The sequence below is a fragment of the Terracoccus luteus genome, assembly GCF_003635045.1.
Lineage (GTDB): Bacteria > Actinomycetota > Actinomycetes > Actinomycetales > Dermatophilaceae > Terracoccus > Terracoccus luteus.
On sequence record NZ_RBXT01000001.1, the window covers coordinates 2112168 to 2169838 of the forward strand.

Annotated in this window: 48 protein-coding genes and 1 tRNA gene (2 of these 49 cut by a window edge); 20 read left to right on the forward strand and 29 right to left on the reverse strand. The window is 71.6% G+C overall.

Annotated elements, in window-relative coordinates; all coding sequences use genetic code 11:
• Positions 1–448: the 3' portion of a lipopolysaccharide biosynthesis protein gene (locus DFJ68_RS09575; protein ID WP_121032709.1), read on the forward strand. 845 nt of this gene lie to the left of the window's left edge; 448 of the gene's 1293 nt are visible here — the last part of the coding sequence; its start codon lies beyond the left edge, outside the window; the stop codon is at positions 446–448.
• Positions 445–1371, forward strand: coding sequence for a glycosyltransferase family 2 protein (locus DFJ68_RS09580; protein WP_121032711.1), 927 nt, complete (start codon positions 445–447; stop codon positions 1369–1371). Before DFJ68_RS09575 ends, DFJ68_RS09580 begins: the two co-directional genes overlap by 4 nt.
• Before the next feature lie 77 nt (positions 1372–1448).
• On the opposite strand, the gene DFJ68_RS09585 is transcribed toward DFJ68_RS09580, so the two are convergent.
• Complete coding sequence (locus DFJ68_RS09585; protein WP_121032713.1) at positions 1449–2483, reverse strand: glycosyltransferase; 1035 nt, start codon at positions 2481–2483, stop codon at positions 1449–1451.
• A 268-nt stretch (positions 2484–2751) separates the two neighbouring features.
• Between DFJ68_RS09585 and DFJ68_RS09590 the strand changes: the two genes are divergently transcribed.
• Together DFJ68_RS09590 and DFJ68_RS09595 are read left to right on the forward strand one after the other, a co-directional pair.
• Positions 2752–4812, forward strand: a complete 2061-nt coding sequence (locus DFJ68_RS09590; RefSeq protein ID WP_245963566.1) for a glycosyltransferase — start codon at positions 2752–2754, stop codon at positions 4810–4812.
• 90 nt (positions 4813–4902) lie between these two features.
• Complete coding sequence (locus tag DFJ68_RS09595; protein WP_147431549.1) at positions 4903–5664, forward strand: hypothetical protein; 762 nt, start codon at positions 4903–4905, stop codon at positions 5662–5664.
• Positions 5665–5696: 32 nt separating this feature from the next.
• Here DFJ68_RS09595 and DFJ68_RS09600 read toward each other — a convergent pair whose 3' ends face one another.
• The 3 genes from DFJ68_RS09600 to DFJ68_RS09610 form a co-directional block, all read right to left on the reverse strand.
• Complete coding sequence (locus tag DFJ68_RS09600) at positions 5697–6293, reverse strand: arsenate reductase/protein-tyrosine-phosphatase family protein (protein ID WP_211333321.1); 597 nt, start codon at positions 6291–6293, stop codon at positions 5697–5699.
• On the reverse strand, positions 6293–6736 hold the full coding sequence (locus tag DFJ68_RS09605) for an FAD synthase family protein (RefSeq protein WP_121032721.1): 444 nt from the start codon (positions 6734–6736) through the stop codon (positions 6293–6295). The genes DFJ68_RS09600 and DFJ68_RS09605 overlap by 1 nt, the downstream gene beginning before the upstream one ends.
• Positions 6737–6846: 110 nt before the next feature.
• Positions 6847–7893: a glycosyltransferase family 4 protein gene (locus DFJ68_RS09610; protein ID WP_147431550.1), complete on the reverse strand. Its 1047-nt coding sequence runs from the start codon at positions 7891–7893 to the stop codon at positions 6847–6849.
• A gap of 121 nt (positions 7894–8014) precedes the next feature.
• Between DFJ68_RS09610 and DFJ68_RS09615 the strand changes: the two genes are divergently transcribed.
• Both DFJ68_RS09615 and DFJ68_RS09620 read left to right on the forward strand, forming a co-directional pair.
• Positions 8015–9673 carry a tyrosine-protein kinase domain-containing protein gene (locus tag DFJ68_RS09615; RefSeq protein ID WP_147431551.1) on the forward strand — a complete coding sequence of 553 codons (1659 nt, stop codon included), beginning with the start codon at positions 8015–8017 and terminating at the stop codon, positions 9671–9673.
• A complete protein-coding gene (locus DFJ68_RS09620) occupies positions 9673–10809 on the forward strand; it encodes a glycosyltransferase family 4 protein (protein WP_121032727.1) in 1137 nt (378 codons plus the stop codon). The genes DFJ68_RS09615 and DFJ68_RS09620 overlap by 1 nt, the downstream gene beginning before the upstream one ends.
• A gap of 77 nt (positions 10810–10886) precedes the next feature.
• Here DFJ68_RS09620 and DFJ68_RS09625 read toward each other — a convergent pair whose 3' ends face one another.
• The 3 genes from DFJ68_RS09625 to DFJ68_RS09635 form a co-directional block, all read right to left on the reverse strand.
• A complete protein-coding gene (locus tag DFJ68_RS09625; RefSeq protein WP_170165736.1) occupies positions 10887–13277 on the reverse strand; it encodes a right-handed parallel beta-helix repeat-containing protein in 2391 nt (796 codons plus the stop codon).
• 218 nt (positions 13278–13495) lie between these two features.
• Complete coding sequence (locus DFJ68_RS09630) at positions 13496–14665, reverse strand: hypothetical protein (protein WP_147431552.1); 1170 nt, start codon at positions 14663–14665, stop codon at positions 13496–13498.
• A 235-nt stretch (positions 14666–14900) separates the two neighbouring features.
• The gene (locus tag DFJ68_RS09635; protein WP_121032733.1) at positions 14901–19844 is read right to left on the reverse strand and encodes a PKD domain-containing protein; all 4944 of its coding nucleotides are present in this window, start codon (positions 19842–19844) and stop codon (positions 14901–14903) included.
• A 671-nt stretch (positions 19845–20515) separates the two neighbouring features.
• Here DFJ68_RS09635 and DFJ68_RS09640 point away from each other — a divergent pair.
• The 6 genes from DFJ68_RS09640 to DFJ68_RS09670 all read left to right on the forward strand — a co-directional run bounded on the left by DFJ68_RS09640 (position 20516) and on the right by DFJ68_RS09670 (position 25937).
• Positions 20516–21553 carry a WecB/TagA/CpsF family glycosyltransferase gene (locus DFJ68_RS09640; RefSeq protein WP_121032735.1) on the forward strand — a complete coding sequence of 346 codons (1038 nt, stop codon included), beginning with the start codon at positions 20516–20518 and terminating at the stop codon, positions 21551–21553.
• 53 nt (positions 21554–21606) lie between these two features.
• Positions 21607–22554 carry a glycosyltransferase family 2 protein gene (locus tag DFJ68_RS09645; RefSeq protein ID WP_276330699.1) on the forward strand — a complete coding sequence of 316 codons (948 nt, stop codon included), beginning with the start codon at positions 21607–21609 and terminating at the stop codon, positions 22552–22554.
• Entirely contained in the window at positions 22551–23447 is an 897-nt protein-coding gene (locus tag DFJ68_RS09650; protein ID WP_170165739.1) for a glycosyltransferase, read from the forward strand. Before DFJ68_RS09645 ends, DFJ68_RS09650 begins: the two co-directional genes overlap by 4 nt.
• 53 nt (positions 23448–23500) lie before the next feature.
• On the forward strand, positions 23501–24010 hold the full coding sequence (locus DFJ68_RS18495) for a hypothetical protein (protein ID WP_147431553.1): 510 nt from the start codon (positions 23501–23503) through the stop codon (positions 24008–24010).
• A gap of 46 nt (positions 24011–24056) precedes the next feature.
• A protein-coding gene (locus tag DFJ68_RS09665) for an IS3 family transposase (protein ID WP_121035258.1) occupies positions 24057–25234 on the forward strand; the annotation gives its coding sequence in 2 pieces (ribosomal slippage) (positions 24057–24341 and positions 24344–25234; 1176 coding nt in all).
• 76 nt (positions 25235–25310) lie between these two features.
• Positions 25311–25937, forward strand: a complete 627-nt coding sequence (locus tag DFJ68_RS09670) for a glycosyltransferase (RefSeq protein ID WP_147431554.1) — start codon at positions 25311–25313, stop codon at positions 25935–25937.
• On the opposite strand, the gene DFJ68_RS09675 is transcribed toward DFJ68_RS09670, so the two are convergent.
• Complete coding sequence (locus DFJ68_RS09675; protein ID WP_121032747.1) at positions 25904–27253, reverse strand: O-antigen ligase family protein; 1350 nt, start codon at positions 27251–27253, stop codon at positions 25904–25906. The two genes, DFJ68_RS09670 and DFJ68_RS09675, sit on opposite strands and share 34 nt — an antisense overlap.
• Positions 27253–28170 (reverse strand): hypothetical protein, encoded by a 918-nt coding sequence (locus tag DFJ68_RS09680; protein ID WP_147431555.1) that lies wholly within the window; start codon positions 28168–28170, stop codon positions 27253–27255. Before DFJ68_RS09680 ends, DFJ68_RS09675 begins: the two co-directional genes overlap by 1 nt.
• 141 nt (positions 28171–28311) lie before the next feature.
• On the opposite strand from DFJ68_RS09680, the gene DFJ68_RS09685 reads away from it, so the two are divergent.
• From DFJ68_RS09685 to DFJ68_RS09695, 3 genes are read left to right on the forward strand one after another with little or no spacing between them, the layout of a single operon-like run.
• Positions 28312–29013, forward strand: a complete 702-nt coding sequence (locus DFJ68_RS09685) for a hypothetical protein (RefSeq protein ID WP_121032750.1) — start codon at positions 28312–28314, stop codon at positions 29011–29013.
• Positions 29010–29870, forward strand: a complete 861-nt coding sequence (locus tag DFJ68_RS09690; RefSeq protein ID WP_121032752.1) for a glycosyltransferase — start codon at positions 29010–29012, stop codon at positions 29868–29870. The genes DFJ68_RS09685 and DFJ68_RS09690 overlap by 4 nt, the downstream gene beginning before the upstream one ends.
• 3 nt (positions 29871–29873) lie before the next feature.
• Complete coding sequence (locus DFJ68_RS09695; protein ID WP_121032754.1) at positions 29874–30932, forward strand: endonuclease/exonuclease/phosphatase family protein; 1059 nt, start codon at positions 29874–29876, stop codon at positions 30930–30932.
• 7 nt (positions 30933–30939) lie between these two features.
• Here DFJ68_RS09695 and DFJ68_RS09700 read toward each other — a convergent pair whose 3' ends face one another.
• From DFJ68_RS09700 to DFJ68_RS09755, 12 genes are all read right to left on the reverse strand, one after another.
• Positions 30940–32403, reverse strand: coding sequence for a lipopolysaccharide biosynthesis protein (locus DFJ68_RS09700; protein ID WP_121032756.1), 1464 nt, complete (start codon positions 32401–32403; stop codon positions 30940–30942).
• Between the two features lie 76 nt (positions 32404–32479).
• Positions 32480–33583 (reverse strand): DegT/DnrJ/EryC1/StrS family aminotransferase, encoded by a 1104-nt coding sequence (locus DFJ68_RS09705; RefSeq protein WP_121032758.1) that lies wholly within the window; start codon positions 33581–33583, stop codon positions 32480–32482.
• Positions 33580–34878 carry a glycosyltransferase gene (locus DFJ68_RS09710; protein WP_121032761.1) on the reverse strand — a complete coding sequence of 433 codons (1299 nt, stop codon included), beginning with the start codon at positions 34876–34878 and terminating at the stop codon, positions 33580–33582. The genes DFJ68_RS09705 and DFJ68_RS09710 overlap by 4 nt, the downstream gene beginning before the upstream one ends.
• A complete protein-coding gene (locus DFJ68_RS09715) occupies positions 34875–36134 on the reverse strand; it encodes a glycosyltransferase (protein WP_121032763.1) in 1260 nt (419 codons plus the stop codon). The genes DFJ68_RS09710 and DFJ68_RS09715 overlap by 4 nt, the downstream gene beginning before the upstream one ends.
• Entirely contained in the window at positions 36134–37249 is a 1116-nt protein-coding gene (locus DFJ68_RS09720) for a DegT/DnrJ/EryC1/StrS family aminotransferase (RefSeq protein ID WP_121035259.1), read from the reverse strand. The genes DFJ68_RS09715 and DFJ68_RS09720 overlap by 1 nt, the downstream gene beginning before the upstream one ends.
• 62 nt (positions 37250–37311) lie before the next feature.
• Entirely contained in the window at positions 37312–38307 is a 996-nt protein-coding gene (locus DFJ68_RS09725; protein WP_121032765.1) for an NAD-dependent epimerase/dehydratase family protein, read from the reverse strand.
• A complete protein-coding gene (locus tag DFJ68_RS09730; RefSeq protein ID WP_121032767.1) occupies positions 38304–39458 on the reverse strand; it encodes a Gfo/Idh/MocA family protein in 1155 nt (384 codons plus the stop codon). Before DFJ68_RS09730 ends, DFJ68_RS09725 begins: the two co-directional genes overlap by 4 nt.
• Positions 39459–39590: 132 nt before the next feature.
• Positions 39591–40205: an aminoacyl-tRNA hydrolase gene (pth, locus tag DFJ68_RS09735; RefSeq protein ID WP_121032769.1), complete on the reverse strand. Its 615-nt coding sequence runs from the start codon at positions 40203–40205 to the stop codon at positions 39591–39593.
• 75 nt (positions 40206–40280) lie between these two features.
• The gene (locus DFJ68_RS09740) at positions 40281–40967 is read right to left on the reverse strand and encodes a 50S ribosomal protein L25/general stress protein Ctc (RefSeq protein WP_121035260.1); all 687 of its coding nucleotides are present in this window, start codon (positions 40965–40967) and stop codon (positions 40281–40283) included.
• A 236-nt stretch (positions 40968–41203) separates the two neighbouring features.
• Positions 41204–41863 carry a NeuD/PglB/VioB family sugar acetyltransferase gene (locus tag DFJ68_RS09745; RefSeq protein WP_211333324.1) on the reverse strand — a complete coding sequence of 220 codons (660 nt, stop codon included), beginning with the start codon at positions 41861–41863 and terminating at the stop codon, positions 41204–41206.
• A complete protein-coding gene (locus DFJ68_RS09750) occupies positions 41860–42639 on the reverse strand; it encodes an acyl-ACP--UDP-N-acetylglucosamine O-acyltransferase family protein (RefSeq protein ID WP_121032772.1) in 780 nt (259 codons plus the stop codon). Before DFJ68_RS09750 ends, DFJ68_RS09745 begins: the two co-directional genes overlap by 4 nt.
• 90 nt (positions 42640–42729) lie before the next feature.
• Positions 42730–43728, reverse strand: coding sequence for an EamA family transporter (locus tag DFJ68_RS09755; RefSeq protein WP_121032774.1), 999 nt, complete (start codon positions 43726–43728; stop codon positions 42730–42732).
• 81 nt (positions 43729–43809) lie between these two features.
• On the opposite strand from DFJ68_RS09755, the gene DFJ68_RS09760 reads away from it, so the two are divergent.
• Positions 43810–44367 (forward strand): CGNR zinc finger domain-containing protein, encoded by a 558-nt coding sequence (locus tag DFJ68_RS09760; RefSeq protein WP_121032776.1) that lies wholly within the window; start codon positions 43810–43812, stop codon positions 44365–44367.
• Between the two features lie 182 nt (positions 44368–44549).
• Positions 44550–45893 (forward strand): asparaginase, encoded by a 1344-nt coding sequence (locus DFJ68_RS09765; RefSeq protein ID WP_121032779.1) that lies wholly within the window; start codon positions 44550–44552, stop codon positions 45891–45893.
• A gap of 97 nt (positions 45894–45990) precedes the next feature.
• Here DFJ68_RS09765 and DFJ68_RS09770 read toward each other — a convergent pair whose 3' ends face one another.
• The 3 genes from DFJ68_RS09770 to DFJ68_RS09780 all read right to left on the reverse strand — a co-directional run bounded on the left by DFJ68_RS09770 (position 45991) and on the right by DFJ68_RS09780 (position 48643).
• Positions 45991–46971, reverse strand: coding sequence for a ribose-phosphate diphosphokinase (locus tag DFJ68_RS09770; protein ID WP_121032781.1), 981 nt, complete (start codon positions 46969–46971; stop codon positions 45991–45993).
• Positions 46968–48446, reverse strand: coding sequence for a bifunctional UDP-N-acetylglucosamine diphosphorylase/glucosamine-1-phosphate N-acetyltransferase GlmU (gene glmU / locus DFJ68_RS09775; RefSeq protein WP_121035262.1), 1479 nt, complete (start codon positions 48444–48446; stop codon positions 46968–46970). The genes DFJ68_RS09770 and glmU overlap by 4 nt, the downstream gene beginning before the upstream one ends.
• A 118-nt stretch (positions 48447–48564) precedes the next feature.
• Positions 48565–48643 (reverse strand) — tRNA-Gln (locus DFJ68_RS09780).
• 137 nt (positions 48644–48780) lie between these two features.
• On the opposite strand from DFJ68_RS09780, the gene DFJ68_RS09785 reads away from it, so the two are divergent.
• Positions 48781–49416 carry a TetR family transcriptional regulator gene (locus DFJ68_RS09785; protein ID WP_372498838.1) on the forward strand — a complete coding sequence of 212 codons (636 nt, stop codon included), beginning with the start codon at positions 48781–48783 and terminating at the stop codon, positions 49414–49416.
• An 11-nt stretch (positions 49417–49427) separates the two neighbouring features.
• On the opposite strand, the gene DFJ68_RS09790 is transcribed toward DFJ68_RS09785, so the two are convergent.
• Positions 49428–51920 carry a sigma-70 family RNA polymerase sigma factor gene (locus tag DFJ68_RS09790; protein ID WP_170165740.1) on the reverse strand — a complete coding sequence of 831 codons (2493 nt, stop codon included), beginning with the start codon at positions 51918–51920 and terminating at the stop codon, positions 49428–49430.
• A gap of 479 nt (positions 51921–52399) precedes the next feature.
• On the opposite strand from DFJ68_RS09790, the gene DFJ68_RS09795 reads away from it, so the two are divergent.
• Positions 52400–53881, forward strand: coding sequence for a cryptochrome/photolyase family protein (locus tag DFJ68_RS09795; RefSeq protein ID WP_121032785.1), 1482 nt, complete (start codon positions 52400–52402; stop codon positions 53879–53881).
• A 13-nt stretch (positions 53882–53894) separates the two neighbouring features.
• Here the strand turns inward: DFJ68_RS09795 and DFJ68_RS09800 are convergent, their stop codons facing one another.
• Both DFJ68_RS09800 and DFJ68_RS09805 read right to left on the reverse strand, forming a co-directional pair.
• Complete coding sequence (locus tag DFJ68_RS09800; RefSeq protein ID WP_121032787.1) at positions 53895–54185, reverse strand: DUF1540 domain-containing protein; 291 nt, start codon at positions 54183–54185, stop codon at positions 53895–53897.
• A 118-nt stretch (positions 54186–54303) separates the two neighbouring features.
• Positions 54304–55167 (reverse strand): methyltransferase domain-containing protein, encoded by an 864-nt coding sequence (locus DFJ68_RS09805; protein ID WP_245963568.1) that lies wholly within the window; start codon positions 55165–55167, stop codon positions 54304–54306.
• 56 nt (positions 55168–55223) lie between these two features.
• On the opposite strand from DFJ68_RS09805, the gene DFJ68_RS09810 reads away from it, so the two are divergent.
• The gene (locus DFJ68_RS09810; protein WP_121032790.1) at positions 55224–55730 is read left to right on the forward strand and encodes a MarR family winged helix-turn-helix transcriptional regulator; all 507 of its coding nucleotides are present in this window, start codon (positions 55224–55226) and stop codon (positions 55728–55730) included.
• A gap of 19 nt (positions 55731–55749) precedes the next feature.
• Here DFJ68_RS09810 and DFJ68_RS09815 read toward each other — a convergent pair whose 3' ends face one another.
• The gene (locus DFJ68_RS09815; RefSeq protein WP_121032792.1) at positions 55750–56130 is read right to left on the reverse strand and encodes a VOC family protein; all 381 of its coding nucleotides are present in this window, start codon (positions 56128–56130) and stop codon (positions 55750–55752) included.
• A 43-nt stretch (positions 56131–56173) separates the two neighbouring features.
• On the reverse strand, positions 56174–57671 hold the 3' portion of the coding sequence (locus DFJ68_RS09820) for an ABC-F family ATP-binding cassette domain-containing protein (protein WP_121032794.1). It continues 353 nt past the right edge of the window; only the last 1498 of its 1851 coding nucleotides appear in the window; its start codon lies off the right edge, out of view; it ends in the stop codon at positions 56174–56176.

A 57671-nucleotide genomic window follows, 5' to 3' on the forward strand; every position in this document is an offset into this window, starting at 1 on the left:
CTACACGGCCGGGGTGGCCCTGTGGCCGTACTACGCGAAAGCCCGCAGCGACGGAGAGCGCGTCTCCCCCGCCGGGGCGACGGCGGTCTTCACCGCGGGAGGCTTGTTCATGGGGCTGGCCCTGACCGTCGTACTGCCCTTCGTCGTCAAGATCGTGGCAGACGGGGCGATCACGCTCGACCTCCCACTGGTAGCCGCCTTCGTGCTCTTCGTGACCATCCAGGCGGCGAAGTACCCGCTCGGCATGTACATGACCGACGCGAAGGGGCTCAAGTTCCAGCTCGTCCCCATCTTCATCATGATCCCGCTCACCCTCGGGCTGTCGTGGATGCTCATCCCCGTGATCGGTTCCGCGGCCCCCGTGCTCGCGACGTGCGTCTCAGTGCTGCTGTGCCAGGTGGCACCGAACATCTGGTGGGTCAGGCGTGATCTGGCGGTCGCCCGATGAGTAGCCCTGCGAAGGCCGGCCCGCCGGCACGTCGCACCGCCATCGTGGTGGTGAACTACGGCTCCCACGTCCTGCTGGCGCAGAACCTGCCCGACGACCGTGAGCCCGGCGTCGACGTCATCGTCGTCGACAGCTTTTCCACGCCGGCGGAGCGCTCAGCGGTGGAGACGCTCGCGGCCGAGCGCAACTGGCAGCTGATCACACCCGACAGCAACGTCGGCTTCGGCATCGGGTGCAACCTCGGCGCCGAGCGTGGGCTCGCGCTGGGTACCGAGGTTCTCGTCTTTGTCAACCCCGACGCCTCGCTCCCACCGGCCGCCCGCAACCGGCTCGTGGCCACCGTCGTGGCCGACGAGCGTGTCGTGGCGGCTCCGCGCATCGAGCGGCCGGACGGGTCGGTGTGGGCCTCGGGCACCACCGACCTCTACCTCGAGAGCGGGACCATGCGGGCCACACGCAAGCGGCCCACCGGGACGTCGGGGCCTGCGCCCCGGGTGCAGACGTGGCTGTCGGGAGCGTGCTTCGCCATCTCCGCGCCGCTGTGGCGCGAGGTCGGCGGTTTCGACCCCGACTACTTCCTCTACTGGGAGGACGTCGACCTCTCGTGGCGCGTGCACGAGGCGGGTGGACGTCTCGTGGCCCTCGAGGACGCCGTCGCCGTCCACGACGAGGGCCGCACGCATTCGAAGACAGGCTCGACCCGCGCCCGGTCGGGCACCTACTACTATTACAACATCCGTAATCGGATGATGTTCGCGCACAAGCACCTCCGGCCCAGTGACGTCCGGGCCTGGCGGCGGTCGAGCCTGTCCGCGGCCAAGGCGATCGTGCTGCAGGGCGGGCGGCGCCAGCTCCTGACCGGGACGACGCCGTGGACGGCGGCCGCCCGCGGTGTCCGGGACGGGCTCCGCGCAGGGCGTTGACCTGCCGGGCCCGCCATACGGCATCCCGATGACACGAAGGACGCCCCCACCCGACGGGTGGGGGCGTCCTCCGTGCTTCAGCCCCGGCGGATCTCGACGGCGTGGCGGTAGGCGCCGAGATGCGCCGGCGCGGCCAGGGCCCAGTCGCGGCGACTGAGGTCGGGCGCGTCCGTCCGATCAGGACGGCGGGTCTCCTCGAGCGCCCGACGCAGGTCGTCGCCGTCGAGGTCGCCCTCGAAGGTGATGACCCAGCCGGGACCGACCTCGGCCGCGAGGTCGCGGTTGACGGCGTTGTCGGGCACGAGCACCGGCCGGGACAGCGACAGCGCCGTCAGGGCGGCGCCGGAGTTGTGCATGTGGCGGTAGGGCAGCACGACGAGCTCGCTCTCGCTCACCGCGCGGGCCAGGTCGGCGTCGCTGAGGAACTCCCACCGGGTGGTGATGCGGGCGTCCCCCGACGCGAGAGCGTCGATCTCACCGGCCAGCTCGTCGGTGCTGGGCTTGCCGGCAACACTGAGCGAGAGATCGTCGTCGGGCAGGCCTCGGAAAGCCTCGACGAGCTGCTCGACACCCTTGTATCGGCGGACGAGGCCGACGTAGCCGAAGCGCCCCCGCACGGCCGGCGGCCGGTCGAGGGTCGCGTAACGGTCGCGGTAGTCACCGTGCAGGACGACTGCGACCTGACCGCCGACGAGCGAGCCGGTCTGCTGGTTGAGCGTCACCCGAAGTACCGTCATCCGGTCGATGCGCTTGAGCAGGAGCCGCTGCGCACGCGTGAGGCCGGTCGGCAGCTCGAGGTTGTGGGCGGTACGCACGACTGGGGTCCGTGACAGGGTCATCCGGCCCACAAAGGCGGCAGTCAGGGCCACGCGCGCCAGGCGGCGGCTCGTCCGCTCACTCGACATCATGACCTCGGGCCAGTGTGCGTGGAAGACGTCGTACCGCCCGAAGATGGCGCGGCGGAAGGAGAAGGGACGTGCCTCCAGCCCTGCCTGCTGCCGCAGCCGCTCGAAGAGGGTGGTGATGTAGGGGTTGGTCGTGGGCCGGGGGGTGCGGTGCGACAGCAGCACGCGAAGGGGCGCACCGTCCTCCCCCGTGGTGTCGGCCGACATCCAGGCTCCTTCGTCAGGGGCGGTCCGGGACGCGCCGGATCCCCCACTGTGGCGATGAGGCCGGGGCGGGAACCGCCCACGGCAGCTCTCGGGAAACACCCTCGTGGCCTTCACTCCTACCGTATCGTCGGACACCGGCAAGTATTGACAAATCGGCATCTGAGGCCGAGCTGAGAGGGAGTTCGTGAGGCCACGCCTGCAGAGCCGGAGCATCCACGTCGCCGTCCTGACCTACCACCGACCGGAACCGTTGGGACGACTGCTCCCCGTGCTCCTGATCGAGGCAGCGCGGCACGAGGACTCGAGCCCGACCGACACGGTCACCCTCGTCGTGGTCGACAACGACCCGCACGGGTCCGCGCGGCAGGTCGTCCAGGCCGCGAGCGTCGGGTCACCGTCAGACCCATCGTCACCCGACCTGCGCTACGTGGTCGAGCCACGACCCGGCATCTCGGCCGGGCGCAACCGCGCCCTCGACGAGTCGTCGGAGGCGGACCTGCTGGTGTTCATCGACGACGACGAGACCCCCCACCCCGGTTGGCTCGAGCGCCTCGTCCGACTGCACGACGAGTCCGGGGCCGAGGCGGTGGCCGGACCGGTCCGGTCGGTCGTCGACGCTCCCCTCGACCCGTGGGTCGTCGCCGGGAGGTTCTTCGACCGCTCGCACCACCTCGGACGGGCCCAAGCCTCCGTCCTGCCGCGAGCCGCGAGCAACAACCTGCTCCTCGACCTGCGCTTCGTCCGCGCCCACGGGCTTCGCTTCGACGACCGGTTCGGGCTCACCGGTGGGGAAGACTCTCTCTTCACCGGTCAGCTCGTCGCCGCTGGAGGGACCATCCGGTGGGCCGCCGACGCCGTCGTCGACGACCACCTCCCGTCCGAGCGGTTGACGCGCGACTACGCGCTGCGCCGGACCTTCCACATCGCGAACAGCTCGACGCGCGCCGAGGGTGCCCTCAGCGCCGACCCCCGAGCCCGGGCGCGGTGGGTCGCGGGCTCTGGCTCGAAGGCGGTCGGTCGACTGGCCACGGGCGTACCCCGACTACTCGCCGGCGCCCTCACCGGCAACGTCCGTCTGCAGTCTCGAGGCCATCGCGACGTGGCCCGGGCCCGGGGTACCGCGTCGGCGCTCCTCGGCCGACACTCCGCGCCTTACGGTGGTCGGGAGCCTCGAGACGAGTCCGCACCGATCCTCGTAGCGCATCCGTCCTCCGACCTCTATGGCTCGGACCTCCAGCTCGTCGAGACGGTCCGCGGGCTGCGCGAATCCGGTCATGAGGTGCAGGTGCTGCTGCCCGAGGAGGGTCCGCTGGGCGCCCACTTCACCGCTCTGGGTGCCACGGTCGACCTCGTTCCCTCGCCGGTGCTGCGCAAGTCGCTCATGTCGCCGGAAGGACTGATGAGGTTCGGCCTGGAGTTCACCCGCGCCACGGTGAGCCACCTCCGTCTGCTGCGACGCACGCGGCCGGCGGCCCTGCTCGTCAATACCGTCACCATTCCCGCATGGCTGCTGGCGGCACGGCTGGCACGGGTCCCGGTGGTCTGCCACGTCCACGAGGCCGAGGCCGACCAGCCTCGCCCTGTCCGCGTCGCTCTCGCTGCACCGCTCCTGCTGGCGCGTCGGGTCGTGACCAACTCCCAGGCCTCTGGTGAGGTCGTCACCGGCGCCATCCCACGCCTCGCCGACCGGATTCGTCTGACGTACAACGGGATCGACGGTCCGACAGATCCTGCGCCACCGCGTCGCCGTGCCGCCTCCGACCCCGTCGACATCGTCCTCGTGGGGCGACTGTCGCCGAGGAAGGGCAGCGACGTCGCCCTCGAGGCCGTCGCCCTGGTGCGTGCCGAGGGGGTCGATGCGCGCCTCTCACTCTGCGGCTCCGCGTTCGCCGGCTACGAGTGGTTCGAGCAGCAGCTTCGCGAGCGGGCGACCCTGAGCGACCTCGAGGATGCCGTCGAGCTCCGCGGGTACGTCGCCGACCCCGCCGCCGCCCTCACGGAGGCGGACATCGTGCTCGTGCCGTCACGGGTCGAGCCCTTCGGGAACGCCGCGGTCGAGGCCCTGCTCGCGCGTCGACCACTCGTCGCCTCGGCCACCCAGGGCCTGCGGGAGATCGTCCGTGACGGGGACACCGGGCTGCTGGTCCCGCCGGACGATGCCGCGGCGCTGGCGGCCGCGATCCTGCGCCTGACCCGCGACCCCGAGGCCGCGGCCGTGATGGCCGACCGCGGTCGGGCGGACGCGATCGAGCGGTTCTCCGTCGAGCGCTACCGCCAGGACATGGCCAAGCACGTCGAGGACGTCACCGCCGCGCGAGCCGGGGCCTGACGGACGACTCTTCTCGGTACCATCGGCTCGCGCCGGGCGATCGGGCGCAACCGCTCGTTTCGGGCACACCGTGAACCCCGGGGGACAGACATGACAGACCATCGCCCAGAAGGCAGCTCCAGCCCGCAGCGACGGCTCGACCGCAGGGTGGTGGGGCTCGTCATCGGCGTGCTCGTCGTACTGGCCGTCGTCTTCGCCCTGACCCGGGGTGGCTCGGACCCCACCCCGACCCCGGTGGGCGGCACCGAGAGCTCCAGTCCGAACGTGTCCTCGAGCGCGCCGGTGCCCTCGGCCACGACCACGACCCCCGGCTCGACCGCGACGCCCAGCGGCGGGGCCACGACGAGCAGCCCCTCGGGTGGTGACGCGACCGGGACGTCCTCGGCACCGACGTCCACGCCGGCGGCCGGGAGCGCCTCGCCCACGACCCTCCCGGGAGGGGCGACACCACGGCCGACCGCTCCCCCCGTCTCCCTCACGGCACCGGCGACGCCCGTGGCGGGCGTCACCGCCCGCCTTGCTCGTATTGAGAAGGTGCAGGGCGTCTCGACGCTGCCGGGTGAGATCGCCGGTCCGTCGCTCCGGGTCACGGTGGAGTACGACAACCAGACGGATGCGGCTGTCGACCTCCGCGGCGCGGTCGTCAACCTCTATGCCGGTCGCGACCTCGCGCCGGCCATCATGCTGACCCAACCAGGGGCCAAGGCCTTCCCGGCTTCGGTGGCAGCCGGTGGGACGGCGCAGGGGGTCTTCGTCTTCAACGTGCCCACCGCGTCGAGGTCTCAGGTGCGGGTCGAGGCCGATCTGGCCAATGCAGGCGAGATCGTTCTTTTCCAGGGCCCCGTGACCTGATCGTTGCGAGGACAGTTGGGTCGTTCCGACGATCAGGGGCGCAGGCCTCTGGCAACCCTCGCGACAGCTTCGGCGATCTCACGAGTGGCGCGCACGTGGGTGCGCGATGAACGTCCCATGGGGTCGGTGATGTCCGGCGAGCCCGCCCGGACCCGCTCGCCACGCACGAGCGGTACGAGCGCCACCACGTCCGCGACGGTGTGCGGCTTTGCTTCGCCGGCCTGCTCCAGCAGGTCGGCAATATCAGACACGTACGCCGCGAATTCCTTGAGCGTGAACGCGGTCCGGACCGTTGAGGGGGCCTCTCGCACGACATCCGCGCGCTGGCTGCGTGTCGCCGTCAGCACGAGGTCAGCCTGCTCCAGCATCTCCGAGGTCGCCCGCCGTGACCGGAACCCGCTCAGGTCGGGGGCCTGGACCCCGAGACCCTGGGCCGCTTTCACCATCTTGGGCTCGACCGGCAGCCCGTCTCGTGCGATCAGGCCCGCGCTCTCCACCTCGACCGGCCACTGCTCGAGGTGCCCCCGGAGGAGAGCTGCTGCGACGGGAGAGCGACAGATGTTCCCGCTGCAGACAAAGAGAATGGACCCCTTGAGCTCAGCGGCGGCACGGTCGACGGTCTCGCCCATCATGAACCCGTCACCTCGTGCAGCACGGGCTCCAGCAGCGTGAGTGCACGGCGGAGTGAGGTGCTCGACGTGTGGACCGTGTAGGGGAAGTAGACGACCTCGACCCCGACGGCCGCGAAACGCGCCTCGAGCTCGTGGCCCTTGGGGGTGCCCTTCCAGTCGTCCCCCTTGAAGAAGACGTCGAACGGGCGCCGGCGCCACGTCTCGAGCTTGTCAGGCTGTGACTCGATGAACACCTCGTCGACGAAGTCGATGTGCGACACGATCTCGGCCCTCTCGAGTGCCGGGATGATCGGCAGCCGGCCCTTCGCTTGCTCGAGCATGGCGTCGTCGACTACCCCGGCCACGAGATAGTCGCAGTGCTGCTTGGCGTGGCGGAGCACGTTGAGATGTCCCACGTGGAACAGGTCCCAGCCCCCCGGCGCATATCCGATGATGGGCACGCGTCAGTCCTTCCCCCAGTTGTGGCCACAGCTCCCCAGCTGCGGCGTGTATCCCCGTATGGAAGTTTAGGTGGGTTCTGCGGGACGCACGGGAGAATGTAGAAACGGGTCTATCCGCGCACCACGTCGAGCAGCTCGTGGCACATCGCAGCCTCGGTGTGGCGGGCGACGACGTTGTGTCGCCCGGCGGTTCCCATCGACTCCGCAAGGGGAACGTCGTCCAACAGCGTGACGACACCATCCGCAAGGGCGGACGCATCACCGGTCCCTACGACCATCGAGTCGTCGACGCTGACGTAGTCCTCCATACCGGGCGAGCCCGTGATGACCACCGGCCGACCCACGGCCCTTGCCTCTAGGCTCACGGTCATGCCAGACACGTGCAGGTTGTGGCCCGTGGCGATCACCATGACGCTCATGCGGCGGTAGAGGTCACGCAGCTCGACATGGCTCAGATGGGGCACGACCGACACGCCGTCAGGCACCGGTAGGCCGGCTTTGCTCTGCACGACGATCTCCACCTCTGGGCGGGCGCGATGCACCGCCTCAAGCGCGGCGAACAGCGTCCGGGGGTCCCGGTCGCGATCGCCTCCGACACTGACCACCAGCGGCCGGTCCGGGTAGGGGTGGGTTGAGAAGAAGTGGTGGTCCACGCCGAACCGGACGGCACGGACAGACGGCCCGCTCGGACCCATCATTCTTTGCAGCGGCTCCACCTGCGCACTGCTCAGGGTCCAGAGCGCGCGGCACCCACGTAAGGCTCGCCGCACGGCGTCCGCCGAGCGACCGTCGGGGCGGTCGGTCAGCCAGATCACGCCGGAACAGTGTTCCCGCCCCGTGCGACGACCCACGGCCCGAACCGCCGTCGACTCGTCCCACGTCAACAGCACCTCATCTGACTTTTGCTGTGCGCCCCGGGTCCGCGACTGCACCACTTCCTCGCCACGGGAGAGGGCACGGCGCAGTCGACCCTGCTCCGGCAAGGCAATCGGTCGGACTTCGACGCCGTTCCCGGCGAGTGCTCCGAGGCCGTAGGGCCACTGGCCCGGCACAAGGCCGTCGCGGTGACGTCGCTCCCAGGCGACGACGTCCCGTTCAGACGGATAGGCCACGACGAGACGGGTGACGACGGTTGGGAGCGGGGCTGGGTCCGGCACGCAGGAATTCTGGCACAGACTGACGGGCCCGGGCCCTTGACTTCTAAAACCGCCAAACGGGATACTTCGCCTCCTTCGCGTGCCACCATTGCTGGCGAACGTCACACGAAGGAGTACCACGGTGGATCTTGGTCAGTACGTCGCAGCCCTGCGCAAGCGGTGGTTGCTCTCGTTGGCGCTGATGGCGCTCGGCGCCGTCGGTGCATTCGGGGTGGCCCGCAGCACTCCACCCAGCTATCAAGCAACGGCCAAGGTGTTCGTGTCCCTCAGCAGTGCGGACAGCCCGGGTGAGCTCGTGCAGGGCTCCACCTACATCAAGAACGTCGTGGAATCCTACGCCGCTCTCGCCAACCTTCCAGTAGTGCTGGACCCCATCATCGAGGACCTCGGTCTGGACACGAGCGCAAAGTCACTGTCCACCTCCATCGCGGCGGACTCGCCACTCAACACGAACATCATCGACATCCAAGCGACGAGCGGCGACCCGCAAATGGCGTCACGACTGGCGAACGCCGTCGCGCGACAGCTATCGACGGCCGTGACCGAGCTGTCTCCCACCAACGGCACGACACGCCAAGGAGTCACCGTCAACGTCGTGGCCCCAGCCGCGGTGCCGACGTTCGCCTCGGCGCCCCGCACCAAAATCATGGTGCTGACCGGCGCCGGCCTCGGCCTGGCTCTTGGAATGGCTCTGTCCCTCGCGCTCGCGTTCCTCGACACCCGGGTACGCGACCCCCGCGACGTCGAGTCGTTGCAAGAGACAGCGGCAGTTCTTGGGACCATCCCGATGCAGCCACGTCGGAAGCACACGCCGCTGGCGACCCTGGTCGACCCGCTGAGCCCGCGATCAGAAGCCTACCGCCGCCTGCAGACCAACCTTTCCTACATCGACGCATCGTCGCCGCTGCAGGTCATCGTCGTCACCTCCGCCACGCTCGGCGAGGGCAAGACCTCGACCGCCGTCAACCTGGCGATCGCCCTAGGTGAGACCTCTAGACGCGTCCTGCTCATCGACGGGGATCTCCGTCGGCCCTCCGTGGCCGCCTCGATGGGCCTTGAAGGAGCGGCAGGCCTAACGACAGTCCTCATCGGCCGGGCTGACGTTGCTGACGTCGTGCAACCGATGGGACGGATGCACGTAGACGTCCTCGCCTCGGGCGAGGTACCGCCGAACCCTCACCAGCTGGTCGAGTCCGACGCCATGCGCCGTGTCGTCGAGCAGGCGCGCCAGCGGTACGACGTCATCGTGATCGACGCCCCGCCCGTCCTCCCGGTGTCAGACGCGGCCGTGCTGTCGCGGCTCGCGGACGCCGCCCTGGTTGTCGTGGGGTGCAAGCGGGTCCGGCGCAGCGACGTCCGCGACGCGCTGCGAGACCTTACCGCGGTCGGTGCGCGGATCGCCGGCTTGGTCGTGACCTTCGCACCCGAGTCCGAGTCGACCAACCAGTATTACGGTGACCGGCCGAGCAGGGTCTCGACCATCACGCGCCGCCTCCGTCACCGTTTCCGCCCCGACGAGGACTCCTCCCGCGCCGAGGTGATGCGCCGTCTGACGCGGGACGGCCCGGAAGACAGCGAGACGTCGCAGACGCCCAGCACCCGTGCCGAGGCGCGGCAAGCCGCCGCCAAAGATGCCGAACGCAAGCCGGGGCAGTTGATGGCCAACCACGGTGAACGACCGCCTCGCACGGGCGAACCGACCGACGCCGGGCCTGTGGAGCGACCGACCGCCGCGCACCTCGAGATGGCAGCGCGAACAAGCTCACGGGAACATCGCTGATGCCGCTTCTCGAACGCTCTGTCCCCGTGACAGAGCGCGTACGGGTCTATCACACGGTGAGGACGGCCCACCTCGAGCGGACGTTGGAGCTGGCACCCGCTGATCTGGTCTACGGCACTCGAAGGTATGACTTCGACGCCGACGTGGCCGCAGCCGCCGCAAGACGGTCACGAATCGAGCAGGCTGGCGACGTGCGCACAGCTTGGCTGATGGCGCGTCGGGGTTACCGCACGGTTGAGATCAACGAGCCCATCGCCATTGAGACGGTCCGGCGAACGACTCTCACCTTGTTGGCCGTCCGGGCTGGGGACTTGGTCCGCAGACGGCGGACCGCGGTGGTCACATACGCGATCGGCAACGTCCCGATCGACCAGCTGCCGGTTCCAGGAGGCAAGGCGCGACTCGGCCGCAGACTCGACCGCTGGCTCGCTCCCCGTGTGTGGCGTCGCTGTGACCGGGTCGCCTTCGGCACGGAGGCGGCCGTCGAGGCCTACGCCGCTTCGTTCGGGCCCGCCCACCGGGACGCCGTCACGACGTTGATTCCCGCTCTGCCGACAAGGTGCGGCTGCGGAAACCTCTCCCCCTCCGACGGCCATACGGCGATAAGGACACAGATCCTGTTCCTCGGCGACCTGTCGACCCGCAAGGGCTTCGACCTTGTCGTCGAAGCATGGAGCGTGCTTCGCGGGGACGTACCGTCGGCGCGCCTCGTCATCGTCGGGAGGGGCGCCATGGCCGACACCGCCCGTTCACTAGCCCGGACCGACGAACGGGTGCAGTTCGTCGAGGACCCGCCACGACCTGCAGTGCACAAGCACCTCCGCGACGCGTCCGTCGTGGTGCTGCCCTCGCGACCGCACCGTGGCTGGCGCGAGCAGGTCGGCCTCCCTCTCGTCGAGGGGCTTGCCCATGGGTGCACCGTCGTCACGACCCACGAGACAGGGATCGCGGGTTGGTTGCGTGCACACGGACACCAGACGCTGCCTACCGCCGAGGCGGAGCGTGGCGGGCTGGCTCAGGCCCTCACGCGGGCGGTGAGGGAACCGCTGTCTCCGGAACTCGTCATCAGATCCCTCCCGGAACACGACGGGCGGCTCGCGGCGGACGGGTGGATGTTCGCCCCCTCCAGCCCGTAATACTGGCCCAATCGTTCTTGAAGACGCGACGACGGCCCGTCCGGTGGACGGGCCGTCGTCGTTTCACTCTCGCCGGATCAGAGGATGGGCGAGACCGCTCCGAGCCGTCGGCTGCCCCCGGCGACGCCGATGACGGCGGCGATCGAGTCGGGGATGGGCAGGGCGACCGAGGCGGTGCTGCTCGCGGCTGCCGACGTCAGCTGGTAGGCGCTGGTGAGGATCGACGTCCCCTCGTTGAGGGTCGACCCGAGGTCGTTCCCAGTGCCGGGCCGCCACGTGGTCAGGTTCTTATAGCTCATGAGCCCCGCGGTCCCGTTCGCCCAGCAGGCGAGGTTGGCCGGGCTGGTCGAACTGGCCCTCCAGTAGGCGTTGCCCTGGGCGGTGACCCCCATCATCTGCCCCGTCAACCGGTACTGCATGTCATGCACGAGGAACGGGCAACTCCCGGTGCCGTAGGCGATGACGTTGTTCCGGTAGGTGACGTCCTTGGTGATGAAGGTGATGACCGGGTCGCTGCTCCGGCGGGAGTCCTGATATACGCGCAGGGTGTACAGCTGGTTGCCGGAGAAGGTGTTGTTCCACACCGCCACGTTGTTGGTGTCACCCACCTCCACCCCGGATTTGCCGTTGTTCACGAAGTAATTGTTCGCAACGACGATCTTCGATGAGATCTCGAGGGCGATGCCAGTACCGCCGTTGTTGTTGACCCGGTTGCCGGTGATGGTGAGGTTGTAGGCAGACTCGTCAAACCACAGGCCCGCTGTGGTGTTGCGCTCGAAGATGTTTCCGCGCACCGTGACGTCGCGACTCGTGGTCAGCTTGGCCCCGCCTGAGACGGGTGCCTCCTTGAAGCGCTCAATGTTGTTCTCCTGGATCAGCGAACTCGACAGAATCAAGCCGTCTGCCCTGTTCAGACCCAGTCCGAGCGCGCCCGCCCGATTCACCGTGATCTTGTTGAACCGCATCCTCTTGCCCCACCCGTTGATGCCCGTTGTGGCGTTGTCGCTCGCCATGACGTTCTCGAGAGTGATGTCATTAACCTGAGCGCTGATGGCGCCGCCCATCCAGAAGGTGTTGGCATACCGGCGGACACCGATGCCGCGCACCGTCGTCCCCTCCCCTTGGATGACCATGGCCTGCTGCCTGGTGCTCGCCTCGACAGTCCGACCCGACGGGTCGGTTCCGATGTATAGACGACGGCCCGCCTCATCGACGTAGAAGGTACCGGCCACGACGGCAGAGACGGACCCCACCTGGCGCAGTGCAGAGCCATTGACCCAGACCTGGTCCGGGTACCCGGCCAAGGGGTAGGCCGGGTCGATGAATCGATTGGACTCGTCCACTCCTTGGCTGTGGGACACCCTGTGGTCGAAGATCGAGTTCCAGCCGCTCACGACCCATGAGCTGCCCGACCTCTGCCACCCGGACACGGGAGAGCTGCCTTCCATCCAGACCGCTTCACCCGGGTAGGACTGGATCGTCAGACGCTTGCCGAAGGGGACGGTGGTGGACTCGCGGTACGAGCCACCACGCATGATTATTGTCGATCCCGACGGGGCGCGCTCGATGGCGTAGGACAGGCTCCCGTACGGACTCCCCGACGTGCCCGAACCACTGCGACTACCCGCTGCGGAGACGAAGATGGCGCCGCTGGGCACGGTGTAGGCCGTACCTCCCGGAACCGCCGACCCGGCTGCGGTCGCGGGCACCGGGGTGGGCGTGGGTGTCGTCGTGGCCGGCTCCGCAAGACGCTGGATCGCGACATTGTCGTAGTCGAGGGCGGTGGCGGACGAGGACGCAGACAGATAGGAACGGAGCGCGGACCCTCCGGCCGAAGTAATGCGGCTTTCGCTGTTGTCAGAGGCCGACACCTGCCAGCCGGGCGCAGTGCCCGAGCTCGGCCACGCTCGCGCCCTCACGATCACCGGCGAAGTCCCGATAACGTCCACCTGAGCGGTGTACGACGTCCCGGCCGCGGCGGTGCCGGCGATCTGGGTGTCGTTGATGAGGATCGTGTCGCTGGTACCGGAGCGCATCCTGACAATGGCGAGGCTCATGACACCGCTCCTGCCGATGCGAAGGTTGGCGACGTACCCACCGACGGGGGACACTCTTCCCGCGACGCCGGCCGAGACACCGTTCCCCGCAGTGGCGATGCGGTCGACCTTGACGCCGACAGTGGTCCGCACGTCGACGGCCGCGGCGGCCAGCGTCTGCGTAACGCTCGCTCCGGGGTCGAGGTACACGCGGCCCTGCCCGGAGGACACAGCGGTGCGGGCCGGCACCGAGCTGACCCACGTTCCACCAGTGACGGCCGAGCCCCACCCACCAGACACAGTGCGTTCGAAGGTGTCACCACCGATGGTGTCCGTCGGTGAGGGGTCCGCACTGGCGGAGGGTGCAGTTGCAACCGAGGGCACGGTGAAAGCGAGCGAGAGCGCCGCCGCCGTCACCAAGGCATTGCGCACGAGAGCGACTCGTCTGAGGGTCATATCGGTCCTGGGGCAGGGGGGAACTCCCAGGGCCAGCCGTCGACCGCGGGGCTCCCGGCACGAAGGTGGAGGGTTGCCGAGATATGCAGCGAACCGCACCCCTGCCGGTGTGCTGCGGACCAGACCATAACCACAAAAACTCACGAAGTGGAGGTTGTCACCCACGCAAAACGACTGAGCCGCAATCGGTTACATCATAAATCCGACATACGTTGCAAACTAGCGGGGCTCCGATCTTTGACCTGCTGCTCCGCGACTGGCGGCCCTATCTCGGGTGAGCGGACCGCGAGCAGCAGGCCCAGAGCTATCGTCAGATATGGGATCGAGGTCTTCAACGGGCTAAAGGCCAGATCCCACACTGCGCTGACGCCCAACATGAGCAGGACGGCATTGGCCTTCCGTGTCGCGACGAGTCGTCCGAGACGGGCAACGATGAAGAAGAGGATGCCAGCTGCCAAGAGCAGCCCTGGAACCCCCATGTGAGCCCATAAGTCACCCACCCCCGAGTGGAGTTCGACGCCCGTTCCGAACATGTAGTTGTTGACGTAGCCATTGTCGGGGTCGTAGTTGATGCCGAGCATGCCCATCTTGGCGGCGTTGATGTCCGACCTGCTCGCCACCACGCCGAAACCGAATCCCTCGAACCGGTGGTTCATGAGGGACCACGTCGCAGCCATCTCGGGACGGCCGCCGACGATGAGGGACCCGGACTGGGCGATCTGCTCCTCGGAGCGCTGTTGGGCGGCCTCGCCCAGTACCCCCTCGAGAAGCACGGCCTCACTCAGCTGGTAGGCGGCGTAACCGACCGCCCCCAAAGCGGACAGGACACGGACCGTTGCCGCCGGCGCGCTTCTGGGAGCCGGCAACGTCTGCAACAACGTCGCCACCAGAACCACCAACAGAATTCCCATTCGCGAGCGCCCGTCGGACACAGCGCTGACGGCGGCCAGGCCGGCCAAAGCGAGCGCTGGAACGAAACGGCCACCAACACGACAGGCCAGAGCCAGGACCAGGAGACTGACCGGCTTGTCGAACCCGAACTTCCACGGGTTCAGTAAGAAACCGTCGTTCGGACGTATCGACAGCACCATCCCGGCACCGTAAAGGGCTGCCACGACGAGGTCCGGAAGCAGCCGTCGCGCCCAGAGGATCAGGCCGACTCCGAGAACGACAGACAGCGTCATGGCGCTGTTGAGGACCATCTGACGTGACAGGACGGCGTGGTCGGCGGCGGAGAACTCGGTCAACCAGAAGCCTGATCCGACGCTGGCCAGGGCACCGATCAGCAGCGGTCGCGCCCACTGGTACTCGCGCACGTGACGCCACCAGACGGGCAACAGGACGAGAGCGGCGATGACCGCCACCGAGAACTCGTAGGCCACGTACAACCGCGCACCCAGTAGGCATACAAGGGCGCCGACGAGGAGTCGCTCCGCTTGTGGTTGCACACCACTACCGAGACGGCCCAGGCTCGTCGGGTGGATCGACGACGCTGCCACGTGGTCCCCCCTCCTACTAGCCTGTCGATCTTAGTTGGCAGCGTCACAAGATCTGGAGCCGTCCACACCCCAGGTGTGGACGGCTCCAGATCAGCTGCTGTTACTGCTGGCCGCTGAGCGGTCCGGCCCAGAAGTCATCCACCGTGACCCGTGAGGCTCCGGTCGTGGCGGAACCACTCAGGCTCGTCGAGACCCCAACGCCGCCAGCATCCTGAAGCTGGGCGGTCGTGTTGCTGCCAGTGGTCGTCCACGCCGTCGGTTCGGTCGCACCCTGCTTCCAGATTTTGGCCCGGAGAGTCGTGGTGCCGGTGCCGACCATCTGGAACCGGACCCACAGCTTGTCCCCGGCTGCGACCGTCAGGCCAGCCACGTTGACCGACGAAACCGTCGTCTCGGTGGACTGGAGCGCCACCGTGCTGAGGTTGACCGTGCCGTTGGCCTTGACCCAGACCTTTGCGCGGTACTCGCTGGCGAAGCCACCCGTCCGTCCTGTGAAGGAGACGTACGTCCCCCCGCCGTCGGCGATCTTGTCGAGCGAGAAGCTGCCCTTCACCTCGAGGTCTTGCCGCGAGACGGTCTGCAGCTGGGCCTTGGGCGACCAGCCGGCCTGCGCGATGTTCAGCGTCCCCACCCCGCCGTTCACGGCGAAGTAGGAGTTGCCACCCTGGAGGGTCCAGATGCCGCCGGTGTCGGCCGTGCCCCAGCCGGAGGCGACGGTCCGGCCGAAGCCGTCCTGCGCCCAGGCGGTGACGCCCTGCACCGCCACGCTCTTGGTCACGACGTCCGAGGCGAGGCCCTGGTTGTCCTTGACCGTGAGCGTGACCGTGTACGTACCGGCCGCGGCGTAGGTGTGGCTGGGCTTGACCGTCGTGGCCGTGTCTCCGTCACCGAAGTCCCACGCGTAGCTCGCCACCGAGCCGTCGGCGTCGGAGGAGGCCGACGCATCGAAGGCGACGACGAGGTTGCTCGGCGAGGCGGTGAACGAGGCGACGGGCGTGGCGTTCGCAGCCACCGTGACGGACTTGCTCGTCACCGTGGAGGTGAGGCCCCGGTCGTCCTTGACCGTCAGCGTGACGGTGTACGACCCACTGCGGGCGTACGAGTGGCTCGGCTTCTGCTCGGTCGAGGTCTCGCCGTCACCGAAGTCCCAGGCGTAGCTGGCCACGGAGCCGTCGGCGTCGGACGATGCCGACGCGTCGAAGCCGACGACGAGGTTCTTGACGTCCGCCGAGAAGGACGCCACGGGCGCGGCGTTGGGCGATGCGCTGATCGACTTCGTCACCGCCGCCGAAGCGAGGCCCTGGTTGTCGGTGACGACGAGCGTCACCGTGTACGACCCGCGAGCGGCGTACGTGTGCGTCGGCTTCTGCTCCGTCGAGGTCTGCCCGTCACCGAAGTCCCAGGCGTAGCTCGCCACGGAGCCGTCGGTGTCGGAGGAACCCGAGCCGTCGAACGCGGCGACGAGGTTGTCGACCGACGCCGCGAACGCGGCGACGGGCGCCTTGTTCGGGGCCACCGTGACCGAGCCGGTCGCTGCGGCCGAGGCGAGACCCTTGTCGTCCTTGACGACGAGGGTCACGTCGTAGGAGCCGGCGGCCGGGTAGGTGTGGCTGGGCTTCTGCTCCGTCGAGGTCTGCCCGTCGCCGAAGTCCCAGGCGTAGCTCGCCACGGAGCCGTCGGTGTCGGAGGAGCCAGAGCCGTCGAAGGCGACGACGAGGTTGCTCACCTGAGAGGTCAGCTTCGCCTGCGGGGCGAGGTTGAGGTCGATGTCGTGCGTGACCGTCGCCTTGCCGCCGCGGTCGTCGGTGACCGTGAGGGTGATGGTCTGCTTCCCGGAGACCGTGTAGCGGTGGGTGGGCTTGGCCTCGGTCGAGGTCACGCCGTCACCGAAGTCCCAGGCGTAGGAGGCGATGCTGCCGTCGGGGTCGGCCGAGCCGGACCCGTCGAAGACGACGTCGCGACCGGACACGTCCGGGGTGAACGCGGCCGTCGGCAGCTGGTTGGGCAGCTGACCGCCGCCCGCAGCGAAGTGCGCCTTGACCGTCGCGTCGCTGAGGACGCTGGAGTAGACCGCGACCTCGTCGATCGCACCCTCGAAGTAGTTGCTCGAGTTGCCGCCCCACGTGGTGTCGCCGCCGACGCGCCAGTAGCCGTCGTACGCCTGCTGGGTGTTCTGCGGGTTCGTGCCCTTGAGGTTGCCGTCGACGTACAGCGCCATGCCCGAGGGACCCTGGCTGGCGACGAGGTGGTGCCACTGACCGTCGTTGAAGCGGTCGGACGTCGAGATGTTGTTCTCGAAGCCGGTCCACACACCGAAGGTCAGGGTCCCGTCGTCCTTCATCCACACGTGACGGTCGTAGCAGCCGCTCCCGCCGGTCTGGGCGCAGCCGAAGCCGATGATCTTGCCGCCGCGGTTGGTCGTGGTCTTGAACCACAGCTCCTCGCTGTAGACGGTGGGGTTCGCCACGAGCTTGTTCGTGAAGATCCCGCCGTCCCACCCGTTGAAGGTCGCGGCCGTGTTGGCCGTCCCGGTGACGGCACCGGATGCGCCGAGGCCGTAGCCGCCGGTCAGCGTGCCCGGCATGTCGTTGACGGAGGAGTCCTGCACCGTGGGCCCGTTGGACTCACCCAGGCGCCAGTAGAGGTCGGGCGTGCTCGCCCAGACGGCCTTGCCGTAGGCGTCCTTCGGCTCGGTCGGCAAGTTGAGGTCGCGACCGCTCTTCTGGAAGTGGTCCTGCACCTGCTGCAGGGTGAGCACGTTGGGGTACACGGCGGCGTCGTCGATGCTGCCGTTGAACCACTCGGAACCGTTCCACTGACGGTCACCACCGACGCGCCAGTACCCGTCGTAGGGCTGAGCGGACGAGGCACCGGTGTTGCGACCAATGCGCTTGCCGTCGACGTAGAGGGTGACGCCCGTCGCTTCCATCGTGCCGACGACCTGGTGCCACTGCCCGTCGTTGAGGGCGTTGGGGGTCGTCACCGTGACGGTGTTGCCGTTGTAGACGCCGAACGTCACACGGCCCTGCGGGTCCATGTAGGCGTGACGGTCGTAGTTGTTACTCAGACCGGCCTTCTGGTCACCGAAGCCGATGATCTTGCCTCCGGTCGTCGACGTCGTCTTGAACCAGGCCTCGACCGAGAAGACGTTCGGGCCGGGGATCGGCGTCTGCGTGCCGGCCGTGCCGTCGGTGCCGTTGAAGGTCGTCGCGGCGTTGCCGGGGACGGCGCCGTCGGCGCCTCGCGTGAAGCCTCCCGTCAGACCGAGGTCGGACGCACCCGCCCAGTCGAAACCGGTCGAGCCGTCAGCCTCACCCAGGCGCCACAGGCTGGATGCGCCGTCCTTGAGAACGGAGTCGACGTAGGGGCTCAGCGCCGCGTCGGAGATGGTGACCGAGACCCAGTTCGTCTTGGTCGTGTTGCCGTAGGGGTCGGAGACCACCAGGCGGTAGCGGTGCGTTGAGCCCGCCGCCATTCCCGCGTCCGTGATGCTCTTGGTCACGGGCTTCCAGAACGGGGTGTCAATGGTGTCGTTGAAGAGCGGGGTCGACGACTCACTGTCGCGGTAGAGCTTGTAGGTGAGCTTGCTGTCGTCGTAGTCGAAGGTCGACGTGAACGACACACGGGCCGCGCCGGCGGAGAAGGAGACCGCCTTCGGGTCGAGATCTGCCCCCGGGTTGCGCGGGCCCTGCTTGTTGGGCGCGATGGAGCGCGTCGCGTACCGCACCAGTCCCTGCTGAGCGGAGCCGTTGACCCGGGGGAACTCTCCGCCGTAGGCCACGTAGCGGTCGTTGCCCGTCACGTTCCAGACGGCTTGTGACTTCCCGGTGAAGGTGCCCACGTCGGTCCGCGGGAAGAAGGTGAGGAACTGCGGCCGCGGGGTCCCGACGTGGTCCGGGTAGCCGTAGATGTCCCGGGTGTTGCTGCCGCGGACGTCGTTCGTCGTGGCCGTCGAGTGGTAGAAGTCCCACTTAGGACTGGCCTGCGGAAACCCGCCGCTGTTGCCGCAGTAGTGCTTGTGGCTGGCTGAATAGACGACGTTTCCGACCGGAAACACGCTGTAGGTGTCGCCGTGGCAGTCCTCGAGCCAGCGGAGCGAGCCGTCCGACCAGTTGGCTGAGAAGCTGCCCTCGACGTTGCCGCCGCCACCGAAGTGGTAGCCGGAGCCGTAGAAGCTCGTGCCGTCGGTGGCCAAGCTGGTGATGCCCGACTCCGCGCCGCCGTTGCGGACCTCGGAGTTGACCGGCAGTGCCATCACGGTGCCGCTGTCGGCGGCGAAGCGCCCGAGCCCGTAGCCGTTCGTCGACGAACCGGCGACGCTGGTGAAGTTGCCACCCGCGACGACGGACTGGCCATCAGGTGCGGTCACCAGCGCACTCACAGTTCCGTCGTCGATCACGGGCGCGAAGGGCAGGACCGCACCGGTCTGGGCGCTGACCGCGGCCAGCCGCGGACGCCACGAACTGTTGACGTTCGTGAAGTACCCACCGAGGTACACCGTGGTGTTGGTCGCAGCGATGGCCTGGCCGGCGGAGTTGAGCCCCGGCGCAAAACTGCTGAGGTTGCCAGAGGGAAGGTCGAAGGCAGCGACGCGGTAGCGGTTTACGCCGTTGACCGTGGTGAAGGAGCCCGTGGCGTAGAGGCGCTTGCCGTCGGGCGAGGCGGCGAGGTCCTTGACCTGGCCGTTCAGCACGGGCGCCCATGACGTCATGACACCGGTCGTGATGTCGTACGCCATGAGGTGGGTCCGCGCCACGGTGTTCGTGCCCGGCGCCGAACCGGCGGGACGGGCCTGCGTGAAGTTGCCGCCGACGTAGACGGTGTTGCCGACGATGACCTGCTTCCAGGCCACGCCGTTCATCTGTGCCGTCGGGAGCGCGTCGGCCGAGACCGGCTGAGGCAGCGGTGCCTCGGCGGCCGGCGGCGTGGGCACGACGTCGTCCGCCTGGGCTGCCGACGGCATCGCGACGACGCCTCCGGCGACCAGCACGAGGCCGACGGCTGCAGACAGGGCGCGACGCGCCCGGGTGGAGATCGAGTTCATGGACTGCCTCTGCTTGGCGGGACCGAAGTGAGCGACGGACGGGGCGGGCTGTGCCGCTGGGTCGGTCCGTGAGGTGGTGGTGCGAGCAGACCCGAGGGACGGCCGCAGGGCAGGAGGAAGTGACCGACGCGTCGAACGCGCGGTCGGCGATGTCAGCGCACGTCTGTATGGACCGATCACCGAGCACACTCCCCCCAGCGCCGCGCTTGGACCCCCCATGCGCGGAGAGGGCACCGAGGTGCCCTCGTCAACCGGCTGACCCCCCAGGTTGGCCGGCTGTCATGACTGCATAGCAGCCGCGACTGGCACAGGTTACGACGGGGGTTGCGCCCGTCGTGGCGTTTTGGTGGTTTTCCTCGCCGGAAGCGACATACCGACCATCCCCCACGATGACGGGCTCACGTCGAGCGCCACCCCGGGCGCCCTGCCGAGCACCGCACCACCGGCCGCCGCCCATCCAGGCCCGGTCGCGTCGTAGAAGGACCGTCGGTTCACCAATGTGGCGAACGGGACATCAATTGCTTTGCACACATTGGTGACAAAGAGAAATTCGGTGATTTTGAATACAGATCTTCACCGTCCTCATATATTCGCGACTGCGGCTCGGGTCAGGGCAGGACGCGGGCGTCCAGGGGTTCTCGGTAATTTCCAAAGCTTGGGGGCTTTGAATTATGGAACGCGATCTCGACCTGTCATTCCCGCCCGCCCACGGGGCGACGCTGTCCGACGACGACGCGCCGTCGACGTGGACGCCGCCGACCCGCCCGACCAAGCACGGCATCCGCACCAGCCCCCGTACCCGGCAGCTGCTGGGTTCTCGCAGCGCCGCCGCGGCGGCCGGCGTCTGGCGTCACCGCCCGGCTCACGAACCGCAGTCGCTCCCTCGCCCTGCGCCATCGGGAGACGACCCCGCAGAGCCGGCGGGAAGCGAACTCCGACCACCGCTGCGCTGGGCCCGGGCCACCGTCACGGTCGCCGGCTTCGACGTGCACCTGCGCGCCTACGACGGTGTCGTCGACGAGATCGGCGAGGCCTCTGTGCGGCGGTTCGGGCCGGTGATGGCCGTCGCGTCGGCCAACCTCGACCACGTCTACCACTTCGGGCGCGGCGGTCTGGCCGCGCCCCGTGCCATGGCCGACACGGGCGTGCTGACGTGGCTGACCCTGCTCGACGGCATCCCGATCGTGGCCGTCGTGCGCGGTCGCACCGGGGTGCGCTGGCCGCGTCTCGCGGGCGCTGACCTGCTGGTTCCCGTGCTAGCGCGGGCCGAGCAGGACGGCATCCGCGTCGGTTTCCTCGGCGGTCAGGAGACCATGCACGTCGAGCTGCGGCGCGTCGTCGCCCGAGACTTCCCGCAGCTGGTCGTGTCCGGCTACTGGGCGCCCGACCCGTCCGAGGTGGACGACCGGGCCCGCAGCGACGAGCTCGCCGAGCAGGTCCGCCACAGCCGCACCGACCTGCTCGTCGTGGGTCTCGGCAAGCCCCGTCAGGAGGTCTGGATCCAGGAGCACGGGGAGCAGACGGGGGCGCGCGTGCTGCTCGCCTTCGGCGCGTCCGCCGACTTCCTGGCCGGCCAGGTGAAGCGGGCCCCGGCCGTCTTCCGCGAGACCGGCATGGAGTGGGCCTACCGCCTCGCGATGGAGCCGCGCCGCCTGGCCCACCGGTACCTCGTCGACGGACCCGTGGCGCTGAGCCGGCTCGTGCGATGACGTCTGCGGTCACAGCGGCACCGACGGAACGACCGGGCGAGGAGGTGCGGGACATGGTGACAGCACGGCATCCGACCCGTCGCGAGGTGGTCAATGTCGGAATTGCCATCGTGACCTACAACAATTCACGGGACATTCTTTCGCTGTGCGCTTCCATGAATCTTGACGCCGAGAAACTCGTCACTCGAATTCTCGTCGTCGACAACGGGTCATCGGACGACACCGTCGCGGTCGCGCGGGGAATTCCCGGCGTCAGGGTCATCGTGAACGAGGCGAACGCCGGCTTCGCGGGCGGGGTGAACGTCGCCCTGCACGCGCTGGGTGACGAGGTCGACGCCGTCGCCGTACTCAACCCGGATGCCGTCGTGGCCCCCGGCGCGCTCCGCGAGCTGGCGGCGGCGCTGACAGACCCCTCAGTCGGCGTCGCCGTCCCCCGTGTCACCGAGCCCGACGGGGAGGCCGCGTACTCACTGCGGCGGGAGCCCGGCATCCTGACTGCCCTCGGCGACGCCGCCGTGGGCAGCCGGCTGCGTCGGCGCCCGGCGTGGCTCAGCGACACGCTGTGGGACCCGAGGGCCTACGAGCACGACCACGACGTCGACTGGGCGTCGGGAGCGGCGTGGATGGTCGCCCGTGACGTCGTCGGCTGCGTCGGCCCCATGGACGAGCGGTACTTCCTCTACTCCGAGGAGGTCGAGTACGCCCGCCGTGTCCGCCGGCACGGCTGGCGCGTGCGCTACGTCGCGTCGGCCGAGGTCGCCCACGTCGGCGGGGCGTCCGGCCGCTCGGCCGCCCTCGACGCCCTTCGCGCGATGAACAGGGTCAAGGACTACCGCTCGTGCCACCTCCTGCTCCCCTCCCTCGTGTTCGGCGCCGTCGTCGTCGGGCACCAGGCCGTGCGCAGCTCCCGCGGTACCTACGCGGACGTGACCCGGTTGCTGCTGCGGCCCCGGTCGTGGCGGATGCCGGCCCGCGAGTTCGTCGCGTGGGCCTCACGGTGACCGCCTCGACCCGGCCGGTGGTCGCCATCGCGTCCGTCGTCGTCCCCGCCCACGACGAGGCGACCGTCATCGACCGGCTGCTCGAGTCGCTCACCCGCGACGGCGCACCGCTGCGTGTCGTCGTGGCCTGCAACGGCTGCCACGACCACACGGCCGACCGGGCCCGTGCTCACGCCGCGCGCTCGAGCGTTGTCGACGTCACCGTCGTCGACATCGACCGGCCCTCGAAGGCGGCGGCCCTGCGCGCGGCCGAGCGGCTCGACCTCCCGCTCCCCCGCCTGTTCGTCGACGCCGACGTCGTCGTCACCTCGGCCGCGGCGGTCGCCGTCGCCGAGGCGCTGCGCAGCGGACCGGCCCTCGCCGCCCGCCCCCCGCTGCGTTACGACACCGAGGGCGCCGACGTGTGGGTGCGCGCCTACTACCGGGCGCGCAGTCGCACCCCCGCACTCACCTCGTCGCTGTGGGGCGCCGGCTTCTACGGCGTCGGCGAGGCCGGACGCGCGCGGTGGGGCGAGTTCCCCGACGTCGGCGCCGACGACCTCTTCGTCGACTCCCTCTTCTCCCCCGACGAGGTCACCATCGTCGACACGGACCCAGTGGTGGTGCGCACACCCCGCGGCGTCGGGGCACTGCTGCGCGTGCTGCAGCGGGTGCACAGCCCGAGTCATCGCACGACGGATGCCGGCGCCGCCGGTTGGCCCGGTGCGCCGAACCGGTCGTCGGCGGGGTCGAGCCGCAGCTCGCTCGGCGCCGTCGTGCGCGCCAACGCCCGGCGACCCGCCCACGCGGCCGACCTCGTCGTCTACGTGGGCCTGTCGGTTCTCGCGCGAATCGGGCTGCGCGTCATGCGAACTCGGACGACCTGGCACCGCGACAACTCCAGTAGGAGATGAGAGCATCAGTAAAGGAACCAGTCACGGCGTCGACCAACCTACGCGTCCTTCTCGTGCAGAGTCGTGGTCGCAGCATCACCCCTCGAGACGAGCACAGACGTCGACAGGATGCCGGCGAGGAACCGCGCAGCCTTCTTCTGGCCGAGGTGCTGGGTGCCGACCTCCTCGATGAGGAAGCACTCAACGAGGTCGGACCGCTTCGTGCACGTGTCTACCGACGACTTCCCTCCTTTGTCGCGCAGGCGGTGGAGGCGAGACTGTCGGCCAGTAGATACGACATCGTGCTGAGCTGGTCCGAACGCCATTCAGTTGCGTTGGCTGTGCTCTTCACTCTGGCCCCCAGCCGGACCAAGCATGTGACGATGACCAGCCTCATGTCCAAGCCGTCCGTCGGTTGGCCGTACCGGCTCTTTCGCCGGGGCATCACGCACATCATCACGTGGAGCTCGGTCCAGCAGCAGGTGGCTGTCGGCCTCGGTTACGGCCGGGGGCGTGTCTCCTACGTCCCACATCCGGTCGACTGCCGCTTCTACACACCTGGGGACTGCTGCACGGATAGGTGACATCTGATCTGCGTCGATGTGTGTCGGCGCTGGAAGGATGTGCACCATGCCCAAGGCGTTCCCCAACGAGTTCCGCGAGGACGTAATCCGGGTCTTCAAGGACTCGGAGGCCTCTGTCGCCCAGGTCGCAAAAGACTTCGGCATCTCGCCCTCGTGTCTGAAGCGGTGGCTAGCGATCGATGAGCGCAGGTCGACCAGCGCGTCCATCCCGGCAAGGACTGCGAGCGAGTCCGATGCCCTGCGCGAGGCGAACAAACGGATCAAGCTGCTCGAGCAGGAGAACGAGGTCCTGCGCCGCGCGGCCGCCTACCTCTCGCAGGCGCACCTGCCGGGAAAATGATGTACCCGCTCGTCCGCGAGCTCGCCAGTGACGGGATCCCTGTCACGGTGACGTGCCGGGTACTGAAGATCGCCCGTCAGCCCTACTACCGCTGGCTCGCCAACCCGGTCACCGCCGGCGAGCTGACCGCGGCGTACCGGGCGAACGCCTTGTTCGACGCCCACCGCGACGACCCGGAGTTCGGCTACCGGTTCCTCGTCGACGAAGGCCGCGATGCTGGCGAGGCGATGGCCGAACGGACCGCGTGGAAACTGTGCTCACAGCAGGGCTGGTGGTCCACGTTCGGAAAGAAGCGCGGACGAAACGGCAAGACGCCGGGCCCGCCGGTCCACGACGACCTGGTGGAGCGGGAGTTCACCGCTCCGGCCCCGAACCGCCTGTGGCTCAGCGACATCACCGAGCACTGGACCGGCGAGGGCAAGCTCTACCTGTGCGCGGTCAAGGACGTCTACTCCAACCGCATCGTCGGCTACTCCATCGACTCACGGATGAAGTCCTCCCTCGCCGTCGCAGCCCTGGACAACGCCGTGGCCCGCCGCCACGCTGACGGCGCGGACGTGGCCGGCTGCGTCCTGCACACGGATCGCGGGTCACAGTTCCGGTCCAGGAAACTGGTCCACCAGCTGCACCGCCACGGCATGGTCGGCTCGATGGGCCGCGTCGGGGCGGCCGGGGACAACGCGGCCATGGAATCGTTCTTCGCGCTGCTGCAGAAGAACGTCCTGAACCGCCGGGCTTGGCCCACCCGCGAGGAGCTGCGGATCGCGATCGTCACCTGGATCGAACGGACCTACCACCGCCGCCGGCGGCAAGCCCGCCTCGGGCGGTTGACCCCGGTCGAATACGAGCTGATCATGACGACAACCGCCACTCAGGCGGCCTAACTGAAACCGTCACCTATCCGTGCAGCAGTCCCCTGCGCGCGTGCCGCGCCGTGGGATCTTCTCCGCCGGCTCGACCATGCGCGACTTCCCCACCCTCATCGAGGCCGCTGAGGGCCTCTCCACGCAAATCCGTATCGCGGCTTCGCTGGTCGTGCATCTAGGCGGGCTGAGGGCGACCGTGACGGACGTGCGTGAGACCTTGCCGGCTCGCGCGGACGTCAGCGTGAGCCAGCTGACCGCCCTCGAGCTCCGCGATGCGTACCGGGCGGCCGAAGTCGTCGTGGTACCTCTCTACCCGTCTGACATGGACAACGGTGTCAACGTCATCCTCGAGGCGATGGCTGCCGGTCGTCCGGTCGTCGCCTCTCGCATCCCGGGGCAGGTCGACGTCATCACGCACGGGAAGACCGGGTACTACGTCGATCCCGAGAACCCGGAGGACCTGCGGCGCATGCTCGTCCACCTGAGAGACAACCCAGAAGAAGCGGAACGTGTGGCGGACGAGGGTCGGCGATACGTCGCGAGCGTCCACGATCTCGAGACGTTCGCCGACAACGTGCGCGCCCGGCTCATCGAGATCAACGGGGGGCAGAGCTCGCGAGCCACCCCCTGGTGGGCCGAAGCCTCGGTTAGTCCTGACAGCCTCCGCACGAGCGGGTGCAGGCGGTCTCAGACGGCCGGACGTCTCCGTGCCAGTCGGTAGAAGCCGCCGGACAGGCCGAGCATCAGGACGAGGCACCCGGCCGACTGTGGGAAGGCGAAGAGGTCGAAGAAGCCGATGGACATCGTCCCGGCGAGCAGGCCCGCCAACAAGGCCTGGGCCAGCTCACGGTCGCGGCGGGCGGTGACCAGACGTCGCGTACGGACGGCACACACCATGCCGGTCACGAGCAGGGCGATCAGGAAGGCCAGCCCGACCGCACCGGTCTCCATCGTGAACTGCAGGTAGCCGTTGTCGAAGATGTAGTACCGCGGGATGAAGGTGCCGTACCCCCGGCCGAACCAGGGGTTCTGCAGGAACATCTCCCACGCGTAGTCGTAGCCGGCGGTGCGTGACAGCACGCTCGGGTCGTTGGCGGCGCCGGCGAAAAGACCCCGGATGGTCCCTGCCAGACCGGGTACCGCGACCGCGGCGCCGGCCAGACCGACCAGCCCGACCGCAGCGGCCACCCACCTGGCCCGCGTCGACCACAGCACGGACAGGGTCACGAGCACGACCGCCGTGCAGATCAGCGCGGTGCGCGAGAAGGACATGAGGACGGCCAGCAGCATGACGACCACCCGGAACCACGGCCAGAACCGTCGGCCCTCCGTGGTGCGCGCCTGGGTGATGGCGAGCGGCAGGAGCATCGACAGCACGGCACCGAACTCGATGGGGTGCACCGACGTGCCGCTCGGCCGCAGGAACGCCCCGCGGGCGATGAGCGAGCCGTCGGGGTTGGCGATGGTGAGCCCCGGTGGGATGAGCCGGTCGACCCACAGCTGGCCGGTGGCCACCTGCACGAGCGCGACGACGGCGACGGCGCCCGCCCCGATGGTGATCCGGTTGACGAGGACGTGCAGCCGCTCCTTCGAGGCGATGCCGTCGGTCGCGGCGAGGACGATGCCCATGACGGCGACGAACCGGATGAGGCCGCTGTCGGCCGGCATCACCTCGTCCGACATGAGCGGCTGGACCATGGCGTGGCGGTAGACGACGAGCATGAGCAGCAGCAGCGCGAGCGCCGCCCGACGGACCGGCTGCGCGAACCGCGCCTCCGGCTCCGACCGGTGCAGGTGGTGCCACACCCACCACACGAAGACCCCGAGCGCCACGACGTTCGCGGGCGCGCCGACGCTGCCGAGCGGCGCGAAGGTGGCCTGCGCCGGGATGGCGAGCATGAGGGTGAAGTAGACGGTGAGAACCGCTGCGGCGTCGATGGGTTCGCGCTGCCCGGGCGGCGTGGCCGCTCGTCGCTCGGCCGCCGACGCCGGGGCGCGCCCGGCGTCCGGGCGCGACGCGGGACGCAGCAGCGCCATCAGCGTCGGGGTGTGCGAACGCCGGCCGGGGCCAGCTCACGGTCGACCCCGTCGTCCGTCGCCGAGGGGTCGACCCGCACGGACCGGGCGCCCCGTCCTGTCCGCTTGCGCGGACCCTGCGCGGCGCCGTACGCACCGGCGACACCGTCCGCGGCATCCGCGGCATCGGTGTCGGTGACCGGGCGGGCGGGACCGTCCTCCGCCGGTCCGTCCTCGACGCCATCGACGCGCTCCACGTCCTCCGCGGCACCATCACCGGCGGCCGCGCTTGACTCGCCCACCACGGGCGCCGACCGCCCCCGGCGGGCCCGCAGCCCGTCGCCGAGCGCGATGAGCAGCAGGCCGGCGAGGGCGACCCCGGCGGCCCCGACAACGCCGATCTGCACCTGCTTCTTGTGCTCGGCGGTGGGCTCCGTGTCTGACGCGAGCCGGAACGAGCCGATCTGGTTGGCGTCGGTGATGCCGAGGCTCTTCTGCAGACGCACGAGCTCGGTGCCCGCCGTGCGCGTCACGAGCTCGATCGCCTCGATGGCGCCCTCGCTGCTCGGGGCCTCGACGGTCAGCACGATGATCGGCCCCGACGAGAGCGCGTCGGCGACGGCCTCGTACGTCGCTCCGGGCACCTGCTCGGTGATCCCGTCGGCCACCCTCTGGCTGCGCAGCGACGTCAGCAGCAGGTCGCGGGACTGCGTGAGGGAGCCGAGGTAGAGGAGAGGGTTCTCGGGGGCGTACTCGGAGGGCGCCGCCTCCTTGTCGGCGGGCGCCTCCGGCGGGATCAGCACGACCGACGACGTCGCCGAGTACGTCGGCCCGACCACCTGGGTGAGACCGGCACCGGCGGCGACCGCGAGCAGCAGCACGGCAAGCGTGAGGTACCAGCGACGCAGCAGCGTCGACGCGAACACGCGTAGGTCCACGAGACCCCCCTCTGACGAGCTCTGGGCTGCCCTCCCCGGCCGTTCTCGATTCTCACACAGGCGAATCGGCCCCGTGCCAGAATCGGCGAGGTGCTCACAACCGACGTGACACGCCCAGAGGCACGGATGAAAGGGCCGCTCGTGACCTCCCGTCGCTTCCTGCAGCTCGTGCGCCGCTTCTGGTTCGTCGTCGCGCTCGGCGTGGCCGTCGCCGGGCTGCTCGCGCTGCGCACCGCGCCCGAGACGGTGTTCTGGGTCAAGCAGTCCGTCACCGTCGTCCAGCCCGCCGAGCCCACGACGCCCAAGACGCTGGAGGACCTCCCGTCGACCGCCGTGCCGGCGGCCACCGTCCTCATGCAGATCGTCAACGGCAACCACAGCGCGCCGCGGTCCAACGCCGCGGACGCCACCCTCTACGGGGAGGGCAAGCGGGATGCCGTGTCCGCGCGCCTCCGCGACGTCGGGGGCCAGTGGGGCTCGGTCATCCCGAACCCGATCATCGACGTCCAGGTCGTCGGGCCGACACCGGAGGGCGTCAGCGCGCAGCTCACGGCCGAGACCGACCGCATCGCGACCGCCCTGGCCACCCTGCAGCAGCGGCTGCACGTCGACCCGACGCGGCAGCTCGTCATCCAGCCGCCACAGGTCGGGCCGAGCGTCGTCGAGGTCTCGGGCAGCCGCACCCGGGCCCGTGCCGCCACGGTGGCGATCGTGCTGCTCGCCACCGGCACCCTCCTCGTGGCCCTCGACCGCCTGCCGACCCGGGCCGCACGGCGGTCGCGCCGGACCCCCGCGGGCCCGGCGAGCCGTGCCCCCCGCATCCTGGAGCGCAGGCCCGCATGACGACCCAGGTGCTCCTCACCCGCTACAACCTCCCGAGCCCTGGGGTCGAGAGCCTCATCCGGGCCCGGGACGGATGGCTGCGTGAGCGGACCGAGCTCTTCCTGCGCTACACGGTCCCCTCCGTGCGGGCCCAGACCTGCCGCGACTTCTCGTGGCTGGTCTACCTCGACCCCGAGTCACCCGCCTGGCTCGTCGAGCTGATGTCCTCGCTCGAGGCGGAGTCGCTGCTGACCCCGCTGTACCGGACGTCGGTGCCCCCGGACGAGCTGGTCGCCGACCTGCGGGCCGTGGCCGGCGACGACGACGGGGGCCTGATCACGACCAACCTCGACAACGACGACGGTCTGGCCCGTGACCTCGTCGAGCGGCTGAGAGCCGCCCACGTGCCCGGCTCCCCCGCCGCCGTCTACGTCGACCACGGGGTCATCCTCAGCGGGGACGCGCTCTACCTCCGCCGCGACCGCGAGAACGCCTTCTGCAGCGTCGCCGAGGACCTCACTGCGCCGGTCACCTGCTGGGCCGACTGGCACAACCGTCTCCACCTGCACCTGCCCGTGCGCCACCTCGGTGGTCCGCCCGGGTGGCTGCAGGTCATCCACGGCACCAACGTCAGCAACCGGGTGCGGGGGCGACGGGTCGGCCGGCGGCGGTACGAGTCCGCGTTCGGCGGGCTGCTGGACCAGGTGAGCGAGCCGTCGGCGACCACGCTCGGGCGTGACCTGCTCGTGGGCTGGCCCTACCGCACCGTCCGTGACGTCGGGCGCTCCACCCTGCGCGAGGCGATTGTCCGCGTCGGCGGCAAGGAGGGGCTCGACCGCCTCAAGGACCGGCTGGCGGCCCGCTCCACGGCGGGCTGAGCGGTGGGGGCCGGCGGGCGCCGGGCCGTCGGCGCGCTCGCGGCGACGGCGACGCTGCTGCTCGTGCCGGTCGTGGCCGCGCTGACGCTCGCCCGGCTCCGTGAGCCGTGGACCGGGCGCGAAGTCGAGCTGGCCGCCCTCACACCCTGGGGGTTGCCGGCATCCGGGCTGCTCGTCGTCGTCGCGCTGCTAGCCACCGCCTGCGCACGCCAGTGGTGGCGTCTCATACTCGGGTTCGTCGCTGCGACAAGCGTTCTCGCGCTCGTGACCCACGCCGTGTGGCTGGCCCCGTTCTTCTCCGGAGACCCGCCGACCGGCCCGACCGGGCAGGCCGGGAAGAGCGACCGGCTCGTCGTCATGACGCAGAACCTCGAGTACGGCAGCGCGGCGTCACTCGTCGACGTCGTGCGCGCGAACGCCGTCGACGTCCTCGTGCTCGTCGACCTCACTCCCGACGGCCGGTCGGCCGTGATCGCCTCGGGCCTGACCGCCCGGCTCCCCTTCACCGTCGGCGCGGACGGCGGCTCGCTCGTGCTGAGCCGATACCGCCTCGGCGCCGACCGGCTCATCTCCGGCGGCGGCGACTCCCGCGAGCTGACGGTCGAGACCCCCATGATGGGGGCCGTCGACCTCGTGGCCCTGCACCCGACCCCGCCCTACCAGGGCGGGGCGTGGCGCCACGACTACGGCGAGATCCTCGGCCGGCTGCGCGAGTCGGGGCGGGTGCGACCCGACCGGCCCCGCGTCGTCGCGGGTGACCTCAACGCGACCGCCGACCACGTCGCCCTGCAGCAGGTGCTGTCGCTCGGCTACCGCGACGCCGTCGAGCAGGCGGATGCCGGGTGGCAACCGACGTTTCCAGCGCCCGGCGCCGTACGCCGTCTCGGGCTGCCGGTCCCCCCGCTCGTGCAGATCGACCACGTGCTCGTCTCCGCGGGTCTGCGCGCCCACGACGTGCACAGGGTCGCGGTGGCGGGGGCGGACCACCTCGGGGTGGTCGCCGTCGTCACCCCCGCGACCGGCGACGCCGGCACGGCGACCGGGACACCGCCGCTGGGCTGAGCCCCTCTCAGGCCGCGGCGGTCGGGCGCAGCACCTGCCGCGCCTCCCGCAGCACCGGCAGGACGACGGCGGCGTAGGCGAGGGACGAGAGCGCACCCCCGACGAGCACCACCCCCCAGGCGGGGAGGGGCAGCAGCGCGGTGGCGAGCCCCACCACCGCCATGACGACCGCGCCGGCCGCCGGGCGGGCACACGCCCGCCCGAGGACAGCGAGGTCGACTCCACTGCGGCGCAGCACGAGCAGCAGGGCCGGGCTCATGACCGCGACCGCGACGACGGCGTGCCCGGCCGCCACACCGGTGATGCCGGCCGCCCACGCGCCGACGGGCAGCGCGACCGCCGTCCCGACGAGCCACACGCTCTGGAGGGTGAGGTTGGCCGAGTTTCTCCCCACGGCGACGAGGAAGTCGTAGACGAGCTCGACGAGCACACGGGCCACGGCGAGCACGGCCAACAGCCGGAGCGGGGCGGCCGAGGGTGACCAGCGCTCGCCGTAGACGGTGCGCACGAGCGGGTCGGCGAAGACCGCGAGCAGCACGGACATCGGCAGGGTGAGCGTCACGACGAGGCGCGCGGCGCGGGTGAACACGGGCGCCGCCCCCTCGGGCCGTTCCGCCGCCCGCGAGAACCCCGCGAGCGTCACCCGCCGCATCGTCCCCGACACGAGGTTGACCGGCCACGAGCAGACGTTGAAGGCGAGCAGGTAGAAGCCGAGGGCGGTGACCCCGAGCACGCTGCCCACGACGACGTAGTCGAGGTTGACGAGCAGGTAGAGCACGGCGCTCGAGCCGGCCAGCGGCAGCCCGAAGGCGAGCAGCTCGCGCAGGCGCGACCGGTCGAAGCCGAAGCCGTACCAGGCGGGGGCCCGGGCGATGCACATCGCACCGACGAGGACGTTGGAGGCGACGAACCCCCACATCAGGCTCCAGGCGCCGAAGCCGCAGAGGGCGAGCACGACGGTGAGCGCGGTGCCGCCGACGAAGCCGGCGAGGTCGATACCGGCCCGCAGGCGCTGCCGGAACTCCCGTGTGATGAGGGCGGCCGGGACCGCGGAGACGGCGTCGACGAGCACGCACAGGCTCATCAGCCGGATGAGCGGTGTCGCGGACGGGGCGTCCATCGCCGAGGCGACCCACGGCGCCGACACGAACGCGACGACGTAGAGCAGCCCGCTCGTCACGGCCGCCAAGGTGGCGACCGTGGGGGCGATGCGCCCGACGTCGCCCGGCCACCGCACGACGGCGAGGCTGACCCCCAGCTCGTTGAGGCTGAGCAGGGCCGTCAGCACCACGAGGGCGACGGCGAAGACGCCGTAGTCGCCCGGGGCGAGGATGCGGGCCAGCAGCACCCCCGACAGGAGCGAACCCGCCCGGCTGAGAACGGTGTTGAGCACACTCCAGCCGAAACCCCTGCCCACCTTCGCCCGCAGCGACTCCTCGGTCGCCGCGACGGGCGTCACCTCGTGGCTCATGTCTCACCGCCCGAGGGCGCGTCCGGCGCAGCGCGCGTCGGCACGGGCGAGGATGCCGTGGGGCGGACGTGTGGGGTCACCGCGCGACCGCGTCGCGCAGCGCCTGCACGACCCGGTCCTGGTCGGCGTCGTCGAGGTGCGGATGGATGGGCAGGGAAAGCACCGAGGAGGCCATCGCCTCGGCGACCGGGAAGTCCCCGCGGGTGTGGCCGAGCGAGGCGAACGCCCCGGTGAGGTGCACCGGGACCGGGTAGTGGACGCCCGCGCCGACGCCCGTCTCGTGGAGCCGGGCCAGCACGGCGTCGCGGTCGTCGACGCGTACGACGAAGAGGTGCCACACGTGCTCGTTGCCCGATGCGACGACCGGCAGCCGCACCCGCTCGACGTCGGCGAGCAGGTCGAGGTAGCGCTCGGCCGCCCGCCGGCGGGCCTTGTTCCACTGCGCCAGCCGGCGCAGCTTGTGCCGCAGCACCACGGCCTGCACCGTGTCGAGCCGTGAGTTGAACCCGAGGATCTCGTGGTCGTACTTGCGCTCGCTGCCATGAGCGCCGAGCAGGCGCACCGTCCGGGCGAGGTCCGGGTCGTCGGTCGTCACCGCGCCGGCGTCACCCGCCGCCCCGAGGTTCTTGCCGGGGTAGAAGCTCGTGGCCCCCACCGCGCCCCAGGCGCCGGAGGCACGCCCGGCTCGCGACGCACCCTGCGACTGCGCCCCGTCCTCGACGACGGCCACCGTGGTCCCGTCGAGCGCCTCGACCACCTGCTCCACCGGCGCGAGCTGGCCGTAGAGGTGGACGGGGACGACGGCGCGCGTGCGCGGGCCGACCGCCGCCGCCACCCGCTCGGGGTCGATCAGGAAGGTGTCGTCGTCGACGTCGACGAGGACGGGCGTACCGCCCGCGCGGACGACCGCCTCCGCCGTGGCGATGAAGGTGTTGGCGGGGACGATCACCTCTCCCGCCGCGACGTCGACGGCGCGCAGAGCCAGCTCGACGGCATCCGTGCCGTTGGCGAGCGAGACGCAGTGCTCCACGCCGACGAACTGCGCGTACTCCTCCTCGAACCGGGCCACGTCGGGCCCGCCGATGAAGGCCGCGGTCGACAGCACGCGCTCGAGGTCGGGCGCGAGGTCGTCGGCGATCTCACGCATCTGCGAGACGAGGTCGACGAGGGGAATGGTCATGGTCGCTCCTGGGCAGGGGTCGCCGGGGCGGCGGGAGGGGCTGAGGCTGGTGGGAGGGTCTGGGAGAGCAGCACGGCGGCGAGCTCGTCGGCCCGCACGGCCCAGCTGTGACGCGACGCCTCGGTGAGGCAGGCCGACGCGAGGCCCGGGTCCGGTGGCGAACCCAGCCGGCGGGACACCGCGGCTGCGAACTGCGCCGTGCCGGCGGCCACCTCGACGACGCGCGGGTCGAGGCGTCGGGCCGCGGGCAGGTCGGCGCTGACGACGGGCAGGCCGTGGGCGAGGTACTCGAGCGTCTTGAGCGGGTCGCTGGCACGGTTGAAGTCGCTGCGTGTGTAGGGCGTGAGACCCAGCCGCAGGCGAGCGAGGTGCCCGGGCAGCTCGGAGTGCGCGACGGCTCCTGTCCACTCCACCGTCGGGCGGGCGACGAGCACGTCGAGACGACGGGCTTTCTCGGGTGACAGCCGACCTCGGGGGCCGACGAGCAACAGGCGGTGACCGGCGTCGGCGACGGCCTCGAGCAGGTCGAGGTCGAGGCGGTCGTTCAGCTGGCCGACCACGCCGGCGACGGGCCCGGCGGCGGCGCTCGCGGCCCGCGTCGCCCCGGTCGCGGGCCGGGGGTCACAGCCGTTGGGCAGCAGCCGCACGCCGACGTCGGGGCGGTGCAGGTGCGCGAGGCGGGCAGCGAGGGTCGTGGCCAGCTCGGGGGTGACGGCCAGCACCTCGTCGGCGTGCCCGAGGGCGACGTCGAGGGCACGGCCCGTGCGGTCGGGGTCGACACCGAGGATGCCGGCCCCGGCGACGAAGTCGTCGGTGACGTGCAGGACCCGTCGGCCGAACGGCAGCCGGCGGAAGTCGACGTCGGGGCGGCTCGCGAAGAGCACGAACCGGCGGCCGGGAAAGCGTCGGCCGAGGCGCCGGACGGCGTCGTGCCAGACCCGGTCGGACAGCCTGCTCAGCACCGGGCGCGTCGGGCCGGGGGGCACGACGGTGTGCAGCCTCCAGAGGCCGTCGTCGAGGCGGTGCAGACCGGGTCGGGTCACGCCGACGGCGGGAGGGTCGCCCGGCCTGGCCTGCGGGTACCGGGTCTGCGCGACCCGACGGGCCAGGCGGCGACCCAGCTGACGGACGGGTGCGGTGACCGGGGTCGGCGGGTCGACCCACACGACCGTCAGACGATGACGGAGGTGCTCGGCGAGGCGGTGGTCGGTGCCCTGCACGGCGTCCCAGGACACGCCGGCGAGGTAGAGGACGACGGGACCGGGCCGGCCGTCGGTGCCGGGCTGCGGGCTCATCGAGCGGCGCCCTGCGGTGTGCGCGGCTCCGCCGCGACCGGGCGCGCGTTGAAGTCGTCGGTGCTGGCCCGCCCCCTCAGGCGCTGAACGTGACGCCCCGCGACGTGCGTCACGAGTCGCGCGGCGCCCGTGGTGTCACCGACGAGATCGAGCCTGCGCCCGGCGCGGGCCGTCACCGCCCGCTCGTACTCCTGCGCCTGACGCTCGGCGGCCGCCACCAGGCCGTGCGCCTGCACGACCTCACGGGCGTACTCCCCCGCGGCGACCCGGGCCTGCTCGTCGCGCAGCAGCGGCTGTAGCTGCGCCCGCAGGGCGTCGGAGCCCAGGTCGGGGTCGGGGCCGACGCCGTACCAGCCCTCCCACCGGAACCGGTGGAGGGTGTCCGGTGTCAGGCGGCTCCAGAAGCCCCCCTCCCCCTGCACGACGACGGGCTTGCCGAAGGCCATGGCGCGCAGCACGGAGCCGCCCATGCCGAGCACGACGTCGGCGACCGCGTAGGCCGGGCGGGGATCGTCGAGCGGGCCGGTCAGCACCACCGCCTCCCGCCCCGCGGCGCGGTTGGCGTCGTCCGCCGCAGCCGCCACCGCCTGACGCTCCGGGCCGTCGCCGACGACGACGAGGGTCGGGGCCCCGTGAAGGTCGGGCACCGTCCTGACGGCGGTGAGCAGACCCTCGAGCTTGAGCTCACGGGCGAGACGGGTGACGACCACGACGACGGGCCGTCGGGTGTCTACGCCGTACCGGCGGGCGAACGCGGGGACGTCGTCCGCGAGCTCGGGAGCGTCGATCCTGTTGTCCTGCAGGTCGATCGGTGGCTCGATGACGGTGACGTGGGCCCTGCCCCGCTGTCGCTCGGCGGCACCGATCTGGGCGGTCCCCACGACGAGCGGCACCCGGCGCGGGATGAAGGGCGCCACCGCCATGGACATCACGGTGCCGACGGCGGCGACGTCCGCTCCGAGCGCCGCCATCCTCGCCTCGAGGATCGGTGGCCACTCGTAGCCGTGCACCACGTCGACGCCGCGCCGTCGGACCAGGCGACGCAGGTCGGTGACGACGCGGGCACTGGGCCGCCGTCCGGGTGGCGGCGACGGGACGAACTCGAGACCCAGCTGCTCGACCCGCCCCACGAGGGCGCCGGGTCGCCCGTACACGACGACGTCGTGCCCGAGGTCACGCACCGCCCCCGCCAGCTCGACCGCGTTGAGCTGGCTGCCGCCCAGTCCCAGGTCGTGCGGGTAGACGACGACGCGCATCAGCCGTGGGCGGCGCTGCGGACGGCGTCGACCACCTGGTGCTGCTGCGCGTCCGTCATCTGGTGGAAGAGCGGCAGGATCAGGGTCGAGTCGGTGAGGTGCTCGGTGACCGGCAGCGGGCCGTGCTCGTGCCCCTCGTAGGCCGGCTGCCGGTGGGCCGCCATGATGCCCCGCCTCGCCGACACCTGGGCCTCGGCCAGCCGCACAAGCAGCCCGTCGCGGTCGAGGGGGTAGTCGGGCCCGACCTCGACCCAGAAGGACTGGTGGTTCGAGGTGCCGTGCGGCGGGTCGGTGACGCAGCGCAGCCCGGCGACGTCGCCCAGCGCCTCGCGGTAGCGGGCCGCCAGCTCGCGGCGGCGGGCCACCACCTCGTCGAGCCGACCCAGCTGCACGAGGCCGACGGCGGCCTGCAGGTCGGTCATGCGGAAGTTGAAGCCCACCTCGGTGTAGCGCTCGGCCGGGGCGAGGACGCTCTGGTGGCGCTGGGCCGCGCTGACGTCCATCGAGTGCTCCCGCAGGCGGCGGGCGCGCTCGGCCCAGTCGGCCCGGCTCGTCGTCAGCATGCCGCCCTCACCGGTCGTGAGGATCTTGCGCGGGTGGAAGGACCACGCGCTGATCTCGGCGCCGGCCCCGACGGGTCGGCCACGGTAGGTCGACCCGGCACCGCACGCGGCGTCCTCGACCACGGTGACCCCGAGCGGGTCGCACACCGCGCGCACGCCGTCGAGGTCGACGGGCACCCCTCCCTGGTCGACGACGACCACGGCGCGGGTGCGCGGGGTGAGCGCTTCACGCACCGTCTCGGGCGTGAGGTTGCCGGTCACGGGGCTGACGTCGGCGAACACCGGGCGGGCGCCGACGTACACGGCGGCGTTGGCGGTGGCGATGAACGAGAACGACGGGACGACCACGTCGTCACCGGCGCCGACCCCGGCCACGACGAGCGCGAGGTGCAGCGCCGTCGTGCAGTTCGACACGGCCACGGCGTGATCCGCCTGCATGCGCTCGGCGAAGCAGGTCTCGAACTCGGCGACGCGGGGGCCCTGGGCGACCCAGCCCGACTCGATGACGGCCGTGACGGCGGCCACCTCCTCGGCCCCCATCCACGGCTGCATGACGTTGACCCGCCCCACCGGCGGGGTGGCCGCGGTCGCCGACGGCCCGAGCGCCACGGCGCTCACACCGCCGCCCTCTCACGCCCGGCGGCCACGGCCTCACGCTGCGGACGCCACCACTCGACGAGCTCGCGCAGCCCGTCCTCGAGGCCGATCGTCGCCGCCCACCCGAGGTCGCGCCGGGCGGCGCTGACGTCGGCGAGGCGTCGGGTCACCCCGTTGACGGCGCGCTCGGGCCCGTGCTCGACGCCGAGGTCGGAGTCCATCGCCCGCAGCAGGGCCTGGGCGAGCCCGAGCAGCGACGTCTCCTCGTTGCTCGCGATGTTGAAGACGCCCTCGTGCACGTCGGACGTCGCGGCGAGGATGTTGGCCCGGGCGATGTCGGCGGTGTGCACGAAGTCCATCGTCTGGGCGCCGTCGCCGAAGATGAGCGGCGCGCGGCCGTCGGCGATGCGCTCCATCCACCGCACGAGCACCTCGGTGTAGAGCCCGTGCACGTCCATGCGCGGCCCGTAGACGTTGAAGTAGCGCAGCGCGACGTAGTCGAGGCCCTGCATGGCGCGGAAGCTGCGGGCCATGCCCTCGTTGAACGACTTCGCGGCGCCGTAGAAGGTGTCGTTGTTGTGGTGGTGGTGCCGCTCGTCGGTCGGGAAGCTCTCGGCCAGCCCGTAGACGGAGGCCGACGACGCGAGCACGAGCTTGTCGACCCGGTGCTGGGCGGCCGCCTCGATGACGTTGAACGTGCCGTCGACGAGCACCTCGAGCGCGAGCCGGGGCTCCTCCGCGCACTGGGTGATGCGGATCGCCGCCTGGTGGAACACGACGTCGTTGCGGCGGGTGAGGTCGTGCACGAGGTCGCGGTCGCGCAGGTCACCCTCGACGAGGTCGACTCCCCCGCGCTGCATGGCGGCGGCGAGGTTGTCACGACGCCCGCGGACGAGGTTGTCGAGGACGTCGACGTGGGCGGCCCCCGCATCGAGCAGCTGGTCGACGATGGTCGACCCGATCGTGCCGGCCCCGCCGGTGACGAGGACGCGGGCTCCCCGGAGTCGGCTCATACGAGCACCTCCTGCTGTTGGTCGGTGGGCTGGTGGGTCTGCTGGGGGCCGTTTTGCCGAGCCGTCCGGCCGGACTGCCGCTCGGATGTCCTGTCGTTCGCCGGGTCGGGCGCCTGGTCGGTGACGACCTCGACCATCCGGCCCCCGTCGCCGAGGCTCGTCGTCGACGCCTCGAGCACGCGCAGCACCCGCAGGCCGCCGGAGCCGTCGGTCACCGACGGGCGCTGTTCTTTGATGGCAGAGGCGAACTCGCGCACCATCGACCCGAGGGCCTCGACCTCGGGCAGCGACGGCGCGTACATGTCGCCGAGCCGGTAGGAGATGCCGGCGGCCCGACGGTCGGACAGGTCGTCGGAGCGCGACGCGGTGTCGAGGTCGACGCCCCGGTCGTAGACGCTGAGGCGCTGTTGCGGGTTGAGGTCGTCCCACACGAGGGTGCGGCGGCTGCCGCCGACGACCATGTGGCGGATCTTCGTCGGGCTGAGCCAGTTGACGTGGACGTGCGCCATCGCGCCACCGGCGAGCGGCATCGTCAGGTACCCGACACATGCCCGTCCCGCGCCGATCGGGTCGGCCCCGTGAGCCGCGACCCCCTGCGGGACGAGCCCGCCGGGCAGGATGAAGTCGAGGATCGACAGGTCGTGGGGGGCGAGGTCCCACAGCACGTCGACGTCGGGCTGCACGAGGCCGAGGTTGATGCGGACGGAGTCGACGAAGAGCACGTCGCCGAGCTCGCCCGAGGCGACGATGTCGCGGATCCGCTGCACGACCGGCGTGTAGCAGTAGGTGTGGTCGCACATGAGCACGAGGCCCCGGTCACGCGCCGCCTCGACCATCTCGAGGCCCTCGGCGCTGGAGGTGGCCAGCGGCTTCTCGACGAGCACGTGGCGGCCCGACTCGAGCGCCGCGAGCGCCAGGCGCCGGTGGCTGTTCGCCGGCGTGGCGATGGCGACGGCATCGACGTCGTCACGCGCGAGCAGGCGCCCGACGTCAGTCTCGACGTCGACCCGCGGGTCTCCCGCGACGACCCGGGCCCGGTCTGCGTCGAGGTCGCAGACCGCGACCAGCTCCCACTCCGGGCTCGCCCTGAAGTTCCTCACGAGGTTGGGGCCCCAGTACCCGGCCCCGACGACGGCAACGCGAAAAGACATGTGTCCACACCCTTGCATCCCCGGGCGGCGTCCCGCCCCAGTCGGTGGCGCCGGCTTCCACAGCACATGGAACCCGATACGGGACGCTTGCGTGGCGGAACTGCAGAATTGTCCGTGGACGGGTGGTCGCGCTCAGCGCGGGGCGTGGAAGCGCTGCTGCGCGGGCTCGAGGCCGACCTCGAGGAGGGCCTCCACGGCATCCGCCGCGTCGTCGAGCAGGAAGGGCAGGCCGTCGCGCTCGACCTTTGCGAAGTCCTTGAGCACGAAGTCGGCGGGGTCCTGACGCCCGGGCGGGCGGCCGATGCCGACCCGCACGCGCAGGTAGTCCTTGCTGCCCACCGACTTCGTGATGGAGCGCAGGCCGTTGTGCCCGCCCTCGCCGCCGCCGCGCTTGAGGCGGATGGCACCGGCGTCGATGTCGAGCTCGTCGTGCACGACGACGAGGCGTTCGAGGGGGACGTCGTAGTACTTGAGCAGGCCGGCCACGGGGCCACCCGACTCGTTCATGTACGTGCCCGGCACAGCGAGGACGGTGCGGGGGCCGGGGGCGCCACCGGGGCGGGTGCCGAGACGGATCTCGGCGACGCGCGCGCGGGCGCGGTGGGTCTTGAACGACGCGCGGCCGCCCGCGACACCGGAGGCGTCGCGGGCGGCCAGCTCGTCCACGACCATGGCACCGACGTTGTGACGGTTCCCGGCGTACTGCGGCCCGGGGTTACCCAGACCGACGACCAACCAGGTGCTCATGGTTCGTGTTCTCGATTCTGTTGCTACCAATGGCGATCCGGACCGTCACACATGACGGCGCGGATGCCGGTGGGCTCAGCTCTCGTCGGAGCCCTCGGGCTTGTCGCCCTCGCCCTCGGCGGACTCGGTGGACTCGCCCTCGGCGGCCTCCTCGTCGCTCTCGTCGCGCTCGATGCCGGCCTCGGCCTCGGCCTCGGCCAGCTCGGCCTCGAGCTCCTCGGCGGAGATGGCCTGCGTGACATTGACGACGAGCGCCTCCTCGTCGGTGACGAGCGTGGCACCCTCGGGCAGCTCGATCGCGCCGGCGAGGATCTGCGTGCCGGCCTCGAGGCCCTCGACCGAGACGACGACGCTCTCGGGGATGTTCGTGGCGAGCGCCTCGAGCTGCAGCGTGTTGTTGTCGAGCGTGACGACGGTCTCCGGGGCGGCCTCGCCCTCGAGGTGCACGGAGACGTCGACGGTGACCTTCTCGCCGCGGCGCACGACGACGAGGTCGATGTGGTCGATGACGGGCTTGATGGCGTCGCGCTGCACGTCCTTGGCCAGGGCGAGCTGCTCCTTGCCGTCGATGACGATCGTCAGCAGGGCGTTGGCCTGCTTGAGGGCCATCATCGTGTCGTGGCCGGGCAGGGTGATGTGCACCGGCTCGGTGCCGTGGCCGTACATCACGGCGGGGATCTTGTTCTCGCGGCGGATCTGGCGGGCGGCGCCCTTGCCGAACGAGGTGCGCTTCTCGGCGGTCAGCCTGGTGGTGTCGGACACGACGGTCTCCTGAGGTTCGTGGTGGTTCTCGGGGCGGCCTCGACGCGGGACGTCGCGCGGAGCGGGGCCGAGGGGCGGGGTCCGCACGCAGAGGCGGGCCCGACCGTCAGGTCAGGGACCACCGCGTCGATCACGGACCAGGTGGCCGCCGGAGCGGCCACGCGTCGTCCCTCGCCGAGGCAACCCCGAGAGTCTAGCCGAGCCGGTGAGGTGCCGGGAAATCGCCTCGGGCCACGCTACGGGTGCCCGGTGGCGCCCCGGAGCGCCCGGGCGGGCACGCCGACCCACGTCTCACCGGGCGGCACGTCGGCGAGCACGACGGCCCCCATCCCGACGACGGCCCACTCCCCCACGACCGTGCGCTCGCGCACCGACGCCGCCATGCCGAGGTAGGCGCCCCGGCCCACCACCACCTCGCCGCCCAGCACGACGCCCGCGCACAACGTGGCGTGGTCGCCCAGCCGGTCGTCGTGGGTGAGCACGACGCGCGGCATGCAGACGACGTGGGCGCCGACCGCGACCTGGGCGGTGGCCACCACCCCTGCGAGCAGCACGCTGCCCTCGCCGAGCACGGTGTCCGGCGCGAGCGCGGCCGCGGGGTGCACCACGGCGGCGTAGCGGTCGGCGCCGAGGCCGAACCCCGCCAGCCGGTCGACGAGGCGGGCGCGCACCGCGCCCTTGCCGGCGCAGACGACAAGCGCCGCGTCCGGATGCCGGGTGGCCTCCTCGAGCGCGCCGAGCACCGGGAGGCCGGGGGCTGCGTCGGTGCCCCACCGGGTCGCGTCGTCGTCGAGGCAGCCGAGCACCCGCCGACCCGCGGCGCGGGCCGCCGCGGCCGTCTCGCGGGCCAGCCCGCCGGCGGCGACGAGCAGCAGCGGCCGGTCGTCGTGGCTCACGACGGGACGACCGCCGGCGCACCCGCGAGGCGGGCCGGCATCCGGTCGGGAAGCGTGTGCCACCAGTGCAGCTCACGGCGGATGGTCTGGTCGTGCCACCCCGTCCCGCCCGGACCCGACTCAACTCCGGCGACGCCTGCGATTCCTGCGACGCCGTCGGCGCGCAGCAGCCCGGCGAGCCGCCCCAGGTCGTCGTCGTCGACCCCTGCCCGCCGCAGGCCGACCGCGTTGAGGGCGTGCACCCGCACGGGCGAGCCGTAGGCCTGCACGAAGGGCGGGACGTCACGGGTCACGGGGGTGCCCATGCCGACCATCGCGAGGGCACCGACGCTGCGGCGCTGGTGCACGCTGACGTTGAGGCCGAGGTTGGCCCCGTCGCGGACTGTGGCGTGCCCCCCGATGCTGACGCCGGCCGAGAGGGTGACGCGGTCACCGACGACGACGTCGTGCGCGACGTACGCGCGGCTGAAGAGCTGGCAGTGGCTCCCGATCGTCGTGGGGCGCCAGCTGCCGTGGTGCACGACGACGCCGTCGCGCAGCACGGTGTGCTCGCCGACCACGACCGCGTGGTGGTCGAGGTCGCCGTCCCACGCGCGGTTGCGTCGCTCGCTCGACATCTCCGGCGCCCCGCCGAGGTGGACGCCGGGGCCGACCCAGACGTGGTCACCGACGGTCGCCGGCCCGAGCAGCACGGCGAACGGCCCGACGACGACGCCGGCCCCCAGCGCCACCCCCGGCCCGACGAACGCGGTCTCGTGCACGCGCGTGGCGTCCATGCCCGCCCCTCTCGCCGACGACGCCGGGAGGCCCGGCCCTCACGGTCGGAAACTACACCGGCACAGGGCGGCCCACGGGGCGAACATCGGTCATCCGGGGTCGCGGGCCGCGTCGGCGCGCACCGCGACGAGGCCGCCGACGATGAGCACCCCACCGACGAGCTGCACCGGGGTGGGCAGCTCGCTGAGGACGAGCCACGCGAAGAGCACGGCGAAGAGCACCTCGGTGAGGGCGACGAACGAGGCGACCTTCGCCCCGAGCATCCGCACGGCCGCGATGCCGGTGACGTAGGCGAAGGCGGCTGCCACGACGGCGATGACGAGCAGGGGCACCCACCAGGGCAGCACCCGCCCGCCCAGCGTGACCTCGGAGGCGCCGCGCACGAGCTCGACCGCGCCGGTGACCGAGGCGAGCCAGAGGGCCACGGCCCCGACGACGAGCCCACCGCCGGCAAGGGCCATCGGGGGCACGTCGTCGTCGACGTGGTCGGCGAGCAGGAAGTAGAGGACGAGGCACACCGCCGCGGCGAGGCCCCAGAGGACGCCGACGAGGTCGAGGCTGGCGCCGCCGACGACGTCGAGCACGAGCAGCAGCCCGACCACGGCGAGCCCGATCCCGGCGAGGGTGAGCCGGCGGGGGCGCTGCCGGTGGCGCAGCCAGAGCCAGCCGACGATGAGCACGGGGGCGAGGTACTCGAGCAGCAGCGCCACCCCGACCGAGAGGTGGGTGACGGCGTTGAAGTAGGCGAGCTGGCACCCCGCGACGCCGGTCAGCCCATAGCCGACGACGGCGATCCCGTTGCGCCGCAACGCTCCCCAGCGACCGCGCAAGGCCACGAGCGTCGGCACGAGCAGGACGAGGGCGGCGACCGTGATCCGCAGGGTGACGACGAGGCCCGGCGACCAGCCCCCGGCGATGAGCGACTTGCCGAACGCACCGGACGTGCCGAAGGCGGCGGCCGAGACGAGCGCGACGACGAGACCGACGGCCGGATGCCGTTGGGTACGGGTCGCCGGGTCGGCGCCGACCTCCGGGGCCGGCAGGGTGCCCACGGGGACGGCTGCCGGAGCGGTCACGGGGTCGGTCATCAGCGTCTCGCGTTCTCGTGTCAGGAGCCAAAGTCGGTACACTCATGACGCTAGCGCCGACGTACGTCAGGAGTCAACACGATGTTCACCCATGACACGGAGGTCGTCCTCGTCGGCACCGCGGCGCTCGTCAACACGATGCCGGGCTCGGTGCCGGGCGACGACGACCCCGACCGCCTCACCACCCTCGACGATCTGGGCGAGCTCGTCTCGGGGCAGGGCTGGACCGGCCGCATCGACGGCAGCGCCGACGAGCTCGCCGAGGTGCGCGGGCTGCGGCCCCGCCTGCGCGAGCTGTGGGAGCGCGACGAAGCCGGCGTCGTGGCCGTCGTCAACGAGCTGCTCGCCCAGGCTCAGGCCGTGCCGCAGCTCGTCGAGCACGACGACTCTGGCTGGCACATCCACGCGACCCCGGCCGAGGCCCCCCTGGCCCAGCGGATGGCGGTCGAGGCCGCGATGGCCCTCGTCGACGTCGTGCGCGCCGGTCGGCTGGACCGGCTGCGCGTGTGCGACGCCGACGACTGCGACGACGTCGTCGTCGACCTCTCCCGCAACGGCTCGCGCCGCTTCTGCGAGGGGGGCTGCGCCGCGCGCGCCCACACCGCGGCCTACCGCGCCCGGCGCGCCTCCGGCTCCTGAGCGACCGTCCACCGGCTCGGGACCGCCTCGGGACCGACTCCCGACGGAGCGGTGACGGCGTCGTAACCGGGGCGAAACGCCCGCACAACGAGCGGCTGCGAGGTTCGGGTCGGCGCCGATCGGCGCCGAACCCCTGACCGGCCCTCCGTCGCCCGGGCCGGCCCTCCCGCAGGAGCTCTCACATGTACCCACCCGCGTCACCGGCGCTCCGCCGGCCGCTCGCCGTCGCCCTCGTCGTCGTGCTCTGCCTCGCCACCGCCCTCGCCACGGCGGTCGCGACCGTCACCCTGACCCGCTCGTCGGCCGGTTCCCCCGGTGCCTCGGCCCCCGCGCCCGCCCCGGCCGCCGCCGCGCCGGTCACGACCGTCGCCAGCGCCGAGCTGGCCACGAACGCCGCGTACCAGCAGGCGCTGGCCGCCGCACCGCCGTCGGGCAAGCCGAATGTCACCGTCATCGGCACCGGCGGCACCATCGCGGGCGTCGCCACGAGCCGCAGCAGCTTCACCGACTACCGCGCCGGGCAGATCCCGATCGCCGACCTCGTCGCCAAGCTCCAGCCCGAGATCGGTGTCGTCGCCGACGTCGAGACGATCCAGTTCGGCAACAAGGGGTCGGGCAGCTACACCGTCGCCGAGTTCCACGCCCTGACCCTCGCCGTCGACAAGGCCCTCGAGACCTCCGACGGCGTCGTCGTGACGAGCGGCACCGACACGATGGAGGAGTTCGCCTACTGGCTCGACCTCACCGTGCGCAGCCGCAAACCGGTCGTCATGACCGGGGCCATGCGCCCCACCGCCGCGGTCAGCGTCGACGGCCCCGGCGTCATCGGCGCCGACGGCCCCGCCAACCTCTACAACGCCATCGCCCTCGCCGGCAGCCGCGCCACGTCGTGCTTCGGCACCGTCCTCATGCTCGGTGACGAGTTCCACGCCGCCCGCGACGTGACGAAGACGAGCTCGTACCGCATGGACACCTTCCAGACCCGCGAGCTCGGCGTCCTCGGCTGGATCGACGGCACGAACGTCAAGGTCGGCCGCGCCCCGTCACGCGTCTCCATGTGCAACAACCCGGCCAAGTGGGTCACGCCGTTCGACCTCACCACGCTGCCGGCGACCGACCTCCCCCGCACCGAGATCGTCTACGCCTACCAGCAGGCGGGCGGCGAGGGCATCACGGCCCTCGCGGCCGCGGGCGTCAAGGGCATCGTCACCGCGGGCACCGGCGCCGGCGGCGTCTCCGCCGACCAGTCGGCCGCCCGCACGGCCGCTGCCGCCGCCGGGGTGCTCTTCGTCAGCACGACCCGCACCGGCTCCGGCTCGGTCTACGGCAGCACCGCGCCGCCGGTCGTGGCCGGCGAGGACCTGCTGCCGCAGAAGGCCCGGCTGCTGCTCATGCTGAGCCTCGGCTTCGCCAAGGGCGACCAGGCCAAGGCCGCCGCGTGGGTGACGAGCATCGGCAACCCCGAGTGGAGCACCGCCGGTCGCGTCGCCGCCAACCCCGCCCAGGCGCCCGCGCCCGCCGCGTGACCCGCGCCTGAAGGGCCCCCGCCCACCACGTACGAAGGGCGCGGATGCCGGGAGGTCACCTCCCGGCATCCGCGCCCTGTCGTCGTGGGGGCGTCGTTCAGGCCCTGCCGTCGAAGAGGCTCGTGACCGAGCCGTCGTCGAACACCTCGCGGATCGCCATCGAGATGAGCGGCGCGATCGGCAGCACGGACAGCTTGTCGAAGCGACGGTCGTCGGGGATCGGGAGGGTGTCGGTGACGACGACCTCCTCGACCCGGCACGCCTTGAGGCGGTCGATCGCCGGGCCGGACAGGATCGCGTGGGTGGCGGCGATGATGACGCCCGCCGCGCCCTGCTCCATGAGGGCGTCGGCCGCCTTCGTGATGGTGCCCGCCGTGTCGATCATGTCGTCGACGAGCACGCAGACGCGGCCGCGGATCTCGCCGACGACCCGGTTGGCGACGACCTCGTTCGGCCGGTTGATGTCGCGGGTCTTGTGCACGAAGGCGAGGGGCGCGCCGCCGAGGCGGGTCGACCAGTCCTCGGCGACCTTGATGCGTCCGGCGTCCGGGGAGACGACGGCGAGGTCGAGGTGACCGTACTTCTTGGCGACGTAGTCGCTGAGGATCGGCAGCGCCATGAGGTGGTCGACGGGGCCGTCGAAGAAGCCCTGGATCTGCGCGGTGTGCAGGTCGATCGTCATGAGCCGGTTGGCGCCGGCCGTCTTGTAGAGGTCGGCCATGAGGCGGGCCGAGATCGGCTCGCGACCGCGGTGCTTCTTGTCCTGGCGGGCGTAGCCGTAGAACGGCAGGACGACGGTGATGCGCTTGGCGGACGCCCGCTTCAGCGCGTCGATCATGATGAGCTGCTCCATGATCCACTCGTTGATCGGCGCCGTGTGGCTCTGGATGACGAAGGCGTCGCTGCCGCGCACCGACTCCTCGTAGCGCACGTAGATCTCGCCGTTGGCGAAGTCGTAGGCGCTCGTCGGCACGACGCTCGTGCCGAGCTGCTCCGCGACCTGCTGCGCGAGCTGCGGGTGGGCCCGGCCGGAGAAGACGAGCAGGTGCTTCTCGGTCGTCTTGTTGATGGCGCTCATCGGGTGCCGCCCTCCGTGTCGGTGCTCTGGGGGTCGACGGCGGCCGGGTCCGCCGACGCCTCGCGCGCGGCCGTGTCGGACGCGGTGCCGGCGCGGCGGCGCGCCACCCAGCCGTCGACGTTGCGCTGCTGGGCGCGGGTCACGCCGAGCTGGCCGGGAGCGACGTCGCTGACGACCGCCGAGCCCGCCGCGACGTAGGCGCCGGCCCCGATGGTGCGGGGGGCGACGACGACGGAGTTGCTGCCGACGAAGGCGTGGGCCCCGACCTCGGTGCGGCCCTTCGTCACGCCGTCGTAGTTGGCGAAGATCGTGCCGGCGCCGATGTTGGCCCCGGCCCCGATCATCGCGTCGCCGCAGTAGGTCAGGTGGGGCACCTTGGCCCCGTCGCCGATGACGGCGTTCTTCGTCTCGACGAAGCCCCCGATCTTGCCGCCGGCGCCCAGGCGGGTGCCGGGGCGCAGAAAGCTGAAGGGGCCGACGGTGGCGCCGGGCCCGACGACCGCGAGCTCGGCCTGGGTGCGCACGACCGACGCACCGTCTCCGACCTCGACGTCGGTGAGGGTCGTGTCGGGGCCGATGACGCAGTCGCTGCCGATGGTGCTCGCCCCGTGGATCTGGGTGCCGGGGTGCACGACGGTGTCCCGGCCGATGGTGACGTCGGCGTCGAGCCACGTCGTCGCCGGGTCGACGACGATCGCGCCGGCGCGCATCGCCGCCTCGACCGTGCGGCGGTTGAGCTCGGCCCCGAGGCGGGCCAGCTGCACCTTGTCGTTGACGCCCTCGGTCTGCCACAGGTCGGCGACGAGGTGGGCGTGCACCGGGCGGCCGCGGCCCCGGGCGATGGCGACGACGTCGGTGAGGTACTTCTCGCCCTGGGCGTTGTCGGTGCCGACCTCGGCGAGCGCCTCGCGCAGCAGCGCCGCCTCGAAGGCGTAGATGCCGCTGTTGACCTCGCGCAGGGCCAGCTGCTCGGGGCTCGCGTCCTTCTGCTCGACGATGGCCTGCACCCCGCCCTCGGCGTCGCGCACGACCCGGCCGTAGCCCGTGGGGTCGGGCGGGGTGGAGGCGACGAGCGTGACGGCCCCACCGGCATCCTCGTGCGCCCGGACCAGCCCGAGCAGGGTCTCGGCGGTGAGCAGGGGCGTGTCGCCCATCGTCACGACGACGGTGCCGGCGAGGTCGGCCGGGAGGGCCTCGAGGCCGCACTCGACGGCGCGGCCGGTCCCCTTGACGGCGTCCTGGTCGGCGATGACGACCGCGGCGTCGAGCCCGAGCACGTGGGGGGCCACTTGGTCGCGCTCGTGACGCACGACGACGGCCAGGTGCTGCGGCTGCACGCCGCGGGCGGCGCGCACGGCGTGCCCGACGAGGCTGCGACCCCCGATCGTGTGCAGCACCTTGGGGATGCTCGACTTCATGCGTGTGCCCTCGCCCGCGGCGAGGACGATCACGGCGGCGGGCCGCAGATCACTCACGGGATGCAGCTCCTCGGTGTGTCGGTGCAGGTGCGGCACCCGTCGCCCGCCGGGCGTCGTGGCGCGACCGTCATGCTACTCACGACGCTCCGGGTCCCGCCCGGGCGGCTCGCGTGCGCTCCCCGGGCAGGAGTCGAACCTGCGTCGCTTGTCCTGATTCAAAGTCAGGCGGGCCCTGCCGGCAGACCAACCGGGGAACGTCCGCGGCCCTCGCCGCGAGACGACCACAGGGTAGTGCAGCCCGGGCGCGGGCCCGGCACGGCGATCGCCGTCACGACCCCGGCGTGACCGTCGGATGACCGGCGGCACGACCGCGTGCGTCATGATGGGGGTGATGAGTGCCGACCGATCAGACCGCTCCCGCACCCGCATGACGGGCCCCGAGCGGCGTGAGCAGCTCATCAGCGTCGGCCGACGCCTCTTCGCCGAGAAGGGGTTCGAGGCGACGACGGTCGAGGAGGTCGCCTCGAGCGCGAAGGTGAGCAAGCCCGTCGTCTACGAGCACTTCGGCGGCAAGGAGGGCCTCTACGCCGTCGTCGTCGACCGCGAGATCCAGATGCTGCTCGGCGGCATCGGCAACGCGCTGCAGGAGGGCGACAGCGCCCGGATCCTGCTCGAGCGCGCGACGCTGGCCCTGCTCGACTACATCGAGCAGCACACCGACGGGTTCCGCATCCTCACCCGCGACTCCCCCACCGGGCAGTCGACCGGCACGCTGTCGAGCGTGCTCGGCGAGGTCGCGGGCCAGGTCGAGCACCTGCTCGCGGCCGAGTTCAAGCAGCGTGACCTCGAGACGAAGTCGGCCGCCATCCATGCGCAGATGCTCGTCGGAATGGTCGCCCTCACCGGTCAGTGGTGGCTCGACCAGCGCAAGTTCAAGAAGGACCAGGTGGCCGCCCACCTCGTCAACCTCGCCTGGAACGGCCTCGCCGGGCTGGAGCGTCACCCTCGCTTGCTGACGACGCGCTGAGGCGCCGCCGGTCAGCGGGCGTCTGCGGCGTCGTCGGTGGTGTCGGATGCCGGGACGCTCGGGTCGGTCGTCGCCGCCCCTTCGGTGGCGGTCGAGTCGGTCTTGGGGGCGTCGGTCTCCGTCGAGTCCGACGTGGTCGAGTCGGTCTTCGTCGAGTCCGTCTTCGTCGAGTCGCTCTTGGTGGAGTCCGACGTGGTCGAGTCGGTCTTCGTCGAGGCGCTCTTGGTGGAGTCCGACGTGGTCGAGTCGGTCTTCGTCGAGTCGCTCTTCGTCGAGTCCGTCGTACCAGCGCCGGCGCTGTCCGAGCCGGTGCTGCCGGAGTCCTTCGTGCCGGAGTCCTTCGTGCCGGAGTCCTTCGTGCCGGAGTCCTTCGTTCCCGAGTCGTCCGACGAGGGAGCGCTGTCGGTGCCGGACGTCGCGCCGTCATCGCGAGGCGTGCTGCTTCCCGACCCACCGGCCACGGAGTCGGCAGCCGGCAAGGACGAGGTGCTGCCCCCGCCGGTCGACGTCGACGAGCCGCCCGACGTGGTGCTGCCGGACGTGGTGCTGCCGGACGTGGTGCCGCCCGATGCGCTCCCCGACGGGGCCGGGTCGGCGACGACAGGGCTGGGCACCGGCGGCGCGGGCGCGGGGTCGGGGGTCGACGCCGGGGGTTCAGACGGCGTGGTCGGCGTGACGGGCGTGACGGGGGTGGACGGCGCCGCGGGCACCGGGTCGGATACCGGAGGCGTGACGACGACGGGCTGGTCGGTGACCGGTGCGGTTGACGTGTCCCCGGTGGACCCGCCCGACGCGGCGGTGCCGCCGCCGGTCGAGCCCGTGGAGGTACCGCTGGTCGCGCCACCCGTCGTCCCGGTGGAGCCGGTGGAGTCGGTGGAGTCGGTCACAGTCCCCGTCGCCGTGTCGCCCGTGCCGGACGTCGTGTCGCCCGTACCGGACGTCGTGCCGGTCGAGGGAGCGGTGCCCACGCCCGAGTCGGTCGAGCCGGTCGAACCACCGGGGAGGACGACACCGCCGAACGGCGGAGGCGTCGTGATGGGCTGGCCACCGCCGAGCACCGGGAGGGTGACCGGGCTCAGGCCGGATCCGGCGTCGGCGACCCCGCCGAAGGCCGAGGGCAGGGTGGGCGCGCCGGGCGAGATGACGGTGATGCCACCACCGCTTCCGCCGAGGACGGCGCCACCGGCGGACGTCCCCGTGGCGGCCGACGACCGCGCCGGGGCGGACGGGGCCGGGCGGGCGGCCGGGGTCGAGTGCGAGACGGCAGGAGACAGGGACGCGCTGAACGCGACAGTCGGGGCCTCGGCGGCGGCGGCACTGGGGGCGACCCCCAGCCCGAGCGCGAGCCCGGCGACCAGCGGGGTGAGGGCGGCGCCGGCGGAGGCGGCGACCGTCGTCGAGGCGGCCGCGGCGGCGACCGGAGCGGCGATCGTGGCGACCGGCAGCAGGGCGGAGCCCGCGCCGACGGCGGCGCACAGGCCTCCCGAGGCGGCGCCGGCGGCCACCGCACCGCTCGCGGCAGCGGCCCCGGCCGCACCCGCGGCTCCTGCCGCACCACCGGCGGCCGCACCGGCACCCGCCGCCACCGTGCTGCCGGCAGCCCCGGCCGCGCAGCCGGCCGCACCAGCGGCGCCGGCACCAGCGGCTCCGGCCCCACCGGCGACGGCCGCGCCACCGGCCGCGCCGGCAGCGCCCGTGGCCACGCCACCCGCCGCGCCGCCACCGGCACCGAGACCGAGGCCGGCGATCGCGCCGCCCCCGAAGCCGCCGAGCAGCTGCGGGGTGGCGAACGCCGCGATGAGCACGATGGGCCCGACGAAGGCACCGAACTGCACGTTGAGGTCGCGCAGGCTGGCGTCGAGGCGCGTCGTCAGCGGGCAGACGAGCAGGTGCGCCTCCATGCGGCGGCGCTGACCGGCCCGCAGCCGGCCCTGCACGTGGGCACCGAGGTGGTCGATGGCCCAGCGGCACTCCTCGTCGTCGGCCAGTCGCGACGAGCGAGAGGCGACGGCGTCGAGGTAGTAGGCGCGGAGGCCGTCTCGGGCGCGAGAGGCGCGGGCGCTGACGGTGTTCGCAGTGATGCCGAGCAGCGGCGCGACGGTGCGCGGGGCCGAGCCCTCGACGGTCGTGTGCCACAGCAGCTGCTGGTCGTGCTCGGGCAGGCGACGGAAGGCCTCGCGCACGAGGCCCGGGTCGAGGTCCTCGACGTCGAACTCGACCGAGGTCAGCCGCTCGAGCGTGTCGTCGTCGGCCGGCACCTCGCGCAGCTCCTGACGGCTCCGGTCGACGGCGACGCTGCGCACGGCCGAGAGGAAGTAGGCGCGGAAGTTCGTCTCCGGACCCTTGCCCTCGCGGAGCAGACCGAAGACGCGCACGGCGGCGGCCGCGACGATGTCCTCGGCAGAGGCACGCCCGCGGTGTCGTCCGGCGACGGAGAGCGCGACCGCGAGGTGGCGACGCCACAGCTCGCCGAAGGCGTCAGCCGCTCCGGACCGTGCACCCATCAACAGCTCGTCGTCGGTCGCCCCGTCCAGGGCTCCCGCCGGCCACACCACTGCTTCTGCAGACAATGCCGTCTCCCTCTGCGCACTCGCCGAGGACAGTGTGTCCTGTCGGACGCACTCAGGGCCAGCAAATCCGCGATTCCCCCCGCGGATGAGCCGGCCCTGAGTCTGAACAGGTGTGACGCTTGTGTTCGCCCTCCGGGTGATCCCCTCCATCACTCGGAGGGCGAACGCAGCGGACGAGTGCAGGGCGGGCCACCCCTCCACGAGCAACCGGCCTGCACCGTCCGTACCAGTAAGACGAGCCGCCCCCGGTTTCGTGACGGCCGGATGACGACTTTCTCGAAAAGTTTTCGCGCGAGCACCGGCCGACCACGCCGGACCCCCGCGCCCGACCCGCAGACCGCGCCCACCGGCATCCGTGACGCCCCGCCCCACCCACCCGGGTACGACCCCGTCGACCAGGGAGGATCCCACCGATGACCCGACGATGGCTCTTCGCCGACCAGCTCGGCCCCCACTTCGACGTCGGCCGCTCCGGCGTCCTGCTCGTCGAGAGCCGCTCCGCCCTCGGGCGTCGCCGCTACCACCGGCAGAAGCTGCACCTCATCCTGTCGGCCCTGCGCCACCGCGCCGCCGACCTCGGCGACTCGGCGGTGTACCTGCGCGCCGACACCTACGGCGAGGCCCTGGCCGAGCTCGGCGAGCCGGTACGCGTCTACGAGCCGACGTCGTTCGCCGCGGATGCGTTCGTGCGCCGCCGGCTCGAGAGCGGCGAGGTCGAGTCGGTCGACCCGACCCCCGGCTACAGCCTGCGCAAGGACGAGTTCGCGACGTGGGCGGGCGACCGGCGCCGGCTGCGCATGGACGACTTCTACCGCTTCCAGCGCCTGCGCCTCGACCTGCTCATGGAGGGCGCCGACCCGGTCGGCGGGCGCTGGTCGTACGACGACGAGAACCGCGAGCCCCCGCCCAAGGGCAGGGCGACCCTCGGGGCGCCGGCGCCCTACCGCCCCCGCGAGGACGACATCGACGCCGAGGTGCGCGACGACCTCGACCGCTGGGAGCGCGACGAGGGCCTCGAGACGGTCGGGGCCGACGGGCCGCGCCTGTTCGCCGTGACGCGCCGCGAGGCGCTCGCGGCGCTCGAGCGCTTCGTCACCGAGCGGCTGGCCGGGTTCGGCCCGCACGAGGACGCCATGCTCAAGGGCGACTGGGAGATGGCGCACAGCCTGCTGTCCGTGCCCCTCAACCTCGGCCTGCTCAGCCCCGTCGAGGTGGCCGAGCGCGCGGTGCAGGCGCACGCCGACGGCGACGCCCCCCTCGCCTCGGTCGAGGGCTTCGTGCGGCAGGTCGTCGGCTGGCGCGAGTACGTCTGGCACGTCTACTGGCACTTCGGGCGCACGTACCGCCGGCGCAACACCATGGCGGCGCGCACGTCGCTGCCCCCGTGGTTCGACGACCTCGAGGCCGACAGCGTGGATGCCGCGTGCCTGGGTGACGTGCTGGGCGGCGTGCGCGACCGGGGCTGGGTGCACCACATCCCCCGGCTCATGGTGCTCGGCAACTGGGCCGCCCAGCGCGGCTACGACCCCGACGAGCTGACGGAGTGGTTCCAGACCCGCTTCGTCGACGGCTACGACTGGGTCATGCCGGCCAACGTCGTCGGCATGAGCCAGCACGCCGACGGCGGCGCGATGGCGACCAAGCCCTACGTCTCGGGCGGGGCCTACATCGACCGGATGAGCGACTACTGCGGCGGGTGCCGCTACGACCCGAAGAAGCGGGTCGGTGAGGACGCCTGCCCCTTCACCGCCGGCTACTGGGCCTACCTCGACCGCAACGCCGACCGCCTCGAGGGCAACAACCGCATGGCCCGCCCCCTGCAGGGGCGGCACCGGCTCAAGGACCTCCACGAGGTCGTCGAGCAGGAGAAGGCCCGCGGCGACGACCCGCCGTGAGCGGTCGGCGCCCTCAGGCGGCCGAGAAGGTGAGGCAGTCGGCCGGGTCCTTGCCGGCACCCACCGAGATGTCCTCGGCCGAGCACTCGAGGTCGGCGTTGTGCACGCACTCGGTGCGGTGGCAGGCGCCGACCATGGCCGTGCCGCCGTCGACGCCGCCCTTGGCGTCACCGCCGACGTAGGTGCCGCAGGAGGCGGCCGAACCGGTGACCGTGATGGCGCCGGCCTGGCAGTCGTGGTCGTGGTTGTACGAGCAGCCGCTGACGCTGCACGTGCTGACGATGGGAAGGCTCAGGGTGGGCATGGTTCCTCCTGCAGTGCTGTCGCGAGAGTGCTCTGTGGAGCGACCATGCACCCGATTCCCTTGTGTGACAAGACAGGAGAGGCTGCCCTTACCGTCCCCGGTGTCAGACTCGACCGGGTCAAGAGCCGGCCCGACGGGCCACCGCGAAGGTGCGCGAGAACGGGAAGATGACGCCGAAATCCCTTCTCGGGTAGGCCTGCTCGAGCTCGGCGGCGTAGTCGGCCAGGAAGGCCTCGCGCTCGGCCGGGTCGGTCAGCACGCCGAGCACCGGGCGCAGTCCGGTCCCCCGCACCCAGTCGAGCACGGGGTGTGTGCCGTCCTCCGGCGTGTCGAGCACCTGCAGGTACGTCGTCTGCCACACGTCGACGTGCGGGGTGAGCGCGAGCAGCAGCGATGCGTACGTCTCGGGCTGCGCCGTCCCCGACGCGCGGTCGAGGCCCGGGGCGAGGTCGGCGGCCCGAGGATGCCGGGCGGCGACGGCCCGCATGAGGGCGTGCGAGGGCGCGTCGAAGTTCGACGGCACCTGCATCGCCAGGGTGCCGTCGGGGGCGAGGGCCCTGACCCAGCCCGGCAGCAGGCGCAGGTGAGTCGGCACCCACTGGAGCGTCGCGTTCGAGACGAGGAGGTCGACGGGCGCGCCGTGGCCCGCGGGGTCCCAGGCCTCGGCGCCGGAGTGCACCCACTCGACCCGGCCGTCGCGGTCCTGCTCCCGGGCGCGGTCGAGCATCTCGGGCGAGCTGTCGACGCCCACCACCCGCGCCCCCGGCCACCGGTCCGCCAGGGTGAGCGTGAGCTCGCCCGGTCCGCAGCCGAGGTCGACGACGAGCCGGGGCTCGGTCGTCGCGACGCGCGCCGCGCGGGCGACGAGCTCGTGGAAGGGGCGGCTGCGGTGGTCGCCGAAGTGGGCGTACTGGGCCGGGTCCCACGCCGAGGCCGTCGGGGCCGTCAGCGGTCGTGCGCCTGCTGTCTGGTCAGCATCCACCGGTGTCACCTGTTCTTTCGACGTCAAGACTCTTGATGGGTTCTAGGATCGTGCTCATGACCGAGCCGGCCGACGACGTCGACGCCGTGGTGGCCGCGTGGCGCCGCGAGCGCCCCGACCTCGACGTGACCCCGCTCGAGGTGCTGTCCCGGGTGTCGCGCCTGGCCCGGCGGCTCGACCTCGCCCGCGGGTCGGCCTTTGCCGAGCACCTGCTCGAGGGGTGGGCCTTCGACGTGCTCTCGGCCCTGCGACGGGCCGGCGAGCCGTACGAGCTCTCGCCCGGCGCGCTCGTGCAGCAGACGCTCGTCACGTCGGGCACGATGACCAACCGGGTCGACCGGCTCGAGCGGAGCGGGTTCGTCGAGCGTCGCCCCGACCCGGGCGACCGTCGCGGCGTGCTCGTGCGCCTGACACCCGCCGGGCGCGACATCGTCGACGCGGCGATGGCCGACCTCATCGAGCAGGAGAAGTCGCTGCTCTCACAGCTCTCCCCCTCCGACCAGTCGCTGCTGGCGACGCTGCTGCGTTCGATGCTGGCGCCCCTGGAGTCACGCGAGCCCTGACGCCCTCGCGTCACGCGCGTCACGACCGGCCACCGGGGGCGGACCGCTGCTGGAACTCCAGCCGGTTGCCCATCGGGTCGGTGGTGTGGAACCGCCGCAGCCCCGGGACGTTCTCGTCCCACGTGACGGGCCGGCCGGCATCCGCCACGGCGCGTGACAGGGCCTCGACGTCGACGACCGCGATGCCCGGGTGGGCCTTGGCGGCGGGTCGGAAGTCGGCCTCGATGCCGACGTGCACCTCGAGGCCGCCCTCGGCACGGAACCAGGCCCCGCCGCGGGCCCGCAGCGCCTCGGGCTTGGGCACCTCGACGAGGCCGAGGAAGCCGACCCAGAACGCCCGGGCGTCGTCCTCGCACCCGGACGGGCCCGACAGCTGGACGTGGTGCAGCGACATCTCCATGCCCGGCAATTTATCTTGACGTCAAGATACTTGCAAGGTCGGGTCAGCCGACGACCTCGGCGGCCTCGAGCCACTCCAGCTCGAGACCCTCCCGCTCGTCGACGACCTCCTGGAGCGCCGTGCCGAGCTCGCGCAGACGTCCGGGGTCGGTGGCGTTCTCGGCCATGTCGCCGTGGAGGCGCTGCTCGCGCTCACCGAGCCGGGCCAGCTGCTTCTCGACGCGGGCCATGACCTTGCGCGCCTCGCGCACCTGCGCGGGGTTCGCGGCCGGGGTCGTCTCGGTGTCGCCCGACGCGCCGGCCGACGCCGCGGCAGGCCGCGCCGACGAGGACGACCCGCCCCTCGCGGGGGCGGCGTGGCGCAGTCGCAGGTACTCCTCGACCCCGCCGGGGAGGTCGCGCAGGCGGCCGTCACCGAGCAGGGCCAGCTGGTGGTCGCAGACGCGCTCGAGCAGGTAGCGGTCGTGCGACACGACGATGAGGGTGCCCGCCCAGCCGTCGAGCACGTCCTCGAGGGAGGTGAGGGTCTCGATGTCGAGGTCGTTGGTCGGCTCGTCGAGGATGAGCACGTTCGGCTCGGTGAGCAGCAGGCGTGTCAGCTGCAGCCGGCGTCGCTCGCCACCGCTGAGGTCGCCGACGCGCGACTGCTGGCGGCCACCGGGGAAGCCGAGGCGCGTCGCGAGCTGTCCGGCGCTGATCTCCTTGCCGCCCAACGTCGTCCACTGCTTGACGTCCTCGATGGCCTCGATGACCCGCCACGACTCGAAGCGCTCGAGCTCGCGAACCTCCTGGGTCAGGTACGCCACGGCGACGGTCTTGCCGACCCGGCGGCGACCGCCGGCCAGCGGCACGTCACCGGTCAGGGCACGCAGCAGCGTCGACTTGCCGGCACCGTTGACCCCGACGATGCCGACACGCTCACCGGGCGCGAGGCGCCACGTGACGCGGTCGAGCAGGACCCGCTCGTCGGGCGGGTCGCCGACGGTGACGGTGGCGTCCTCGAGGTCGAGGACGTCCTTGCCCAGCCGTCGCGTGGCGAAGGTCGCGAGCTCGACGCTGTCGCGCGGGGCGGGCTCGTCGGCGATGAGCGCGTTCGCCGCGTCGATGCGGAACTTGGGCTTGCTCGTGCGGGCGGGCGGCCCGCGACGCAGCCAGGCGAGCTCCTTGCGCATGAGGTTGGCCCGCCGCTCGGCCTGCAGCCCCGCGAGCCGGTCACGCTCGGCCTTGGCCAGCACGTAGGCGGCGTAGCCGCCCTCGAACGAGGTGACGTGTCCCGACTCGACCTCCCACGTGAGGGTCGCGTACGCGTCGAGGAACCAGCGGTCGTGGGTGATCGCGACGGTCGCGTTGCCGGGCCGCGGCCGCTTCGTCGCGAGGTGCTCGGCGAGCCAGGCGACCCCCTCGACGTCGAGGTGGTTGGTCGGCTCGTCGAGCAGCAGCAGCTCGGGGTCGTCGACGAGCAGACGGGCGAGGGCGAGCCGGCGGCGCTCGCCACCGGACTTGGGGCCGACGAGGCTGTCGAGCCCGCCCACCGCCTCGGCG

Excerpts from the sequence above, each read along its gene's own strand:
- DFJ68_RS09580 (WP_121032711.1), top strand. The coding sequence starts at position 445 with ATGAGTAGCCCTGCGAAGGCCGGCCCGCCGGCACGTCGCACCGCCATC.
- DFJ68_RS09585 (WP_121032713.1), bottom strand. The coding sequence starts at position 2,483 with ATGTCGGCCGACACCACGGGGGAGGACGGTGCGCCCCTTCGCGTGCTG.
- DFJ68_RS09595 (WP_147431549.1), top strand. The coding sequence starts at position 4,903 with ATGACAGACCATCGCCCAGAAGGCAGCTCCAGCCCGCAGCGACGGCTC.
- DFJ68_RS09600 (WP_211333321.1), bottom strand. The coding sequence starts at position 6,293 with ATGGGCGAGACCGTCGACCGTGCCGCCGCTGAGCTCAAGGGGTCCATT.
- DFJ68_RS09620 (WP_121032727.1), top strand. The coding sequence starts at position 9,673 with ATGCCGCTTCTCGAACGCTCTGTCCCCGTGACAGAGCGCGTACGGGTC.
- DFJ68_RS09635 (WP_121032733.1), bottom strand. The coding sequence starts at position 19,844 with ATGAACTCGATCTCCACCCGGGCGCGTCGCGCCCTGTCTGCAGCCGTC.
- DFJ68_RS09640 (WP_121032735.1), top strand. The coding sequence starts at position 20,516 with ATGGAACGCGATCTCGACCTGTCATTCCCGCCCGCCCACGGGGCGACG.
- DFJ68_RS09645 (WP_276330699.1), top strand. The coding sequence starts at position 21,607 with ATGGTGACAGCACGGCATCCGACCCGTCGCGAGGTGGTCAATGTCGGA.
- DFJ68_RS09670 (WP_147431554.1), top strand. The coding sequence starts at position 25,311 with ATGCGCGACTTCCCCACCCTCATCGAGGCCGCTGAGGGCCTCTCCACG.
- DFJ68_RS09675 (WP_121032747.1), bottom strand. The coding sequence starts at position 27,253 with ATGGCGCTGCTGCGTCCCGCGTCGCGCCCGGACGCCGGGCGCGCCCCG.
- DFJ68_RS09690 (WP_121032752.1), top strand. The coding sequence starts at position 29,010 with ATGACGACCCAGGTGCTCCTCACCCGCTACAACCTCCCGAGCCCTGGG.
- DFJ68_RS09700 (WP_121032756.1), bottom strand. The coding sequence starts at position 32,403 with ATGAGCCACGAGGTGACGCCCGTCGCGGCGACCGAGGAGTCGCTGCGG.
- DFJ68_RS09705 (WP_121032758.1), bottom strand. The coding sequence starts at position 33,583 with ATGACCATTCCCCTCGTCGACCTCGTCTCGCAGATGCGTGAGATCGCC.
- DFJ68_RS09710 (WP_121032761.1), bottom strand. The coding sequence starts at position 34,878 with ATGAGCCCGCAGCCCGGCACCGACGGCCGGCCCGGTCCCGTCGTCCTC.
- DFJ68_RS09715 (WP_121032763.1), bottom strand. The coding sequence starts at position 36,134 with ATGCGCGTCGTCGTCTACCCGCACGACCTGGGACTGGGCGGCAGCCAG.
- DFJ68_RS09720 (WP_121035259.1), bottom strand. The coding sequence starts at position 37,249 with ATGCAGCCGTGGATGGGGGCCGAGGAGGTGGCCGCCGTCACGGCCGTC.
- DFJ68_RS09725 (WP_121032765.1), bottom strand. The coding sequence starts at position 38,307 with ATGAGCCGACTCCGGGGAGCCCGCGTCCTCGTCACCGGCGGGGCCGGC.
- DFJ68_RS09730 (WP_121032767.1), bottom strand. The coding sequence starts at position 39,458 with ATGTCTTTTCGCGTTGCCGTCGTCGGGGCCGGGTACTGGGGCCCCAAC.
- pth (WP_121032769.1), bottom strand. The coding sequence starts at position 40,205 with ATGAGCACCTGGTTGGTCGTCGGTCTGGGTAACCCCGGGCCGCAGTAC.
- DFJ68_RS09750 (WP_121032772.1), bottom strand. The coding sequence starts at position 42,639 with ATGGACGCCACGCGCGTGCACGAGACCGCGTTCGTCGGGCCGGGGGTG.
- DFJ68_RS09755 (WP_121032774.1), bottom strand. The coding sequence starts at position 43,728 with ATGACCGACCCCGTGACCGCTCCGGCAGCCGTCCCCGTGGGCACCCTG.
- DFJ68_RS09760 (WP_121032776.1), top strand. The coding sequence starts at position 43,810 with ATGTTCACCCATGACACGGAGGTCGTCCTCGTCGGCACCGCGGCGCTC.
- DFJ68_RS09765 (WP_121032779.1), top strand. The coding sequence starts at position 44,550 with ATGTACCCACCCGCGTCACCGGCGCTCCGCCGGCCGCTCGCCGTCGCC.
- DFJ68_RS09770 (WP_121032781.1), bottom strand. The coding sequence starts at position 46,971 with ATGAGCGCCATCAACAAGACGACCGAGAAGCACCTGCTCGTCTTCTCC.
- DFJ68_RS09785 (WP_372498838.1), top strand. The coding sequence starts at position 48,781 with ATGAGTGCCGACCGATCAGACCGCTCCCGCACCCGCATGACGGGCCCC.
- DFJ68_RS09790 (WP_170165740.1), bottom strand. The coding sequence starts at position 51,920 with ATGGGTGCACGGTCCGGAGCGGCTGACGCCTTCGGCGAGCTGTGGCGT.
- DFJ68_RS09795 (WP_121032785.1), top strand. The coding sequence starts at position 52,400 with ATGACCCGACGATGGCTCTTCGCCGACCAGCTCGGCCCCCACTTCGAC.
- DFJ68_RS09800 (WP_121032787.1), bottom strand. The coding sequence starts at position 54,185 with ATGCCCACCCTGAGCCTTCCCATCGTCAGCACGTGCAGCGTCAGCGGC.
- DFJ68_RS09810 (WP_121032790.1), top strand. The coding sequence starts at position 55,224 with ATGACCGAGCCGGCCGACGACGTCGACGCCGTGGTGGCCGCGTGGCGC.
- DFJ68_RS09815 (WP_121032792.1), bottom strand. The coding sequence starts at position 56,130 with ATGGAGATGTCGCTGCACCACGTCCAGCTGTCGGGCCCGTCCGGGTGC.